56 protein-coding genes and 6 tRNA genes are annotated in these 57,671 nt (G+C 35.0%); 56 read left to right on the top strand and 6 right to left on the bottom strand.

Annotated elements, in window-relative coordinates; genetic code table 11:
• The first annotated feature begins 218 nt into the window (after window positions 1-218).
• From lepA to ACFFIS_RS02905, 8 genes are all read left to right on the top strand, one after another.
• Window positions 219-2,027 (top strand): translation elongation factor 4, encoded by a 1,809-nt coding sequence (lepA, locus tag ACFFIS_RS02940; protein ID WP_390186090.1) that lies wholly within the window; start codon window positions 219-221, stop codon window positions 2,025-2,027.
• 299 nt (window positions 2,028-2,326) lie between these two features.
• Window positions 2,327-3,484, top strand: coding sequence for a radical SAM family heme chaperone HemW (gene hemW, locus ACFFIS_RS02935; RefSeq protein ID WP_320379220.1), 1,158 nt, complete (start codon window positions 2,327-2,329; stop codon window positions 3,482-3,484).
• Between the two features lie 76 nt (window positions 3,485-3,560).
• Window positions 3,561-4,592 (top strand): heat-inducible transcriptional repressor HrcA, encoded by a 1,032-nt coding sequence (hrcA, locus tag ACFFIS_RS02930; RefSeq protein ID WP_390186087.1) that lies wholly within the window; start codon window positions 3,561-3,563, stop codon window positions 4,590-4,592.
• Window positions 4,593-4,667: 75 nt separating this feature from the next.
• Window positions 4,668-5,246, top strand: a complete 579-nt coding sequence (gene grpE, locus ACFFIS_RS02925) for a nucleotide exchange factor GrpE (protein WP_320379219.1) — start codon at window positions 4,668-4,670, stop codon at window positions 5,244-5,246.
• Between the two features lie 33 nt (window positions 5,247-5,279).
• Entirely contained in the window at window positions 5,280-7,112 is a 1,833-nt protein-coding gene (gene dnaK / locus ACFFIS_RS02920) for a molecular chaperone DnaK (protein WP_390186085.1), read from the top strand.
• 162 nt (window positions 7,113-7,274) lie between these two features.
• The gene (gene dnaJ, locus ACFFIS_RS02915; RefSeq protein WP_320379218.1) at window positions 7,275-8,399 is read left to right on the top strand and encodes a molecular chaperone DnaJ; all 1,125 of its coding nucleotides are present in this window, start codon (window positions 7,275-7,277) and stop codon (window positions 8,397-8,399) included.
• A 113-nt stretch (window positions 8,400-8,512) separates the two neighbouring features.
• Window positions 8,513-9,448, top strand: coding sequence for a 50S ribosomal protein L11 methyltransferase (gene prmA / locus ACFFIS_RS02910; protein ID WP_390186181.1), 936 nt, complete (start codon window positions 8,513-8,515; stop codon window positions 9,446-9,448).
• A 16-nt stretch (window positions 9,449-9,464) separates the two neighbouring features.
• Window positions 9,465-10,223, top strand: a complete 759-nt coding sequence (locus tag ACFFIS_RS02905; protein ID WP_390186083.1) for a 16S rRNA (uracil(1498)-N(3))-methyltransferase — start codon at window positions 9,465-9,467, stop codon at window positions 10,221-10,223.
• A 236-nt stretch (window positions 10,224-10,459) separates the two neighbouring features.
• On the opposite strand, the gene ACFFIS_RS02900 is transcribed toward ACFFIS_RS02905, so the two are convergent.
• Entirely contained in the window at window positions 10,460-10,984 is a 525-nt protein-coding gene (locus ACFFIS_RS02900) for an LMxysn_1693 family intestinal colonization protein (protein WP_320379216.1), read from the bottom strand.
• A gap of 107 nt (window positions 10,985-11,091) precedes the next feature.
• Between ACFFIS_RS02900 and ACFFIS_RS02895 the strand changes: the two genes are divergently transcribed.
• From ACFFIS_RS02895 to ACFFIS_RS02755, 29 genes are all read left to right on the top strand, one after another.
• Entirely contained in the window at window positions 11,092-11,718 is a 627-nt protein-coding gene (locus ACFFIS_RS02895; protein WP_390186081.1) for a CPBP family intramembrane glutamic endopeptidase, read from the top strand.
• 394 nt (window positions 11,719-12,112) lie between these two features.
• Window positions 12,113-13,501, top strand: coding sequence for a tRNA (N(6)-L-threonylcarbamoyladenosine(37)-C(2))-methylthiotransferase MtaB (gene mtaB / locus ACFFIS_RS02890; protein WP_320379215.1), 1,389 nt, complete (start codon window positions 12,113-12,115; stop codon window positions 13,499-13,501).
• 135 nt (window positions 13,502-13,636) lie between these two features.
• On the top strand, window positions 13,637-14,305 hold the full coding sequence (deoC, locus tag ACFFIS_RS02885; RefSeq protein ID WP_390186079.1) for a deoxyribose-phosphate aldolase: 669 nt from the start codon (window positions 13,637-13,639) through the stop codon (window positions 14,303-14,305).
• A gap of 192 nt (window positions 14,306-14,497) precedes the next feature.
• A complete protein-coding gene (gene rpsU / locus ACFFIS_RS02880) occupies window positions 14,498-14,671 on the top strand; it encodes a 30S ribosomal protein S21 (RefSeq protein ID WP_320379214.1) in 174 nt (57 codons plus the stop codon).
• A gap of 15 nt (window positions 14,672-14,686) precedes the next feature.
• The gene (locus ACFFIS_RS02875) at window positions 14,687-15,136 is read left to right on the top strand and encodes a GatB/YqeY domain-containing protein (RefSeq protein WP_320379213.1); all 450 of its coding nucleotides are present in this window, start codon (window positions 14,687-14,689) and stop codon (window positions 15,134-15,136) included.
• A gap of 301 nt (window positions 15,137-15,437) precedes the next feature.
• Window positions 15,438-16,718, top strand: coding sequence for an NfeD family protein (locus ACFFIS_RS02870; protein WP_390186180.1), 1,281 nt, complete (start codon window positions 15,438-15,440; stop codon window positions 16,716-16,718).
• Between the two features lie 66 nt (window positions 16,719-16,784).
• Window positions 16,785-17,792, top strand: coding sequence for a flotillin-like protein FloA (gene floA / locus ACFFIS_RS02865; protein WP_390186076.1), 1,008 nt, complete (start codon window positions 16,785-16,787; stop codon window positions 17,790-17,792).
• Window positions 17,793-17,818: 26 nt separating this feature from the next.
• On the top strand, window positions 17,819-18,370 hold the full coding sequence (locus tag ACFFIS_RS02860) for a YqfB family membrane protein (protein WP_390186074.1): 552 nt from the start codon (window positions 17,819-17,821) through the stop codon (window positions 18,368-18,370).
• 172 nt (window positions 18,371-18,542) lie between these two features.
• A complete protein-coding gene (gene yqfC, locus ACFFIS_RS02855) occupies window positions 18,543-18,824 on the top strand; it encodes a sporulation protein YqfC (protein WP_320379211.1) in 282 nt (93 codons plus the stop codon).
• 43 nt (window positions 18,825-18,867) lie between these two features.
• Window positions 18,868-20,085: a sporulation protein YqfD gene (gene yqfD / locus ACFFIS_RS02850; protein WP_390186071.1), complete on the top strand. Its 1,218-nt coding sequence runs from the start codon at window positions 18,868-18,870 to the stop codon at window positions 20,083-20,085.
• 39 nt (window positions 20,086-20,124) lie between these two features.
• The gene (locus ACFFIS_RS02845) at window positions 20,125-21,090 is read left to right on the top strand and encodes a PhoH family protein (protein ID WP_320379210.1); all 966 of its coding nucleotides are present in this window, start codon (window positions 20,125-20,127) and stop codon (window positions 21,088-21,090) included.
• Between the two features lie 52 nt (window positions 21,091-21,142).
• The gene (locus ACFFIS_RS02840) at window positions 21,143-23,278 is read left to right on the top strand and encodes an HD family phosphohydrolase (RefSeq protein WP_390186069.1); all 2,136 of its coding nucleotides are present in this window, start codon (window positions 21,143-21,145) and stop codon (window positions 23,276-23,278) included.
• Window positions 23,278-23,739, top strand: a complete 462-nt coding sequence (ybeY, locus tag ACFFIS_RS02835) for an rRNA maturation RNase YbeY (RefSeq protein WP_320379206.1) — start codon at window positions 23,278-23,280, stop codon at window positions 23,737-23,739. Before ACFFIS_RS02840 ends, ybeY begins: the two co-directional genes overlap by 1 nt.
• Window positions 23,729-24,088: a diacylglycerol kinase family protein gene (locus ACFFIS_RS02830; protein WP_320379205.1), complete on the top strand. Its 360-nt coding sequence runs from the start codon at window positions 23,729-23,731 to the stop codon at window positions 24,086-24,088. The genes ybeY and ACFFIS_RS02830 overlap by 11 nt, the downstream gene beginning before the upstream one ends.
• 229 nt (window positions 24,089-24,317) lie before the next feature.
• Window positions 24,318-25,220 carry a GTPase Era gene (era, locus tag ACFFIS_RS02825; RefSeq protein WP_320379204.1) on the top strand — a complete coding sequence of 301 codons (903 nt, stop codon included), beginning with the start codon at window positions 24,318-24,320 and terminating at the stop codon, window positions 25,218-25,220.
• Between the two features lie 129 nt (window positions 25,221-25,349).
• On the top strand, window positions 25,350-25,487 hold the full coding sequence (locus ACFFIS_RS02820; protein WP_320379203.1) for a YqzL family protein: 138 nt from the start codon (window positions 25,350-25,352) through the stop codon (window positions 25,485-25,487).
• 53 nt (window positions 25,488-25,540) lie between these two features.
• Window positions 25,541-26,287, top strand: a complete 747-nt coding sequence (recO, locus tag ACFFIS_RS02815; protein WP_390186064.1) for a DNA repair protein RecO — start codon at window positions 25,541-25,543, stop codon at window positions 26,285-26,287.
• A gap of 303 nt (window positions 26,288-26,590) precedes the next feature.
• Window positions 26,591-27,469 carry a glycine--tRNA ligase subunit alpha gene (gene glyQ, locus ACFFIS_RS02810; RefSeq protein ID WP_320379200.1) on the top strand — a complete coding sequence of 293 codons (879 nt, stop codon included), beginning with the start codon at window positions 26,591-26,593 and terminating at the stop codon, window positions 27,467-27,469.
• Complete coding sequence (glyS, locus tag ACFFIS_RS02805) at window positions 27,470-29,557, top strand: glycine--tRNA ligase subunit beta (RefSeq protein WP_320379199.1); 2,088 nt, start codon at window positions 27,470-27,472, stop codon at window positions 29,555-29,557.
• Between the two features lie 217 nt (window positions 29,558-29,774).
• Window positions 29,775-30,404 carry a transcriptional regulator CcpN gene (gene ccpN / locus ACFFIS_RS02800; RefSeq protein ID WP_390186063.1) on the top strand — a complete coding sequence of 210 codons (630 nt, stop codon included), beginning with the start codon at window positions 29,775-29,777 and terminating at the stop codon, window positions 30,402-30,404.
• Between the two features lie 17 nt (window positions 30,405-30,421).
• On the top strand, window positions 30,422-31,234 hold the full coding sequence (locus ACFFIS_RS02795) for a pyruvate, water dikinase regulatory protein (protein WP_320379198.1): 813 nt from the start codon (window positions 30,422-30,424) through the stop codon (window positions 31,232-31,234).
• A 428-nt stretch (window positions 31,235-31,662) separates the two neighbouring features.
• Complete coding sequence (dnaG, locus tag ACFFIS_RS02790; RefSeq protein WP_390186061.1) at window positions 31,663-33,468, top strand: DNA primase; 1,806 nt, start codon at window positions 31,663-31,665, stop codon at window positions 33,466-33,468.
• 23 nt (window positions 33,469-33,491) lie between these two features.
• On the top strand, window positions 33,492-34,610 hold the full coding sequence (gene rpoD, locus ACFFIS_RS02785) for an RNA polymerase sigma factor RpoD (RefSeq protein ID WP_390186059.1): 1,119 nt from the start codon (window positions 33,492-33,494) through the stop codon (window positions 34,608-34,610).
• 67 nt (window positions 34,611-34,677) lie between these two features.
• Window positions 34,678-35,238: a hypothetical protein gene (locus tag ACFFIS_RS02780; protein WP_320379194.1), complete on the top strand. Its 561-nt coding sequence runs from the start codon at window positions 34,678-34,680 to the stop codon at window positions 35,236-35,238.
• 79 nt (window positions 35,239-35,317) lie between these two features.
• On the top strand, window positions 35,318-35,680 hold the full coding sequence (gene cccA, locus ACFFIS_RS02775) for a cytochrome c550 (RefSeq protein WP_320379193.1): 363 nt from the start codon (window positions 35,318-35,320) through the stop codon (window positions 35,678-35,680).
• A 79-nt stretch (window positions 35,681-35,759) separates the two neighbouring features.
• Entirely contained in the window at window positions 35,760-36,476 is a 717-nt protein-coding gene (locus ACFFIS_RS02770) for a tRNA (adenine(22)-N(1))-methyltransferase (RefSeq protein ID WP_390186057.1), read from the top strand.
• Window positions 36,451-37,566: a Nif3-like dinuclear metal center hexameric protein gene (locus ACFFIS_RS02765; protein WP_390186056.1), complete on the top strand. Its 1,116-nt coding sequence runs from the start codon at window positions 36,451-36,453 to the stop codon at window positions 37,564-37,566. Before ACFFIS_RS02770 ends, ACFFIS_RS02765 begins: the two co-directional genes overlap by 26 nt.
• A gap of 420 nt (window positions 37,567-37,986) precedes the next feature.
• Entirely contained in the window at window positions 37,987-39,306 is a 1,320-nt protein-coding gene (locus ACFFIS_RS02760; protein ID WP_390186055.1) for a DEAD/DEAH box helicase, read from the top strand.
• Between the two features lie 28 nt (window positions 39,307-39,334).
• A complete protein-coding gene (locus ACFFIS_RS02755; RefSeq protein ID WP_320379190.1) occupies window positions 39,335-40,225 on the top strand; it encodes a deoxyribonuclease IV in 891 nt (296 codons plus the stop codon).
• Between the two features lie 33 nt (window positions 40,226-40,258).
• On the opposite strand, the gene ACFFIS_RS02750 is transcribed toward ACFFIS_RS02755, so the two are convergent.
• Window positions 40,259-40,540 (bottom strand): DUF2624 family protein, encoded by a 282-nt coding sequence (locus tag ACFFIS_RS02750; RefSeq protein WP_320379189.1) that lies wholly within the window; start codon window positions 40,538-40,540, stop codon window positions 40,259-40,261.
• A 154-nt stretch (window positions 40,541-40,694) separates the two neighbouring features.
• Here ACFFIS_RS02750 and ACFFIS_RS02745 point away from each other — a divergent pair, with 154 nt between their 5' ends.
• Window positions 40,695-41,060 (top strand): DUF4190 domain-containing protein, encoded by a 366-nt coding sequence (locus ACFFIS_RS02745; protein ID WP_320379188.1) that lies wholly within the window; start codon window positions 40,695-40,697, stop codon window positions 41,058-41,060.
• 61 nt (window positions 41,061-41,121) lie between these two features.
• Here ACFFIS_RS02745 and yqfZ read toward each other — a convergent pair whose 3' ends face one another.
• Complete coding sequence (gene yqfZ, locus ACFFIS_RS02740; protein WP_320379187.1) at window positions 41,122-41,448, bottom strand: protein YqfZ; 327 nt, start codon at window positions 41,446-41,448, stop codon at window positions 41,122-41,124.
• Window positions 41,449-41,526: 78 nt separating this feature from the next.
• Between yqfZ and ACFFIS_RS02735 the strand changes: the two genes are divergently transcribed.
• The 11 genes from ACFFIS_RS02735 to ACFFIS_RS02685 all read left to right on the top strand — a co-directional run bounded on the left by ACFFIS_RS02735 (window position 41,527) and on the right by ACFFIS_RS02685 (window position 49,479).
• Window positions 41,527-42,165 (top strand): NfeD family protein, encoded by a 639-nt coding sequence (locus ACFFIS_RS02735; RefSeq protein WP_320379186.1) that lies wholly within the window; start codon window positions 41,527-41,529, stop codon window positions 42,163-42,165.
• A gap of 455 nt (window positions 42,166-42,620) precedes the next feature.
• Window positions 42,621-44,246, top strand: coding sequence for a Na/Pi cotransporter family protein (locus ACFFIS_RS02730; protein ID WP_320379185.1), 1,626 nt, complete (start codon window positions 42,621-42,623; stop codon window positions 44,244-44,246).
• A gap of 252 nt (window positions 44,247-44,498) precedes the next feature.
• A tRNA-Asn gene (locus ACFFIS_RS02725) sits at window positions 44,499-44,573 on the top strand.
• A gap of 3 nt (window positions 44,574-44,576) precedes the next feature.
• A tRNA-Met gene (locus ACFFIS_RS02720) sits at window positions 44,577-44,650 on the top strand.
• Between the two features lie 30 nt (window positions 44,651-44,680).
• Window positions 44,681-44,756, top strand: a tRNA-His gene (locus tag ACFFIS_RS02715).
• A 10-nt stretch (window positions 44,757-44,766) separates the two neighbouring features.
• Window positions 44,767-44,843 (top strand) — tRNA-Ile (locus tag ACFFIS_RS02710).
• Window positions 44,844-44,856: 13 nt separating this feature from the next.
• Window positions 44,857-44,949 (top strand) — tRNA-Ser (locus ACFFIS_RS02705).
• Window positions 44,950-44,970: 21 nt separating this feature from the next.
• Window positions 44,971-45,043 (top strand) — tRNA-Phe (locus ACFFIS_RS02700).
• A gap of 156 nt (window positions 45,044-45,199) precedes the next feature.
• Entirely contained in the window at window positions 45,200-45,811 is a 612-nt protein-coding gene (locus ACFFIS_RS02695; protein ID WP_390186052.1) for a superoxide dismutase, read from the top strand.
• 162 nt (window positions 45,812-45,973) lie between these two features.
• Entirely contained in the window at window positions 45,974-47,242 is a 1,269-nt protein-coding gene (locus ACFFIS_RS02690; protein WP_390186051.1) for an MFS transporter, read from the top strand.
• 71 nt (window positions 47,243-47,313) lie between these two features.
• Window positions 47,314-49,479 (top strand): peptidoglycan D,D-transpeptidase FtsI family protein, encoded by a 2,166-nt coding sequence (locus ACFFIS_RS02685; protein WP_390186049.1) that lies wholly within the window; start codon window positions 47,314-47,316, stop codon window positions 49,477-49,479.
• Between the two features lie 42 nt (window positions 49,480-49,521).
• On the opposite strand, the gene ACFFIS_RS02680 is transcribed toward ACFFIS_RS02685, so the two are convergent.
• Both ACFFIS_RS02680 and ACFFIS_RS02675 read right to left on the bottom strand, forming a co-directional pair.
• Complete coding sequence (locus tag ACFFIS_RS02680) at window positions 49,522-50,133, bottom strand: hypothetical protein (protein WP_390186048.1); 612 nt, start codon at window positions 50,131-50,133, stop codon at window positions 49,522-49,524.
• Window positions 50,134-50,175: 42 nt separating this feature from the next.
• Window positions 50,176-50,379, bottom strand: coding sequence for a hypothetical protein (locus ACFFIS_RS02675; RefSeq protein WP_390186046.1), 204 nt, complete (start codon window positions 50,377-50,379; stop codon window positions 50,176-50,178).
• A 163-nt stretch (window positions 50,380-50,542) separates the two neighbouring features.
• Between ACFFIS_RS02675 and rpmG the strand changes: the two genes are divergently transcribed.
• The 4 genes from rpmG (at window position 50,543) to ACFFIS_RS02655 (ending at window position 53,278) form a co-directional block, all read left to right on the top strand.
• Complete coding sequence (gene rpmG, locus ACFFIS_RS02670) at window positions 50,543-50,692, top strand: 50S ribosomal protein L33 (protein WP_320379179.1); 150 nt, start codon at window positions 50,543-50,545, stop codon at window positions 50,690-50,692.
• 135 nt (window positions 50,693-50,827) lie between these two features.
• The gene (locus ACFFIS_RS02665) at window positions 50,828-51,385 is read left to right on the top strand and encodes a 5-formyltetrahydrofolate cyclo-ligase (protein WP_390186045.1); all 558 of its coding nucleotides are present in this window, start codon (window positions 50,828-50,830) and stop codon (window positions 51,383-51,385) included.
• A gap of 68 nt (window positions 51,386-51,453) precedes the next feature.
• Window positions 51,454-51,642 carry a protein YqgO gene (gene yqgO / locus ACFFIS_RS02660; RefSeq protein WP_320379177.1) on the top strand — a complete coding sequence of 63 codons (189 nt, stop codon included), beginning with the start codon at window positions 51,454-51,456 and terminating at the stop codon, window positions 51,640-51,642.
• A gap of 91 nt (window positions 51,643-51,733) precedes the next feature.
• On the top strand, window positions 51,734-53,278 hold the full coding sequence (locus tag ACFFIS_RS02655; protein ID WP_390186043.1) for a rhomboid family intramembrane serine protease: 1,545 nt from the start codon (window positions 51,734-51,736) through the stop codon (window positions 53,276-53,278).
• 18 nt (window positions 53,279-53,296) lie between these two features.
• On the opposite strand, the gene ACFFIS_RS02650 is transcribed toward ACFFIS_RS02655, so the two are convergent.
• Window positions 53,297-54,127, bottom strand: a complete 831-nt coding sequence (locus ACFFIS_RS02650) for a hypothetical protein (protein WP_390186041.1) — start codon at window positions 54,125-54,127, stop codon at window positions 53,297-53,299.
• A gap of 108 nt (window positions 54,128-54,235) precedes the next feature.
• On the opposite strand from ACFFIS_RS02650, the gene ACFFIS_RS02645 reads away from it, so the two are divergent.
• From ACFFIS_RS02645 to ACFFIS_RS02635, 3 genes are all read left to right on the top strand, one after another.
• Complete coding sequence (locus ACFFIS_RS02645) at window positions 54,236-54,451, top strand: YqgQ family protein (protein ID WP_390186040.1); 216 nt, start codon at window positions 54,236-54,238, stop codon at window positions 54,449-54,451.
• Entirely contained in the window at window positions 54,435-55,409 is a 975-nt protein-coding gene (locus ACFFIS_RS02640; protein WP_320379172.1) for an ROK family glucokinase, read from the top strand. The genes ACFFIS_RS02645 and ACFFIS_RS02640 overlap by 17 nt, the downstream gene beginning before the upstream one ends.
• A 169-nt stretch (window positions 55,410-55,578) precedes the next feature.
• Window positions 55,579-57,498 carry an LTA synthase family protein gene (locus tag ACFFIS_RS02635; protein ID WP_390186038.1) on the top strand — a complete coding sequence of 640 codons (1,920 nt, stop codon included), beginning with the start codon at window positions 55,579-55,581 and terminating at the stop codon, window positions 57,496-57,498.
• Window positions 57,499-57,671 lie beyond the last annotated feature (173 nt).

The raw sequence follows: 57,671 nt of genomic DNA, 5'->3' as shown, positions 1-57,671 counted from the left end.
TGTACGGTTTCTATCTACTCAGAACTACTTCAACCGCAACAATCAAGTGCAAACCGCCTTAGTCTCATTATAATGAATATACTTGTATTCTTAATAGCCCCCACTTCATTCTTGAAACGAGTGGGGGCTACTGCTATAATCAATGCTAGCTATTCATGTAAGTGGACACTCCTTTGCTTAGATAAAAAGTAAAGGATATGTAGGAGTGAAGATCATTAATGACAAAAAGACAAGAGAATGTACGTAACTTTTCAATTATTGCACATATTGACCATGGAAAATCAACGCTAGCTGATCGTATATTAGAAAACACAAAAGCTTTAACCCAACGTGAGATGAAGGAACAATTTTTGGATGCAATGGATTTAGAACGTGAACGTGGAATAACAATAAAATTGAATGCAGTACAACTTCATTATACAAGTGAGAATGGTGAAGATTACACATTTCATTTAATCGATACGCCTGGACACGTCGATTTTACATATGAAGTATCGCGCAGTTTAGCTGCTTGTGAGGGAGCTATACTTGTGGTGGATGCGGCCCAGGGAATTGAAGCACAAACATTAGCAAACGTCTATTTAGCTTTAGATAATGACTTGGAGATTATTCCCGTTATTAATAAAATTGATTTACCGAATGCCGATCCAGAACGAGTAAAAAAGGAATTAGAAGAGGTAATTGGCATTCATCCCGATGATGTTATTCTTGCATCTGCTAAGGCAAATATAGGTATTGATGAAATATTAGAACGGGTTGTTGAGGCTGTGCCACCGCCTGAAGGTGATGAGGATAGTCCATTAAAAGCACTCATCTTTGACTCTTTATATGATCCATACCGTGGAGTAGTTGCATACATATGTGTCAAAGAAGGTTCTGTTAAAGTTGGCGATCAAATTCGTATGATGGCTACAGGGAAAGACTTTGAAGTAAATGAAGTAGGTGTATTCAATCCGAAGCCAGAATCAAAAGATGTTTTACATGTTGGAGACGTAGGGTATTTAACAGCATCTATGAAAAATGTGGCAGATACGCATGTCGGAGATACGATTACACTCGCTAACAATCCTGCTATAGAACCATTACCTGGTTATCGAAAACTAAATCCAATGGTTTTCTGTGGGTTATATCCTATTGATCCAAATAAATATAACGATTTACGAGAAGCACTTGAAAGACTGGAATTAAATGATTCTTCGTTACAATATGAAGCGGAAACGTCACAGGCTTTAGGTTTTGGCTTTCGTTGTGGTTTTCTTGGACTATTACATATGGAAATTATTCAAGAAAGAATTGAACGTGAATTTAAAATTGACCTTATTATTACAGCACCAAGTGTTATTTATGAAGTAGAACAAACAAATGGTGAGATGATTCGCGTTGATAATCCATCTAAAATGCCTGACCCACAAGTCATTCAAGATATTATGGAGCCATTTGTAAAAGCAACGATTATGGTACCAAATGATTATGTAGGTGCGGTAATGGAGATAGCCCAGAAGAAACGTGGGCAGTTTATCAATATGGAATACCTGGATGATATCCGAGTGAATGTTATCTATGAAATTCCACTTTCGGAAATTGTTTATGACTTTTTTGATCAATTAAAATCACACTCAAAAGGGTATGCTTCATTTGACTACGAACTTATTGGTTATAAACCATCTAACTTAGTTAAAATGGATATTTTATTAAATGGTGAACAAATTGATGCGCTTTCCTTTATTGTTCATCGTGATTTTGCATATGAACGTGGAAAATTTATCGTAGACAAATTACGTGAGCTTATTCCGAGACAGCAATTTGAAGTACCTATTCAAGCAGCTATCGGAAATAAGATTGTTGCGAGGTCGACAATAAAAGCGATACGTAAAAACGTACTTGCAAAGTGTTACGGTGGAGATATTTCGCGAAAAAGAAAACTACTAGAAAAACAAAAAGAAGGTAAGAAGCGGATGAAAATGGTCGGATCCGTTGAAGTTCCGCAAGAAGCATTTATGTCTGTATTACAAATGGATGATGACTAATCAAGGGAAAAAACTTTTGTGCATCATTGCAGAAAAGTTTTTTCCGTTATTGTTTCTACACAATATACTCAAACTGTGAACTAACTAATTAGGTATTATCGTTCCTTTTCACATAGTTTTAGTGCTATAACACCGCTACGGAAGATTACTTCGCTTTCCGCGGAAAGCAAAGTGTGCCTCCGGAGCGGATATACAATCCCAATCATCAGTAGGATGGGATAAGTTTTCACTAGTTCACAATATACGTTAACTAGGCAACAAAGAATCGTAAAAAGCCTTATCTGAAGGAGAGTTTTGTCATGATCCAATCAGTTTATATCCATATTCCTTTTTGTCACCATATTTGTCACTACTGTGATTTTACAAAAATATTTTATAATGAACAGATGGCGACACAATATATGGATGCATTAGAAAAGGAAATTAATGAAACAGTTGAAGGTACACAAAATAAAGTGAAAACAATTTTTATCGGTGGTGGTACTCCAACAGCCTTAACATTACAACAATTACGTAAATTGATGGAAATTATTCATCATAAGTTTGATGTTCATACATGTAAAGAATTTACAATTGAAGCAAATCCTGGAGATTTTGATGCTGATAAAATAAACCTACTTCAAGCATATGGGGTTAATAGAGTATCCCTAGGAGTTCAAGTATTTGATAATGAAATGTTAAAATCACTTGGCCGTGCGCACCAAGTAGAGGATGTATATCGAACCGTAAACGATCTGAAAAAGTCAGGTTTCTCTAATATTAGTCTTGACCTCATATATTCCTTGCCAAATCAAACTGTGGAACATTTTCAGCGTACGTTAGAAGAGGCTACTTCCTTCCAACTACCGCATTATTCCGCATATTCATTGCAAATTGAACCACAGACAATCTTTTACAATCGATATCAAAAAGGTCAACTTCATCGTCCAGAACAAGAAGAAGAAGTAGAAATGTATAACGTATTGTGTAACATAATGAAACAAAATGAATTGCAACATTATGAAATAAGTAACTTTGCAAAACCAGGATATGAGAGTATGCATAATTTAACCTATTGGAATAATGAATATTATTATGGTTTTGGTGCAGGTGCATCTGGTTATTTACCGGGAAAAAGAACATTAAATATTAAACCTATCCCCGCCTATATCAAACAAGCAATGGCAGATGGTAATCCTGTTTTACGCATTGAGAAAATTGAATTAAAAGAACGTTTGGAGGAAGAACTATTTTTAGGTTTACGGAAATTAACTGGAGTAGGACTACAACAGTTCCACAAGAAATTTGGTTTTTCAATTGATAAATATTATGAACAGCCTATTCAATTATTGATAAAAAAAGGTTGGTTAAAAATAGAAGATGGATTTTTAAAACTTACTGACCAAGGAGTATTGTTTGGTAATGATGTATTTGAACATTTTTTAATAGATGCTCTTGATTTAGAGCGTGTGCATTGACAAAAAAAACGGGATTTGATAATTTATTAATAGTATTAGCACTCACAATAGAAGAGTGCTAACAGGGGTGAAAGACATGCTAACTGAAAGGCAATTAATGATTTTGCGTGTAATAATTGATGATTTTATCAATTCCGCCCATCCTGTTGGTTCACGAGCAATAGCCAAGAAGGACAAAATCACATATAGTGCCGCAACGATACGTAATGAGATGGCTGATTTAGAAGAGTTAGGATTTTTGGAAAAAACGCACACATCTTCTGGGAGAATACCATCTGAAAAAGGCTATCGTTATTATGTGGATCACATTATTGCACCAACAATTCAAAAAAGCAATATGAACATCTTAAAAAATATTATGCAGGATGGTTTTTTTGAATTTGAGCAGATTGTACAAAAAGCGGCAGAAGTACTTTCTGGATTAACAAATTATACATCCATTATACTCGGCCCTGAAATTTTTGAAACAAAGTTAAAACAGTTACAAATAGTACCCCTTACAGAACATACAGCAGTAGCAATTTTAGTGACCGATTCAGGTCATGTAGAACATCGTTCATTCTCTATTCCGGCGGAAATGAATTCGTCAGAACTTGAGAAGATGGTAAATATTTTAAAAGAGCGACTAATTGGTGTGCCGATTATTCGTTTCCAGGAAGTGTTGAATAAGGAAATCGCCTTCTTAATGAAAAGATATATGAACGATTTTGAAAAGGCATTTAAATATTTACAACTTGCTTTTTTCCATGAGCAACCAGTTAAACTATATATTGGTGGAAAGTCCAATATATTATTACAACCTGAGTTTCATGATGTTGAAAAGATACGCGCTTTTTATGCCATGATGGAAAATGAAGAAGAAATTGTAAATATCGTTAAAAGCTCGAAAGAAGGCATCAAAGTTACAATCGGAAATGAAAATAAAGTAGACGCAATTAAAGACTTTAGTTTAATCACAGCTACTTACGATATTGGAGAAGATCAATTAGGCACTATCGCTCTACTTGGCCCTACTCGCATGGAATATCGGAAGGTTATTACTTTATTAAATACATTATCAAGTGAAATGACACAAGCATTACACTTATGGTATAAAAACAAAGAGTAGCCTATATGTAGTGGATTCTCTTTCCCCACTACATCTTTGTTTTGTGTAAATTTATATAATGGTGGAGGTGGCACTGTGGTAGATAAAAATATAGAAGATGTTGAAGAAAAAGTAGAAGAAGTAGAAGAAGTAATGGAAAGCAAACAGGACGATAATGTGAAAGAAGATGAAGTACGACCTGAACAAGCAGCTGATTACGAAAAGCTACAGGGAGAATTAGAAAAAGCAAAAAAGGAAAAGGAAGATTTATACGAGCGACTGTTACGACTTCAAGCAGAGTATGATAATTTTAAAAGAAGAAGTCAAAAAGAAAAACAAGATGCTCGTAAATACCAATCGCAAGATCTTGTGACAGAGTTATTACCAGCATTAGATAACTTTGAAAGAGCACTTCAGGCCGAAACAACGGAGCATACTGCAAGTTTTGTTGAAGGTATGTTGATGATACAGCGTCAACTAATGGATGCATTAACATCACAAGGTGTATCTACAATTGAAACAGTTGGTGAAAAATTTGATCCGAATATTCATCATGCGGTCATGCAAGTTGAGTCAGAAGAATATGAAACGGATACAGTTGTAGAAGAATTACAAAGAGGTTATTTACTTAAGGATAAAGTCATCCGACCAGCGATGGTAAAAGTTAATAAATAAAAAGTCGTATAATTTGCAAGGAGGAAAATTATTATGAGTAAAATAATTGGAATTGATTTAGGAACAACAAATTCATGTGTAGCTGTTATGGAAGGTGGAGAGGCTGTTGTAATCCCAAATCCGGAAGGTAACAGAACAACGCCATCTGTAGTAGCATTTAAAAATGGTGAAAGACAAGTAGGAGAAGTTGCAAAACGTCAAGCAATTACGAACCCAAATACAATTCAATCTATTAAACGTCATATGGGTACAGACTACAAGGAAAATGTAGAAGATAAAGATTATACACCACAAGAAATTTCTGCTATCATTTTGCAACATCTAAAATCTTATGCTGAAGATTACATTGGTGAAAAGGTTGAAAAAGCTGTTATTACTGTACCTGCTTACTTTAACGATGCACAACGCCAAGCTACGAGAGACGCAGGTTTAATTGCTGGACTAGAAGTAGAACGTATTATTAACGAACCTACTGCTGCAGCATTAGCATATGGTATCGATAAAAGTGATCAAGACCATACTATTTTGGTATTTGACCTTGGTGGAGGTACATTTGATGTATCGATTCTTGACATTGGTGATGGTACATTTGAAGTTATCGCAACTGCAGGTGATAATAGTCTAGGTGGAGATGACTTTGACCAAGTTATTATCAATCATATGGTTCAAGAATTTAAAAAAGAAAACGGTATTGATTTAGGACAAGATAAAATGGCTTTACAACGCTTAAAAGATGCAGCTGAAAAAGCAAAGAAAGACCTTTCTGGCGTATCGCAAACACAAATTTCATTACCGTTTATTACAGCTGGAGAAGCAGGACCACTACATTTAGAAATGACATTAACTCGTGCGAAATTTGAAGAGTTATCAGCTGATTTAGTTGAACGTACAATGATACCTACACGAAAAGCACTATCTGATGCTGGTTTGTCTGCAAGTGAAATTGATAAAGTATTACTTGTTGGTGGCTCAACACGTATTCCGGCAGTACAAGAAGCTATTAAGCGTGAAACTGGACAAGAACCATCCAAAGGTGTGAACCCGGATGAAGTAGTAGCATTAGGAGCAGCTATTCAAGGTGGTGTTCTACAGGGAGATGTAAAAGATGTACTTCTACTTGACGTAACACCGCTATCACTTGGTATTGAAACAATGGGTGGCGTGTTTACAAAATTAATCGAAAGAAATACAACAATCCCAACAAGTCAATCTCAAGTATTTTCAACTGCAGCAGATAACCAAAATGCTGTTGATATTCATGTATTGCAAGGAGAACGTGAAATGGCTGCAAGTAATAAAACATTAGGTCGTTTCCAATTATCAGACATCCCACCGGCACCACGTGGTGTGCCACAAATTGAAGTATCATTTGACATTGATGCAAATGGAATTGTAAATGTTCGTGCGAAAGATTTGGGAACAAATAAAGAACAATCTATTACGATTAAATCATCTTCCGGTTTATCAGATGAAGAAGTAGATCGTATGGTAAAAGAGGCAGAAGAAAATGCTGAAGCTGATAAAAAACTTCGTGAAGAAGTAGATTTACGAAATGAAGCTGATCAACTTGTCTTTACGACTGATAAAACGATTAAAGATTTAGGAGATAAAGTTTCAGATAGCGATAAAGCACAAGCAGAATCTGCTAAAGAAGAATTGAAGAAGGCATTAGAAGGAAAAGACTTAGAAGAAATTAAGGCTAAAAAAGAAGCACTTGAACAACATGTTCAACAGTTGTCAGTTAAGCTTTATGAACAAATGGCCCAAGAAAATCAAGCACAACAAGGCGAGGCAACAAATAGTCAAGCAGATGAGGATGTCGTAGACGCTGATTTTAGTGAAGTAGACGATGATGAGAAAAAATAATAAATGAAGTGAAAAAAGTCAAAGTCGGGATATTCTTGACTTTGACTTTTTCATATGGATAACGCAATTATCGCTTAAAACAATATACGATATTTGTTATTACACTATAAATGATGGTAATATATAACCTATGTAATAGTGAATCGGGAGAGTGATTTACAATTGAGTAAACGTGATTATTATGAAGTACTAGGAGTAGAAAAGAGTGCAGGGAAGGATGATATACGACGTGCTTATCGTAAACTTGCTAGAAAGTATCATCCTGATGTAAGTAAAGAAGAAGGCGCTGAGGAAAAGTTTAAAGAAGTAAAAGAAGCATATGAAGTACTAAGTGATGAACAAAAACGAGCACAGTATGATCAATTTGGCCATGCAGGAGCACAAGGACAAGGCTTTGGAGGGTTCGGTGGTAGTCAGGACTTTGGAGGATTTGGTGATATATTTGACATGTTCTTTGGTGGTGGTGGTCGTAGAAACGATCCTAACGCACCGCAACAAGGAGCTGATTTGCAATATACGATTGTACTAGATTTTGAAGAAGCAATATTTGGTAAAGAAACTGAAATAAAAATACCTACTGAAGAAGAATGTAAAACTTGTCATGGCTCGGGTGCTAAGCCTGGGACGCAGCCATCCACATGCTCACACTGTCATGGTACAGGGCAGTTAAATACGGAACAAAATACGCCATTTGGTAGAATTGTTAACCGTCGTGCTTGTCATTATTGTCAAGGTACCGGGAAAATTATTACAGATAAATGTACAACATGTAGTGGGTCAGGTCGCGTGAAAAAACATAAGACAATCAAAATTTCCATTCCAGCAGGTATTGACGAAGGGCAACAAATTCGTGTTTCCGGTAAAGGTGAAGCTGGGGTTAATGGTGGACCTCCGGGTGACTTGTATGTCGTTGTAAACGTTCGAAATCATCCGATTTTTGAACGTGATGGAGACAATATCTATTGTGAATACCCATTAACATTTGCTCAGGCTGCGCTTGGTGATGATGTAGAAATCCCGACTGTACATGGTAGAGTGAAGCTTAAAATACCTGCTGGAACTCAAACGGGTAAAGTATTCAGATTACGTGGTAAGGGTGCACCAAATGTAAGGGGACATGGTCAAGGAGATCAGCATGTGCAAGTGAAAGTGGTCACTCCTGCAAATTTAACAGATAAACAAAAGGAATTGTTAAGAGAATTTAATGAACTAGGTGGGAACGAAGCAGCATCTGAACATGATGATTCCCTATTTAGTCGCTTTAAAAAGGCATTTAAAGGTGATTAACGAATGAGGTTAATCACCCTCTTTTTCAAGTTTAATGTAAAAAACCATTGCGCATTTTTGTTTTGAACATATATGTGTAATGGTACTTTTGCGATAAGGAGTGTGAATATTTGTTGAAATGGACGGAAGTATGCATACATACGACAAATGAGGCGGTAGAAGCTGTTTCCAATATGTTGAATGAGCGTGGCGCTAGTGGCGTTGCGATTGAAGATTCGGTTGATCTACATAAAGAAAGACATTCGGTTTTTGGTGAAATATTTGAACTAAACCCACACGATTTTCCAGAAGCTGGTGTGCGTGTAAAAGCCTATTTTGCAAGTAATTCGGAATTACCGGGAAAGATAGAAGATATCAAGCAAAATATTCTATTATTAAAGGAATATGGCTTAAATCTGGGTGAGGGTCAAATAACATGTCGAGAGATAGACGAAGAGAATTGGGCAACTGCATGGAAAAAATATTATCATACAACTAAGATTACTGACCGCCTAACGATTAATCCTTCATGGATTGATTATGAAAAGGAAAATGAAGAAGAAGTTGTCATTCAATTAGATCCAGGCATGGCATTTGGCACAGGAACACATGCGACAACAACACTATGTTTATCATCAATCGAAAAGTATCTCAAAAAAGATGATACTGTCATAGATGTTGGATGCGGATCAGGTATTTTAAGTATTGCATCGCTTTTGTTGGGGGCGAAACAAGTACATGCATTTGATCTAGATGATGTGGCAGTAAAAAGTACAAAACAAAATGCGCAAATGAACGATATCGGTAATAATCTTTATGTAAGTCAAAATAATCTACTACAGGGTGTACGTCTTGAAGCAGATGTGATTGTCGCAAATATATTAGCAGATATCATTGTAAAACTAATCCCCGATGCATGGGATAACTTAAAACAATCAGGATACTTCATTACTTCCGGCATTATTCAGGAGAAAAAGTCTCTCGTGGAAAAAACATTGCAAGATAATGGATTTTCAATAGTTGAAATAAACGAAGAGGCGGATTGGGTTAGTATAGTAGCTAAAAAGTAAAAAAGTTGGTGGTATTTTGCAAAGGTATTTTATTCCAGCGTCAAGTTGGCAAGGTGATGTGCTAGAAGTGCATGGTGATGATGCTCATCATATGATTAAAGTTTTACGATACCAAATAGGTGACCATGTGATATGTAATCAGTTAACAGGGGAAGCTGCAATTTGTGAAATCACTGAAATTGAGCAACAAACTGTTCGGTTGCAAGTCATTCAATGGTTGAATGAAAATAATGAGCTACCGGTTGAAATAACGATTGCACAAGGTTTACCTAAAGGTGATAAATTAGACCTTGTTTTACAAAAAGGAACAGAGCTGGGTGCAAGTGCATTTATTCCGCTCATGACTGACCGTGCTGTCGTGAAGTGGGATAAACGAAAAGCAGATAAAAAAATACAACGCTTTAAAAAGATTGTGAAGGAGGCAAGTGAGCAAAGCCATCGCAATCGAATACCAGAAATTTTAGATACAATATCTTTAAAAGAACTAATCAAATTAGGGCAATCTTATGATGTGAAATTTTTTCCTTATGAAGAAGAAGCAAAGGTTGAAAAGTTTCAATCGTTTAGTACAATAGTGAAGGAGTTGCGTAGTGGACAACGCGTTCTTACGTGTATCGGTCCAGAAGGTGGTTTTACAACGGATGAAGCAGAACTATTAAAGAAAAATGGTTTTCAGCCTGTTCGACTCGGACCACGAATACTACGAACAGAAACGGCTCCTTTATATGTGTTAGCAAGTATTTCCTATCAATTTGAGGAATTGGGGTGTAGATGATGACTACAGTAGCTTTTCATACATTAGGTTGACCCTTGTAACCTCACTTATGATTGTTGCTGCATATAGAAGGGGTGGGGAAAAGCACTCAAAATAATCTCTTGATGAATTTTTGGCTTAAAATAATACCAAATAGCTACTGAAATACTACGCCATTCAACTACATACTATGGCATCTTAAAACTCCGATTAAATGTATTGTGAAGCCATTTAATCGGAGTTTAATATGTTCAACTCTATATTGGAACTCTTTCAGTAGTAGTAATCTTTCTAGTGACCACTTCATTAGAAATTAATCGCCCCATAGGGTTATAGGTTTTTATCCGAATTTTATAGTTTTTTGTTACCTTGTATTCTTTAAATTTTTTACTGGAGGAGCTAACATTTTTACCTCCAATTGAAAGTTCAAAACCCTTATACTTAAATTTTATTTGTCCAGATATGGTTGTGCTTCTTGAAATTGTGACTGTGCCTATATATTTTCTTGAAATCAATGTTTGAGAAACTATGCTGCTCTTATATTGATAACATGTAGCACAGGCTAAACTAGGACCTTCATTACTTTCATTTTGTTGGTCGCTTTCATCAATCGCCTCAATTTCATATGTATTTTGATTGCTTTCTTCAGCGGAAACATTTGTTGAAAAGCTAAATAATAAAATAATTGAAAGTAATAATATCGGAAGATTAAGTGCTTTAATTTTTTTATACAGTGTAATCACCTCCTTTTTTTGAAAATACTTATAATAAAATGCTACCATATTTGATTCTTTTTATCTATATAAAATTATATATTTATGTGTAATATGAAATGGAGTTTAGTAAGCTTTGTGTTTTCTAAAATATATTGAAGGGAATTAAGTTGCCTATGGAGAAGAAACAGCAGTGGAGTCTTATTTTTTGTACTTTGCTATTAACTATCATCATTTTCCTGTTTATTACTTTTAGAACTTTCTTTGATTTTGTTATCCTGGATTATATCGGTGATTCGGTCGTAACCGGCCTTTTCTTTATAATCATATTTTTTTCAACTAAAGAAAATCGCGCTTTCTTTTTTGAAAAACTAACATTTGGATTTTTTCGAAGTATTAAGAATTACATTTATGTCTTCGTGGGTTATCTACTCGTGATTATTTCGTCGGGGCTAGTTACATATCTTTCTGTCAGCAACAAGGATATTGAAATGGAAATTATACAGATAACTTCTATACCGATTATCATGTTGTTTGTAATAGCAACTTGTATATTTGTTCCGGTTTGGGAAGAGTTATTAATGAAAAGAGTGATATTGGATTGTTCACGCATATACCTTCCGTTTTGGCTGGGCATGATGATTACGTCATTAATTTTCGCTTTAATGCATAATGTACCTCTGCAGCAGAGACTTTTTATATTTATGCTCAGCATTATCACATGTTTCGTTTATAAGAAAACAAACTCGTTATACGGTCCAATTATAATTCATATCTTATGGAATTTCACAAGTTTGTTTTAAAGGAAACATGGAATTTCAATATAAAGAATAAGATGAATCCTAATAACAGGACATCGATATGTTTATGTGAAAAATTAAAAAGGCTATCTTTTAAAAGTAAATGATTTAATTTGGTGTGAGCAGAATCTCTTAGTTTTAGCAATGGTACCCTTGATTAGTGGATGTTTTCTCATTTGGTTTGAGTGATGGTGAGTATAGAGTATAAAAGGATGGGGAGAGTGAATTACAAAAAGTTGAAAATGAGTTAATTATGGACGATGATTAAGTTAAAAAAAGAATCTTTCGCTTAATTTATGGAGATAGAAAGGTTTTTTGTGCTCTATTTTTATTTTTTTGTGTTATGATAAAATACGATTAAACTAAAATAAAAAGTTAATGAAAGGATGCTATATAAATGCCAGAAAAGCTGTCCAAAACCGTCAGTTTTCATACATTAGGTTGTAAAGTGAACCATTACGAAACTGAAGGAATATGGCGTTTGTTTATGGAAGAAGGCTATGAACGTGTGGATTTTGATAGTACGGCTGATGTATATGTGATTAATACATGTACCGTGACAAATACAGGGGACCGTAAAAGTCGCCAAGTGATACGTCGTGCTGTGCGTAAAAATCCGGATGCGGTAGTTTGTGTAACAGGGTGTTATGCGCAAACGTCACCTGGTGAAATTTTAGAAATACCTGGAGTGGACGTTGTTGTTGGAACACAAAATCGCAAAAAAATGATTGATTATATCGAAGAACATAAAAAGACTCGATTACCAATTAATGGTGTCGCGAATATTATGAAAAACCGTGTGTTTGAAGAAATGGATGTTCCAGAATTTACAGATAGAACGAGAGCTTCATTAAAAATTCAAGAAGGTTGTAATAACTTTTGTACATTTTGTATTATTCCGTGGTCACGTGGTTTACTTCGTTCACGCGATCCTGAAAGCGTCATAAACCAGGCGCAAAAATTAGTAGATGCAGGCTATAAGGAAATTGTATTAACGGGTATACATACGGCGGGCTATGGTGAAGATTTACCGGATTATAACTTTGCTATGCTATTGCGGGACTTAGAAACAAAAGTAGATGGATTAAAGCGGATAAGGATTTCCTCAATTGAAGCAAGTCAAATTACAGACGAAGTAATTGAGGTGTTGGATCAATCAGAGAAGATTGTACGACATCTACATATACCGGTACAATCAGGTTCAGATTCTGTCCTTGCAAGAATGAGAAGAAAATATTCTTCGGAATTTTACTACAGTAAAGTTGAAAAAATCAGAAAAGCATTACCTGATTTAGCTATTACATCGGATGTTATCGTTGGATTTCCTGGAGAAACGGAAGAAGAGTTTTTGGAAACATATAACTTTATTAAAAAAGTTGGATATTCCGAACTGCATGTTTTTCCATACTCAAGGAGAACAGGTACACCGGCAGCAAGAATGAAAGATCAAGTTGATGATGAAGTTAAAGAACGACGTGTTCATGATTTAATTACGTTATCAGATCAACTTGCAAAGGAATATGCATCCAAATATGAGGATGAAGTGTTAGAGGTCATTCCCGAAGAACGTGTTGTTGATGAAAAACAACCAGATATGCTGATTGGTTATACAGATAACTATATGAAAGTACAATTTAAAGGGAGCCCAGATTTAATTGGCAAAATTGTAAGAGTAAAAATCACAAAATCTGGTTATCCAATTAATGAAGGTGTTTTTGTTAGAGTTATGGAAGAGGCAACACATTCACAAATTAAACAGAAAGTAAATGAACTGGAAGGTGCTTAATATAAAAGCACCTTTTTCTTGTTAGGAATACTTTGCAGATCAGTTTATAATTATATTAGCTTATCCAACTAATATCTGCTATGATTTGATTAGAGGTTCGTACAACTTATACTTTGAACAGAGAGGAAGTATCATATGAACAATCTAGCACAATATATTGACCATACATTATTAAAGCCTGAGGCTACGAAGGACCAAATTGAAACGCTCTTAGCTGAGGCGAAAGAATATCAATTTGCTTCAGTGTGTGTGAACCCATATTGGGTTAAGTATTGCTATGAATTCTTAAAAGATACAGATGTAAAAGTATGTACTGTCATTGGATTTCCCCTTGGAGCAACAACAACGGAAACGAAAGTATTCGAAACTACACAAGCCATTGAAAATGGCGCAACAGAAGTAGATATGGTAATAAATATCGGTGAATTAAAAGCGAAACATGATGAAGTTGTGAAGCAGGATATTGCGGCTGTTGTGCAAACAGCAAAAGGAAAAGCACTTACAAAAGTGATCATTGAAACATCATTGTTGACAGAGGAAGAAAAAATACGTGCTTGTACTTTAGCGAAAGAAGCCGGAACAGATTTTGTAAAAACGTCGACAGGTTTCTCAGGCGGCGGTGCAACAGTAGAAGATATTACATTGATGAGAAAAACAGTAGGTCCTGAATTAGGAGTTAAGGCATCTGGCGGTGTCCGTGACCGTCAGACAGTTGAAGCGATGATTCAAGCTGGAGCAACACGAATTGGTGCGAGTTCTGGTGTAGCTATTGTGAAGGATCAACCGGGTACATCTGATTATTAATCAAGTGTTGTATATAAAGTACAATGGTAAATAATAACTTTTTTTCTGAAATAGTAACATAAAAAGATTAAAAATAGAAATTAGGCAGTTGACCTTCACCTAGTGATATATTATAATTACAAAAGGCATATGTTTACTAATAAATACATATGCTGTAATCCTGTTTTATGCTTCGGAGGGAGGGAAATTAGCATGTCAAACTTAACACGTGTTCGTAAAAATGAATCTCTTGAAGATGCTCTTCGTCGCTTTAAACGCAGTGTTTCAAAAAGCGGTACACTATCTGAATATCGTAAGCGCGAGTATTATGAAAAACCGAGTGTTCGTCGTAAAAAGAAATCTGAAGCTGCTAGAAAACGCAAATAAGAGAAGGTGCACGTCATGTCATTACTTGCAAATCTCAATCAAGATATGAAGCAGGCAATGAAAAATAAAGATAAACAAAGACTCGATGTCATACGTATGGTTAAGGCTTCCTTACAAAATGAATCTATTAAACATGGTAAACATGATTTATCTGAGGATGAAGAATTAATCATATTATCAAGAGAGATGAAACAAAGGAAAGATTCCCTCCAAGAGTTTAAGGCAGCGGGTCGTGATGATCTTGTTGCAAAGACAAACATCGAAATTAATATTTTAAAAGAATATATGCCTAAACAGCTTTCAAACGATGAATTGGCTACGATTGTTCAAGAAACAATTGATGAAGTTCAAGCATCGTCTAAAAAAGATATGGGTAAAGTAATGAGTGCCATTATGCCGAAAGTAAAAGGCAAAGCTGATGGTTCGTTGGTAAATAAACTTGTGCTAAAATATTTAAATAACTAAATATTAAAAGCTTAGTTTGTTGCCAAGTCAAAGAAAGATTCCTTGGAGTGATTTCAAGGAATCTTTCTTTACATATAAGTGGAAATTGCAAAGCTCCATCCTTTTAAATGAGACAAGATAAGAAGGCAATTCATCTATCCCGCATTTTGTCTATCTTTCTTCCCTACAATCGTGTTACTATTTAATTATAAATATGAAACCAAATATAAGCGTATGACGTATATATAATGAATGGTAGGGAGGTGACATATTGCCGAGGAAAAGGATACATATTTATATCTTCATTATTAGTTTGCTATGTTTGGCTTTTATTAGCTTAGATACACAACAGATTAAAGCAAATGAAAATAGTGAAGGAAAACTTGTATATGTGATACCAGTAAAAAAAGAAGTTGAAAGAGGATTGGAAGCCTTTTTGAAACGAACAACGAAGGAAGCGACTGAAGAAGGGGCGAATCATATCATTTTTGAAATTGATACTCCGGGAGGCCGTGTGGATGCGGCAGAAGACATTGCAAATATCTTACAAAGCTTAGATATTCCGTCTACTTCTTTCATCATTAATCGCGCGCTTTCGGCTGGTTCATATATTGCATTGTTTACTGATAATATTTATATGAAACCACAAGCGAAAATGGGAGCTAGTGGGGTAATTAATTCAGATGGTACTGCAGCTGAAAAGAAGGCGCAATCTGCTTGGATAGCAGCGATGAAAAGTGCTGCTGAGTATAAAGGGAGAGATCCGCTTTATGCGATGGCGATGGCAGATGAATCTATTGAAGTTCCAGAGCTAGGTGTTAAAAAAGGAGAATATCTAACGCTAGCCCCACAAGATGCTGTGAATGTTGGGTATGCGGAAGGTGTCGTAAACAATCGAGTGGAATTATTACATGAAATAGGATTAGATAATGCAACGATTGTAGAAACCGAACCAACACTAGCAGAAGAAGCTGCCCGCTTTTTAACTAATCCAATCGTTATTCCAATCTTATTATCCATAGCAAGTCTAGGATTAATAGTTGAACTATACTCGCCTGGTTTTGGCGTACCCGGCTCGATGGGAATCATTGCTTTAATTTTATTCTTTTATGGCCATATTGTTGCAGGTCTTGCAGGAATGGAAGCTATACTCTTACTCGTAATCGGGATTGCTTTAATTATTGCTGAATTATTTGTATCTGGTGGAATCCTTGGATTAATAGGACTTGGAGCGGTTATCGCATCTCTATTTTTAACAGGGGCAAGTGTAACGCATATGGCAATGAGTATACTTATTGCACTAATCGTTGCAATTGCTGCTGCTGTCATATTGTTTAAATCAATTGGGATGGAACGTGGAATATTTCGGCGAATTATTTTGACAGATCGGACAACAACAGAGCTCGGTTATGTATCAGCTGAAAATCGGCTTGATTTAATCGGACTAACAGGGAAAACGTTAACACCATTAAGACCATCTGGTTCCGCAGAAATTAATGGTGAAAGGGTAGATGTTGTATCAGTAGGTACTTTTATTAAACGTAATAAGGATATTAAAGTAATAAAAGTCGAAGGAGTACGCGTTGTTGTTAAAGAACTGTAATAATGGAATCCTTTAAACAATGATGGATTTCTTATTTATAAAATTAGTTATTAGGAGGATGAAAATATGGAATTAGGAATTCAAGAGTTGGCACCTATTATTTTAATTGCGGTTATTTTAATTGCAGTAGCCATATTATTTACATTTATACCAGTGATGCTTTGGATAAGTGCACTTGCAGCTGGTGTGCGAGTAGGTATTTTTACACTTGTTGGAATGAGATTACGTCGTGTTGTACCAAGTAGAGTCATTAATCCATTAATTAAAGCGCATAAAGCTGGACTTAATGTATCTACAAACCAACTAGAGAGTCATTATTTAGCAGGTGGTAATGTGGATAGGGTAGTGAACGCGCTTATTGCAGCACATCGTGCAAATATTGAACTTTCTTTTGAAAGAGCAGCTGCAATTGATCTAGCTGGTCGTGATGTATTAGAAGCGGTACAAATGAGTGTTAACCCGAAAGTAATTGAAACACCATTTATTGCGGGTATTGCGATGGATGGTATTGAAGTTAAAGCATTGGCACGGATTACAGTACGTGCAAATATTGACCGACTTGTCGGTGGTGCTGGTGAAGAAACGGTTATTGCCCGTGTTGGGGAAGGTGTCGTTAGTACAATTGGTAGTTCTAAAACACATAAACAAGTATTGGAAAATCCAGACTCTATTTCCCATACTGTATTAGCAAAAGGACTAGATGCTGGAACGGCGTTTGAAATCTTGTCCATCGATATTGCTGATGTTGATATCGGCAAAAACATTGGAGCGATTTTACAAACTGACCAAGCTGAAGCAGATAAAAATATCGCACAAGCTAAAGCAGAGGAACGCCGTGCAATGGCTGTTGCTCAAGAACAAGAAATGCTCGCTCGTGTACAGGAAATGCGTGCGTATGTTGTGGAAGCAGAAGCAGAAGTACCAAAAGCACTTGCTGAAGCATTACGTTCTGGTAAAATGGGTGTGATGGACTATTTAAACTATCAAAACATTAACGCGGATACAGACATGCGTGATTCAATAGGTAGACTATCGAAAGATAAAGATGATCATGAAGAAAATGGAAAAAAATAATGTAGTTCTGAATGAGGAGGGGCATGATGGCGGATTTATTTGAATTCATTGCACAAAATTTCGTCCTCATTATCATTATTGTAGGTGGCATTCTGAAGGTCTTAAAAGAAAGCTCCTCATCTAAACAGAAGGAGGAGACAACAGGTAGGCAACAGCGTCCTGCTAACCCTTCAAGACCTAGACCAGTTTCACCGGTACCTACACAAGCACAGCGTGTACCAACTAAACCGGTAAAACAAGAACAAAAACAGACTGTTCAAACGGTTTCAATCGAGGAACAGCAACAACAACAGTTGGAGCGTCTAGCTGGCAGTATGCGAACTACAGTAGATTTACCGATGAGTGAGATTGGTGATATACAAGATAATAGTTTGGAAAGTGGAATTGAACACTCGGCTATATTACTTGAAAGAAAGCATAACCAAGCAAATGACTATCATCATGAAAAATTCAAATCTCAAATGAAAAACCAATTAAATCGTAATGGATTAATTGAAGGGATTATTATGGCGGAAATATTGGGACCACCACGCGCCCAAAAGCCGTATCGACCTGTTACAGAAGAAAGAAAGAGATAAAGTTAATTATTTACTTCCCATGAAGCATAAGGTAAAAGTACCTTATCGTTTCATGGGATTTTTTTTATAATGAACACCCCATATCTGTTAATATAACTGTCTTTTTAACAATTTTATTGTTCTTATTAATGACCTTATCTCATAAATATGAAATGTGAGAGGGGGCCGCATATTGAAGAAATTCCAACAACGTTTACGTCCTTTATTTGTTAAATACTTTGCACTTCCTTCAGATGCAATTTTAGAACTTCCAAGGATCACCGCAATTGGCCAAATTCATGTCTATATTGAAAACCACAAAGGGCTTATAACATTTACAGATACAGAGTTAAGATTAAAGTCAACAAAGGGATATATTCAAATTAAGGGCAAAGGTTTTGTATTAAAAATGATGCTTCCTGAAGAGATTTTGCTAGAAGGTACGGTTTCAGAAATTAAATTTATTCCAGAATAATAGATAATGAAAAACATGGAGAAGAGAAGTTTAGGAGGAAGAAATGAAACAAACACAAGGTTCATTTTTTGTCGGTTATGTAACCATTAAGGTAAAGGGTAATATGCCAGAATTGTTTTTTCAAGATTGTATTCATGTTGGTGTTCCGGTATGGAATGTAAAAAGAACAGGAAAAAATACATGTATTGGGAATGTAAATCGAAGTGACATACCTTTAATAAGAAAGATTAGGAAAAGAAAGGACTATAAAATTTCATTTGTTCATAAAAAGGGAATACCGTTTATTTTAGAGCGGTTTATGAAAAAAAAGCACTTCTTGATTGCTAGTATCTTAAGTTTATTCTTTATTGTCTTTTTATCTAATATTATATGGAAAGTGGAAGTTACCGGTGTTCCCACGGATTTAGAAAAGAAAATTACAAATCAGTTAACAAGTTATGGAATCCATCCAGGTACATGGACATTTACACTTGATTCGCCTGTAGCTATACAACAAAAACTATTACATGATATACCGGAATTATTATGGATTGGTGTGGAAAAAAAGGGGACAACCTTCCAACTTGAAGGGGTAGAAAAATTAATAGTTACAAAAGAAAAAGTACATGGTCCTCGTCATTTAGTAGCTGCCAAAAAAGGCGTTATAAAAAAGATGTATGTCTCAAAAGGGCTTCCACAGGTATATTTAAATGACTATGTAGAGCCGGGAGAAATAATCGTATCAGGTGATTTAACATCAGATGAAGAACCAGGGGATGAAAAAGAGAATGAAGATGAAGAGGATACACGTGTCCTTGTTTCAGCTGAAGGAGAAATTATTGCGAGAACTTGGTACGAAGTTTCAGTTACAATCCCACTTGAAGCAAATTATGAATTGTATACAGGAGAGCAAGAAAATAAATATTTTCTTCGGATATTTTCTTGGCAAGTACCAATTTGGAACTTTAAATCACCAAAGTATGAGGCAACCTATGTTGAAACAATTGAAAACCCTATTCATTTCTTTAAATGGCAATTACCTATAACCGTTGTTGAAGCGATTCATAGTGAAAAATCAAGTTATCATGTTGAGCGAACAAAAAAAGAAGCTATCAAAATTGGTATGGAACAAGCTAGAAAAGAATTAAATTTAGAATTAGGCCCAGAAGCAACGATTATCTCCGAAAAAGTTTTGCATGAACGTACAGAGAATGGTAAAGTTAAATTAAACTTATATATTACAGTTGAAGAAGACATTGCAGAGCCAAAACCAATTAGATAACAGAAGCAATTTTTAAGACAATAACCAAGGAGATTGATTATGTCAGAAAACGTCAATGAAAATTTACAATTAGCTGATGCAAAGGAAGCATTAGAACTATTTGGAAATAATGATCGTTATTTAAAGCATATAGAAGACAAGTTACATGTTTCAATCGTAACGAGAGGCGAACAAGTACTTGTCAAAGGTGAAGAAAAAGCTAAGCAGATGACTGAAAAGGTATTATATGCACTATTAACGGTGATTAGAAAAGGAATTACGATTACAGAAAGAGATATTGTTTATGCAGTAGATTTAGTTGTCCAAAATAAATTAAACCAATTTGAAACCTTATTTGAAGATGAAATAACGAAAAATGCAAAAGGAAAATCGATTCGAATCAAGACATTAGGACAAAAAAAGTATATTTCAGCTATAAAAGAGAATGATTTAGTATTTGGCATTGGACCAGCCGGTACAGGAAAAACGTATTTAGCTGTTGTAATGGCAGTTTGGGCTTTGAAAAGTGGGATGGTGAAACGAATTATTTTAACAAGACCTGCAGTAGAGGCAGGTGAAAGTTTAGGTTTTTTACCAGGAGATTTAAAAGAAAAAGTTGATCCTTATTTACGGCCGCTTTATGATGCTTTACATGATGTGCTAGGTGTTGAACATACGATGAGACTAATAGAGAGAGAAACGATTGAAATTGCTCCGCTTGCCTATATGCGTGGTAGAACATTAGATGATGCATTTGTTATTTTAGATGAGGCGCAAAATACCACTCCTGAACAGATGAAAATGTTCCTTACACGTTTAGGTTTTGGTTCTAAAATGGTTATCACAGGTGATGTCACCCAAATTGATTTACCAAAAGGAGTAACATCTGGACTACAAATTGTTCAACGTATTCTAAAAGGTGTAAATGGTATATCCTTTATTACGTTAACGCAAACTGATGTAGTACGACATCCTTTAGTACAGCGTATTATTGAAGCATATGATGATAAACAAATAGAAAAATAAAGGCTCAAGGTTGGTGGGCCTTTTTCTTATATTTATATTGGGGGTGGAGAATATGAGGAGGCTTACATTTCTTTACAAAAAGAACTTTCGATTACAGTCGAAATGGTTTACGATTTTTATACCGGTCTGCATATTAGGTATATTCATCTTTTTTGTGACATTAAATAATGTTTATACAAAAACATACGATATTGAACGATTTAGCAATGCTAGGGAGACAATCCGTTCACCAATTACTATAGAAAATGAACAAGAAACGGAAAAAAATATTAGGGAAGCAGTTCAGTCTGTACCAGATCGATATACGATATCGGATGAAGTGACAGATAAGCGGATTCATTATGTAGAAGAAATTTTTGATGCGGTAAAGGAAATAGAAGCAGGAAAAATTGATACAAATATGATAAAAGACGAAGATAGTCCTCCGCTTAGTAATTTGGAAAAAGTACAACAGCTAAAACAAGTATTATCTTTAGATATCACTGAAAAAATTGGCGATAGCGTTTTTGCTACTTTAGTTGAAATACCTGAAACGGAACGTAAAGAGGGAAGAAAACTATTACTTTCTTCTATGAAAGATGTATTTGCAAGAGGCGTAAGAACCGAAAACCTTGCAAGCGCGAAATCGGATGTAAAAACAGCTATTAAATATACAAAGCTTTCTCCAGAATTGAAAAGTGTTTTAAATAATATTGCAGACTTTGCTGTTGCAGAGAACTCCTTTTTTGATGTAGAAAAGACGATGGACGCGCAAAAGGTTGCAGCAAGTAATGTTGATCCCGTATTAATACGAGCTGGTGAGATCATTGTTCGGGAAGGACAAACGATAACCAATGAAATGTATGAAAAGATTAAATTAGTCGGGCTCCTTAATAAAGAGCGAAATATTTATCCTTTAATTGGTTTAGCGATTTTAATCGTTATGTTGCTAGGTATTATTAGTTATGAAATGGTGCAACTTGAAAAACAAAAAAGAACGGATAAGGGAACTGTTTTGTCCATACTATTAATAAGCTTTATGGTTGTTTCCCTAATGAAAATTGTGAGTCTATATACAACATCCTCCAACCAATTTTTTTATGTTGTTCCAATTGCCACAGGTGTCCTGCTGGTGAAGCTATTAATTAATGAAAGATTTGCGATTGTTGTTACTGGAATATATGCTATCTTAGGGAGTATTATTTTTAATGGTGAAATTCCAGGCTCACTAAATATCGAGGCAGGGATATATTTTTATATTTCTCAACTAGGTGCAATTATTCTTTTGAGTAATGTGAAAGATAGAATGACGATTGCAAAAACCGGGCTCAGCTTGTCCATTATTAATATTTTAACTGCATTATTATTTATATTTATCTCGTTCGAGAAATATTCATTAAAGGATATGTTTTTACAATCAAGTTATGGTGTTGCATCTGCGTTATTATCAGCAGTATTAACAATTGGATTGTTGCCATTTTTCGAAGCAGGACTTGGTATATTATCGGATATCAAACTTTTGCAATTATCGAGTCCAAATCATCCGCTCTTAAAGAAAATTTTAACCGAAGCACCGGGAACTTATCATCATTCTGTTATGGTAGCCAACTTAAGTGAAACTGCATGTGATGCGATAGGTGCGAATGGTTTACTCGCTCGTGTTGGGGCTTATTATCATGATATCGGCAAAACAGTTCGTCCACACTATTTTATTGAGAACCAGCTAGCAATAAAAAACCCACATGACGTTATTTTGCCAATACAGAGTGCAGAAATTATAATGGCACATCCATATGATGGAGCTGATATGTTAAAGAAGCATAAGATGCCAAAAGAAATCATTGCTATAGCAAAAGAGCATCATGGAACAACTCTACTTAAATATTTTTACTATAAAGAGAAAGAGACGAACAAACAGGTGAAGGAATCGGACTTTCGCTATCCAGGACCGAAGCCACAATCAAAAGAGTCTGCAATTATTTGTATATGCGACTCTGTTGAAGCAGCTGTACGTTCCTTGAAGGAGCCGACGGAAGAAAAAATTGAAGAAATTGTATCTTCAATCGTAACGGATCGTTTACAAGATGGTCAGTTTGATGAATGCCCCTTAACAATTAAGGAACTAAAAATAATCCATCAAACGATTTGCAGTACATTAAAAGGGATTTTTCATTCAAGAATTCAATATCCGGAAAAGGAGGCAAATTAATGCCGATTTACTATGAAGATCAAACGGAAACATTGTTAGATGACCATATTACATTAGTTAAGAAAGTTATACAATTTGCGTTAGAAAAAGAAAATTACCCTGACGCAGAAGTATCGATTACTTTTGTTAATAACGATGACATTCAGGAGATTAATCGTGATTATCGGGGTCAAGATAGACCGACTGATGTCATAAGCTTTGCCCTTGAGGAAATATCAGAAGACGAAGTAGTTCTTCAAGGTAAGGATATTCCAGTGGTTTTGGGAGATATTATTATTTCTGTACAGAGGACGGAAGAGCAAGCAAAAGAATACAATCATTCTTTTGAAAGAGAGTTAGCTTTTCTAGCAGTGCACGGTTTACTACACTTATTAGGTTATGATCATCAAACAAAAGAAGAAGAGAAGCAAATGTTTTCTAAGCAAGAAGATATACTAGGTGAGTTTCATCTTGAAAGATAAAAAAAGGTCAATTGGATTTTCTTATGCGTGGAATGGTATTGTACAAGCCTTCAGACGGGAACGAAACTTTAGAATTCATACAATTGTGGCAGGGCTTGTCATATTAAGTGGTTTTTTCTTTTCGTTAACTAAAATGGAGTGGGTCAGTATTTTATTTGCAACCGGCTTTGTAATGACGATGGAAATATTAAATAGTGCCATAGAGACAATCATAGATTATATGAGACCCGAAATTCACCCACAAGCAAAAGTTATTAAAGATTTAGCTGCTGGTGCAGTTCTTGTCGCTGCATTCGTAGCAGCTTTGATAGGTAGTCTCATTTTTATACCAAAACTGTTTCATTTATAACGAAACCGAAACAGCCTCTTTTAGAGTGAATCTGCTCTAATGAGGCTGTTTTATCTTAAATGATCCGGTTGAGCATGCTGTATCATGTTCTTATTTGCGGTGGGTGGAACATTATGTCTAATATGATAATGTTTTTACTTACTTTGTCGAATCGATGAAATGTCAAACGATTTATAGTATGATAATAAATAACAAACAACAGTAGAAAGAGCTTCATGGAGGAAAAGATATGGATAATACATTTAAATCAGGATTTATATCAATTATCGGAAGACCAAATGTGGGAAAGTCAACATTTTTAAATCATGTTATCGGACAAAAAATTGCAATTATGAGTGATAAACCACAAACAACCCGAAATAAAATTCAAGGGGTATACACGACAAACGAAGCACAATTTGTTTTCATTGATACACCTGGCATTCATAAGCCAAAGCATCGGCTAGGTGACTTTATGGTAAAAATAGCAGAGAATACCTTGAATGAAGTGGATGCAATCTTATTTATGATTAATGCGCAAGAAGGTTATGGTCGGGGTGATCAATTTATTATGGATTTACTGCAAACAGTTAAAAAGCCTGTTTTGTTAATTATTAATAAAATTGATTCTGTCCATCCTGATGATTTATTACCTTTAATCGATCAGTATAAGGATAAATATCCTTTTGCTGAGATTGTCCCAATTTCGGCGTTGCAAGGTAACAATGTAACGCATCTACTAGAAGTAATAAAAAATTATTTACCAACAGGTCCACAGTATTATCCGAAAGACCAAGTAACTGATCATCCAGAACGATTTATCATTACAGAACTTATTCGTGAAAAAGTACTTGAATTAACGCATGAAGAAATACCGCATTCGATTGCTGTTGTTCTTGATGAAATGAAACAAAGGGATGACGATAAGATTTATATTCAAGCTTCTATTATAGCGGAGCGAAAATCACAAAAGGGAATTCTAATAGGTAAACAAGGTAGTATGCTAAAGAAAATTGGTACGAGTGCACGGAAAGATATTGAAGCATTATTAGGTACCAAGATATACTTGGATTTATGGGTGAAAATACAAAAAGACTGGCGAAATAAACAAAAACAACTAGATGAATTCGGTTTTCGGCTAGATGAATATTAAACATGGTAAATTTTAAAACTCATGGATATGATGCAATTGGTGAACCTATAAATGTATCGCGAAACAGGATTCAAAATTAGATTAGCCTAAAAATATACGTTTCAAGTATAAGAAAGGTGGTTTTTCTTTATGATTGAATTAACTTGGAAAGTGTTCAGTAAAACAGGATGTATTGAAACATATCTATTATTAAAAGAATTAGAAGAGGAACCATTCATGTATGAACTTGAAAAATCGGATGGTAGCGAATCGTCTACTGTAGAATGATACGTTAGCATACATTTATCGTTCTATTTTGAAGCGAGAAAAGGTGAAGATGTGTGCTTGAAAAAGTAAAAGGATTTATAATAAAAACGCAGGACTATGGGGAAACACATAAAATCGTTACGCTGTTTGGCCAACATACTGGAAAAATTACTGCTATTGCAAGAGGGGCAAAAAAACCAAAAAGTAGAATGGCTGCTGTAACGCAGCCATTTATATATGGAGAATTTTTAGTTTATGTTACATCTAATTTAGGAACGATGCAACAGGGAGATATAGTAGAATCTTTCCGGAATATTAGAGAAGACCTAGTAAAAACAGCGTATACTGCATATGTTATGGAATTAACAGATAAGTTGCTTGACCAAAAAGTACCTTACGATTATCTGTTAATGGAGCTTTATGAAACATGTTGCTGGATAGCAGAAAATAAAGATGCGTCTATACCAATTATGATGTATGAATTAAAGTTATACTTAGCCGGGGGATTTGCACCGGTAGTTGATAGATGTGTACATTGTGCTAGTAAAGATTCACCTTTTGCATTTTCAATTCAAGAAGGTGGATTGTTATGTAAAAACTGCCTTTTTACAGATGACCAAGCTATCCCATTAACAAATACAATTGTTAAACTTTTATATACCTTTTTGAATGTAAGTCTGAAACAGGTAAGAAATGTAACAGTCAAGCAGGAGAACATTCAATTATTAAGAAAAATATTGGATGCATACTACGAACAATATGGTGGCTACTTTTTAAAGTCAAAACGATTTTTAAAACAAATGGATCAATTATTAGATTAAATTTGCAAATGTAACATTTGACAAATCACAGGGAAATGATTATCATTCTACATATCATTATTGTTCATATTTGCTATGAGGGAAAGAGTACGGAACTAAAAACTACTATGTAGCGAGTCCGGGTTGGTGTGAGCCGGATAGTAGTTAGGGAAGGAAAGGCATTCCTGAGCGAACATAAGATAAAGTGGCTCTAATAGAGAATATTGGAGCAAATAGGGTGGAACCGCGGAATTAAACCGTCCCTATGTCGTGAGGACATAGAGGCGGTTTTTTTATTTTTTATTTTAGATGGAGGGAAGTCAATTGAATATACAAAATATGATTTTAACCTTACAAAATTATTGGTCAAAGCAAAACTGTCTATTAATGCAAGCTTACGATGTTGAAAAAGGTGCAGGTACAATGTCGCCAATGACTTTATTACGTAGTTTAGGACCTGAGCCTTGGAAAGTAGCATATGTGGAACCATCTAGAAGACCTGCAGATGGTAGATATGGTGAAAATCCCAATCGTTTATATCAACATCATCAATTTCAAGTTATTATGAAGCCGTCACCAAGTAATATTCAAGAACTGTATTTAAATTCTTTAGTTGCTTTGGGAATTAATCCTCGTGAACATGATATACGATTTGTGGAGGATAATTGGGAGAATCCAACATTGGGTGCAGCTGGACTTGGTTGGGAAGTGTGGCTTGATGGTATGGAAATTACACAATTTACGTATTTTCAACAAATTGGTGGACTTGAGGCAAATCCCGTTACAGTTGAACTCACGTATGGAATTGAGCGTTTAGCATCGTATATTCAAGATAAAGAAAATGTGTTTGATTTGGAATGGAATAACGGTGTAACAGTACGCGACATTTTTCTTCAACCGGAATACGAACATTCTAAATATACATTTGAAAAATCTGATACCGATTTATTGTTTAACCTATTTTTGAAATATGAAAAGGAAGCTAAACGTACGATGGAAAATGGATTAGTATTTCCGGCATATGATTATGTATTGAAATGCTCCCATACATTTAATTTATTAGATGCTAGAGGAGTTATTTCAGTAACGGAACGTACTGGCTATATTTCACGAATTCGGAATTTGGCGAGAGAGATTGCGAAGTTGTATGTAGCGGAAAGAGAAAGACTAGGATTTCCATTGCTGCAAAAGGAGGAAAACTAAATGTCTAAAAATGTCTTATTTGAAATTGGTTTAGAAGAGTTGCCAGCCCGGTTTATTGATGATGCGGAAAAGCAGCTATTTAATAAAACAAAGGATTGGCTAACAGAGCTTCGTATTGATTTTAAAAATTTGAGAACGTATAGTACACCAAGACGTTTAGCTGTTTATATTGAAGGTGTTGCTGAGGAACAAACCACATTGCAAGAAGAGGTAAGAGGTCCTTCACTTAAAATAGCAAAAGATCAAGATGGTAATTGGACGAAAGCGGCGATTGGATTTACAAAAGGACAAGGTAAAACAACTGAAGATATAGAAATAAAAGAAGTGCAAGGTACCGAATATATTTTTGTAAATAAGGTAATTGAAGGAAAAAGAAGTGAAACGTTGTTAAAATCTTTCTCTGATGTCATCTTATCCATTCATTTTGGGAAAAATATGCGTTGGGGAAATGAATCGATTAAATATGTTCGCCCGATTCGCTGGCTTGTCGCATTATACGATAAACATGTCATTCCTTTTGAAATTTCTCATGTTAAAACAAGCAACATCACATATGGTCATCGGTTTTTAGGAGAAACAATTACATTACAACATCCCGATGATTATGAAGCAGAGTTAGAAAAAAATTACGTTATTGTTGATCGAATGAAACGAGAACAACTTATATTGTCAGGTATCAAAGAAGTGGAAAAAATACAACACGTACATGTTCGTGTTGAAAAAGATCTATTAGATGAAGTTTGTAATTTAGTCGAATTTCCGACTGCATTTTTAGGTGACTTTGATCAAGAATATTTAAAATTACCATCTGAAGTACTAATCACTTCCATGAAAGAGCACCAACGCTATTTTCCTGTGTATGATCAGGATGAAAAACTGCTACCTCACTTTGTTGGTGTTAGAAATGGTGATAGCCATTGTATTGATAAAGTAGTAAAAGGAAATGAAAAAGTATTACGTGCAAGATTAGCGGATGCACAGTTCTTCTTTGAGGAAGACAAAAAGAATAATTTAGAATACTTCCAAGAGAAGCTAACAAAAGTAGTATTCCAAGAGAAATTAGGAACAATATCTGATAAAGTAGCACGGATAAAAGTAATCGTGCAACAATTAAGTGACTTATTACAAGTAACAGAAGAAGAAAAACAACACGCAATCCGTGCGGCAGAAATTTGTAAATTCGATCTCATGACAAATATGGTGAATGAATTTACGGAACTACAAGGTGTGATGGGTGAAAAATATGCACGATTTTTTAAAGAGGATGCTGCTGTTGCGCAAGCGATTAGCGAACAATATATGCCATCCCATGCAAAAGGAAAATTACCCGAATCTGTTACAGGTACGTTACTAAGCGTTGCTGATAAGCTCGATACAATCATCGGTTGTATTTATGTCGGTTTACGACCATCAGGTTCACAAGATCCATATGGATTACGACGTCAAGCGATTGGTGTTTTTAAAATGGTGGAGAAGAATGATTGGGATATTAGCTTAAAACAACTACTTTCTATACCAATTCATATTTTCTTACAGGATCAACATATACAAGGTATTTCAAAAGAAGAATTGATCAATCAAGTAACTGAATTTATGAAGCAACGTGCTGTTTTCATATTAAATGAATATGGTATTGAAGCGGATGTCATTCAAGCCGTACTTGCAGGTGACCTAGATAATTTCTCTTATATGATTAAAAAAGCAAATTTATTGTCAGAAAAGCGACACGAGGAATCATTTAAAACAGTCCACGAAGCACTTGAACGGGTGTTGAATTTAGCTGCCAAAAGTGAAAATGGCCAAGTAGATAAACAGTACTTTGAAACGGATTCCGAAAGAGCGTTATATGATACGTGGAAAGAAAGTATGGAAAGTTTTCAGCGAGCAAATGATGAAAAAAATGCACAAGTTGCGTTAGGAGCATTGGATAAACTTGCGAACCCAATTCATGCATTTTTTGATAATAATATGGTAATGGCTGAAGATCAACATATACGCGCTAACCGTTTGGCATTACTCCACAATATTGCCCAATTAGTTTATCAATATGCCGATTTTACAAAAGTAGAATGGAAACAACACTTCTAATTCATGAAAAGACTTGTTCATTCAGGTCTTTTCATAGATGTTTAAAAACCTGTACAATAAACTAAATTTGCATCATGTCGCTGATTAATTGACAGGTTGTGTAGATGTGTAATTGTATTCTATATTGCAAATGATATGACATATATATCTTTTTATCACCGTGTGGTATATAATAACAAAAGAATCAGTATGGCATATTAGTGTGGGTGGTGTAGTAATGGAACTATCAGATAGACAAGAAGAAATAATAGAAATCGTGAAGGAAAATGGCCCAATCACGGGGGAAAATATTGCTGAACGTCTGCATTTAACTCGCGCAACATTGCGACCAGATTTAGCGATTTTAACGATGGCAGGTTTTTTAGAAGCCCGTCCCCGAGTTGGTTATTTTTATACTGGAAAAACAGGCTCCGAATTATTAACGGAGAAGATAAAAAAATTTAAAGTACACGAATACCAATCTATTCCTATTGTTATAAAAGAAAGTGTATCAGTTTATGATGCTATTTCTACGATGTTTTTAGAAGATGTCGGTACATTATTTGTTGTAGATGAATCGTCAAATCTTATTGGCGTTGTATCTCGTAAAGACTTGTTGAGAGCAAGTATTGGTCAAAAGGATTTAAATCTAATCCCGATTCATATTATTATGACACGCATGCCGAATATTACAGTTTGTCGCAAAGACGATTTACTTATTGATGTTGCAAAAACTTTAATCGATAAACAAATAGATGGGTTACCGGTTGTAAAAGATACTGATATTGGGTTAGAAGTCATTGGGAGAATAACGAAGACGACGATTACAAAAGCTTTTGTGGAATTAGTTTTAGATAAACACCTTTAAGAGAAAGGGGTAGAATGATGGGTGTACAACCGATTGCTTATGTGCTATCAGATTCTGTTGGGGAAACAGCAGAACTCGTGATTAAAGCAGGTTTAAGTCAGTTCAATAATGGAGAGTATAAGATTCAAAGAATTCCATATGTGGAAGACAAAGAAACTATAGATGATGCACTTCAATTGGCAAAGGAAAAAGATGCAATAATTGGATTTACAATTGTAGATCCCTTCTTAAGAAATTATGCAAAAGAACAAGCAAATCAACTAAATATTGAAGCAATTGATATAATGGGACCAATGTTACATGCTATGGAACGTGCTTTTAATAAAAAACCACGTTTTGAACCTGGGCTCGTACATAAATTAGATGAAGACTATTTCAAAAAAGTGGAAGCGATAGAGTTTGCTGTTAAGTATGACGACGGCCGAGATCCAAGAGGTATTGCTCGTGCAGATATTATCTTAATTGGTGTCTCACGGACATCCAAAACGCCACTTTCTCAGTACTTAGCGTTGAAACGAATGAAGGTAGCGAATATCCCAATTGTTCCTGAAGTAGATCCTCCAGAGGAGCTGTTCGAGGTTGATCCCAAAAAATGTATTGGTCTAAGTATTCGTCCTGATAAGTTAAATGATATCCGAAAAGAAAGACTAAAAGCATTAGGACTTGGTGACCAAGCTACTTACGCAAATATGAAAAGAATTCATCAGGAGTTAGAATTCTTTAATAAAGTGGTGAATAAAATAGGTTGTCAGGTAGTGGATGTGTCTAATAAAGCAGTGGAAGAAACAGCTAATATTATTATGCACATCATTCAACAAAATCGATTGTAATCGATGAAGCGAAGTAAGGGGAGCATTCAAATGGATGATCTCCTTCTTTTATATTTTAAGCTATTTTAATAGAATCTTTTTCTTTTATGTATTATAATATTAAATTGTGTAAAAAGTAGTATTATACATATTGCGGGTGATAAAAGAACTTAAACAATTTCTGAAAAGTTAAACATTCATTTTAAAGAAGGATTTTCAAAAACTTTGTAGAATAATATCTATTAAAGAGTCTAAACTTTATAGGACGAAACTCTTACATCTTACTTCAATATGCGTGTAGCAAGTAACAATTGATTTATTTCCTCCTTCTATGAGAATCATCCAAAAATTAGAAGGAATTTTTTTCGACACAGCTAAAAAAAATGTCGAATCATGCAGGAGTTTTAATTGAGAATGGCGAATAATATATAAAGCATGGTGTTTATACGATGAATTCTATACCAAAAGAAGATGTAGATGTTGTTATTAAGGCAAATGATATTGTTGAAGTAGTTAGTGAATATGTCCAACTCAAAAAAAGCGGAAGAAACTATTTTGGCTTATGCCCATTCCATAATGAGAATACCCCGTCATTTTCTGTTGCTGAAGACAAACAAATTTTTTATTGTTTTGGCTGTCAGAAAGGCGGAGACGTTGTTACTTATATAATGGAGATGGAAGGATATTCATTTATCGACGCGGTAAAATATTTAGCTGATCGCGGAGGAGTACAACTTTCGCTAGTTGATAGTGAAAAAGAAGGGCCACGTATTTCCGATGAAAGCCAGAATGTAATCTCAGCTTATGGATGGTTAACTAAACTTTATCATCATTTACTAAGATTTGCAAAAGATGGAAAGGATGGTTATCAATACTTTAAAAACCGTGGAATCTCTGATGAAACAATCGATACATTTAAATTAGGATTTGCTCCTAACAAAAGCGAATTCACTGCCTCGTTTTTGGAAAAGAAGGGGTTTCATCTTCAACCGCTAATAAAAGCAGGAGTTTTATTAGATAGAGAGAACGAACAGCCAATTGATCGTTTTAGAGGAAGAATTATCTTTCCGATACGTAATCATTTGGGTATTACTGTTGGTTTTGGAGCCAGAACACTATTGAAGGATGATACTCCCAAGTATCTTAATAGTGCTGAAAGTGAATTATTCAAAAAGAATACGTTACTATTTAATTTTGATTTAGCCAAGAAACATATCCGTAAATTAAACGAAGTAATTTTATTTGAAGGTTATATGGATGTTATATCGTCCTATCAAGCTGGATTTAAAAATTGCGTTGCTACAATGGGTACTTCTTTAACGGAGTATCAAGCAAAGTTACTTAAACGGTATGTAGACACTATTATTATTTGTTATGATTCTGATCGTGCTGGACAAGAAGGTGCATATCGAGCAGCGAAAATACTCCAAGGAGTAGGTTGTTCTGTAAAAGTGGGGCTGTTGCAAGATGGAATGGATCCAGACAGTTTTATACAGGAATATGGTGCAAAACAATTTGAAAATCAAGTGATTAAAGGTAGCGATACATTTATAACATTTTATATGCGTTACTTGCGGGATAAATACGCTTTAAATCAAGAGGACGATCGAATTAGATATATCCAAGCAGTTTTAAAAGAAATTGCAAAAATAAAGAGTGTTATTGAGCGCGAGCATTATTTAAAAATTATTCAAGATGAATTTAAAATATCATTGGATGCCCTACAGCAAGAACTTAGCCGTTATGTAACCGTAGAAAAAAGGGAACAAAAAAAGCACCAAACTAAAAAAACAGATGTACATTTTAAAGAAGATATAAAATTGCGTCCTGCTTATCATAATGCAGAAAGGCAATTACTTGCATATATGATGCAAGATAAGACTATAACTAGTAAGGTGCAGGATGATATTGGTGCGAGGTTTAATATTGATGCGCATAAAATAATTGCAACACATCTATATGCTTTTTATGAAGATTGCGATACGCCAGATGTCAGTACATTTTTAAATAAGTTAGAAGATGAACAAGTTAAACAAACCGCTATAGAAATTGCCATGATTGGTATAAACGAAGATATTAGCGAAAAAGTGATTGATGACTATATATGGCTCATCAGGGTACAGTCAGAAAGAACTTTTATTGACGACTTAAAAGAACAACAAAAGTTAGCTGAAAGGCAACATGATTTTGAAACAGCTGCTAAACTTGCAATAAAAATTTTGGAACTTGAAAAGAAATTAAAATTAACTAATTAGAAGGAATAGAAGGAGGGGGACTCATGGCCGATAATCGTACAACGCATCATGAACATGATGCTGAATTAACATTAGAGCAATCAAAAGAGCAATTAATGGAGCAGGGCAAGAAGTCTGGTGCATTGGCATATGAGGAAATTGCTGATCGCTTATCCCATTACGAATTAGAGTCAGACCAAATCGATGAATTTTATGATCAGTTACAAGAACAAGGTATTGATATCATTGGTGATGAAGAAGATGATTCAAAAGATGGAGAAGATAAAGAAAAGGTTGCACAAGCTGCTGCTGATTTAAGTGTGCCACTGGGAATTAAAATTAATGATCCTGTGCGTATGTATCTGAAAGAAATTGGACGTGTAGACCTATTATCTGCCGAAGAAGAGGTAGCGTTAGCCACAAGAATTGAAGATGGTGATGAGGAAGCCAAACGTCGATTGGCTGAAGCTAACCTTCGTTTAGTTGTAAGTATAGCTAAACGTTATGTTGGTAGAGGTATGTTGTTCCTAGATTTAATTCAAGAAGGAAATATGGGATTAATAAAAGCTGTTGAAAAATTTGATTATCGTAAAGGGTTTAAATTTAGTACGTATGCAACATGGTGGATACGTCAAGCGATTACACGCGCAATTGCTGACCAAGCACGAACAATTCGTATTCCAGTTCATATGGTAGAGACAATCAATAAACTTATTCGTGTACAAAGACAATTACTACAAGATTTAGGACGAGAACCAACGCCAGAAGAAATCGGTGACGAAATGGAATTATCCCCAGATCGGGTAAGGGATATATTAAAAATTGCCCAAGAACCAGTTTCATTGGAGACACCAATAGGTGAAGAAGACGATTCACATCTAGGTGATTTTATTGAAGACCAGGAAGCGGTATCCCCATCTGATCATGCTGCTTATGAATTATTAAAAGAGCAGTTAGAAGATGTTTTAGATACTTTAACAGATCGTGAAGAAAACGTATTACGTTTACGTTTTGGGTTAGATGACGGGCGTACGCGCACTTTAGAAGAGGTTGGAAAGGTATTTGGTGTAACACGTGAAAGAATTCGTCAGATTGAAGCAAAAGCTTTACGCAAATTAAGACACCCTAGCCGCAGTAAACGCCTAAAAGACTTTTTGGACTAAAATTTGATGGAAAGAGTAGCCTTAAAATATAATCTAAGCAGACTTTTGGTGAAGAGGCTGAGGTGGAATGATGCATAATCAGCGCAATGCGATCATCATAAAAGAAATCCTTTTTTGGAGAGAGCATAACATGCTACCAGAAGTATATTGTAATTATCTCTTAGCGTTATATTCTAAAGGAGAGAGTTTACCGGAAGGACTACCTGAAAAAAGAGGAGAAGCAAGACGTACCTATTATATTCAGGTAATTCTTCTTATGCTTTTGGTACCGTTTTCAATTCTTGTTATATATTTTACTCAATTTCCTTATCTTTTGCAACTGGGTATGCTATTTGTCTTTTTAAGCTATAGCATTTGGCTTTATCGTAACTTTAAAAAACACGCACAACAATGGCTTTGTTTACCGCGTATTGTTGTGATGTTTCTCATCTTCTTTTACACTATTTTTATTGGTCAGCATACTTTTTCCAACGAATGGTTTATCCTTTGTATTGTCGTGATGAACTTATTGGGTTGGTTTGTAATAGGTATGAAATTTAAATTAAAACAGCTAATATACTGTTCGTTTATTGGTGGAATCATTACACTTTTGTTGTTGTTTATCAATCATACATACAATCTACTTTAAACTAATGTCATTATCGGGTAAAATAGAAGATAGCTTTATGCTACATAATGATAACCGGGATACATAAGGAGGAAAAACAATGAAAAGAAACCCCGTCATCCCTTATGCGATTATTGCTGTAGTAGGGATTCTTGCAATTATTATCATTTCAAGTATGGGAATTGGTCATCGTGATGCTATTCAAGGAAAAGACGACGATGAAGCTGGACAAACTGAAACTACGTTAGATGATCCAGAAGAAATTTATCAAAACAACTGTGCTGCTTGTCACGGTGCTGATTTAAGCGGTGGTATGGGACCGGGATTGGACAAAGTTGGGTCAAAACATGACGCAGACGAAATAGTCGAGATCATCCATAATGGTCTTGGAAATATGCCGCCACAAAATGTAGCGGATGAAGAAGCAAAAATTCTTGCTGAGTGGTTAAGTGAGAAAAAATGACGAAATAGTATACATAAGAAAAGCTTTCTGCATAAACAGAAAGCTTTTCTTCGTATCAATATAAATATGAGGTAATAATATGAACATACAACTATCGGAACGTTTAAAAACAGTAGCTTCGTTTCTCCCGAAAGGAGCATATTTTGCAGATATTGGATCAGATCATGCTTATTTACCTTGCTATGTTTGCTCTCATGATCAAACAGCAAGGGCAATTGCAGGTGAGGTAAATCAGGGTCCATACGAGAGTGCAAAAGAATCAATTAAGCGGTTTGGTTTAGAAGAATCGGTTTCAGTACGTTTAGGAGATGGATTAGCTATTTTAGAAGGCGAACATGATGTGAAACAAACTGTTATTGCCGGAATGGGTGGATCGTTAATTAAACAAATCTTAATAGAGGGGCAATCCAATTTAAAGTCAATCGAAAGAATTATAGCACAACCAAATATCGACGAACGAGATGTAAGACGAGCATTTTTACAGTTAGGATTTCAAATAACTTCAGAATTGATTATGGAAGAAAATGGTCATATTTATGAAGTAATTGTTGGAGATAAAGTGAAAAACACACGAACACTTTCGGATGAAGAACTATTATTTGGCCCGATTCAACTTTTAAATAAAAATACCCTTTTTATGAAAAAATGGAAATCAGAATTACAAAAACGATTAAGAATTATAGAAAGTATGAAAAAAGCGAAAATTCCTGCTGTGGAAAAAATTGCTGTCATGCAGCGTGAAATAAATTGGATAAAGGAGGTTTTGCACGATGAAAAAGGCGTTAAAGAATGGTAAGGTATTTCAAATTATGGAAGATTGGGCGCCGAAACATTTTGCTTATGATTGGGATTCGGTCGGATTACAAGTCGGATCATTTCAAAATAAAGCTCGTAAAATAATGGTGACGCTGGATGTACTAGAAAATGTTGTCGATGAAGCGATTGAGGAGGATGTAGATTTAATTATTGCCCACCACCCATTACTATTTAAACCAATTAAACAAATAAATTTCGATCAAGCAAAGGGACGTGTCTTGAAAAAGTTATTAGCGCATGACATCACGGTCTATGCCGCTCATACAAATTTAGATATCACAAATGGTGGGGTTAATGATATGCTTTGCGAGGCTTTGGATATTCAGTCCATCGAAGTTTTAAAAACGATAGATACTGAAAAGCTATTTAAGCTTGCTGTTTTTGTTCCAGAAGAAGCTGTTACAACTGTGATGCAAGCATTACACAATAGTGGAGCAGGTCATATTGGTGAATATAGTCATTGTACATTTCGAACTAAAGGTACAGGAACATTTAAACCATTAGACGGGACGACTCCTTATATCGGAAAGCAAAACGAATTAACAAGCGTTTCAGAATTAAAGATAGAAACAATCGTTCCTCTTTCAAAACTACAAGTATGTATTGAAGCGATGAAACTGGCCCATCCATATGAAGAGGTGGCTTATGACGTTTATCCACTACAATTAGCAGGAGAGCCTTATGGGCTAGGTAGAATTGGTAAATTACAGGAGAAAATAACTCTTTCGAATCTATGTGAAAAAGTTAAGGAATATTTCCATTTGGATGCTGTGCGTGTTATTGGAGATGTAGAGCAAGAGGTTCAAAAGGTTGCGATTCTTGGTGGTAGTGGTGAAAATTATATCCAAACGGCTAAACAAAGGGGAGCTGATGTATATATTACAGGCGACTTGACGTTTCATACTGCTCAAGATGCTCTCGATTTAGGCTTATCCGTAATTGATGCCGGGCACTATATTGAAAAGGTGATGAAAGATGGCGTGAAGCATTATTTAACGCAAAAGCTAAAAGAATATGACGTAGAAATTGTCACTTCTTCATCCGTTACGGATCCTTTTCAGTTTATATAAATGAACACATAGAAATGATTATTGGGTCTGCAGTAATACTTTGTTTCGTGTTGATTTATATAGCAGGACGGATAATATAGCAATACGTAGCTGAATGTTTGTTCTGTTTTATGTTATGATAAGAGAAGTGAATTTTAGGATAGAAAAAACACGGTATCCTTATGTAAGTATAGTGTGTGACCGTACAACAAAACATTTCAATTCGCTAAACTCTCCAAAAATGGCAGTAAAGTTATTGTTTATCATAAGTAACTGGCTGTAAGAACTCACGCAGGATTCAAGATTATTTATGAATAAGAGGTAGGGATCAACAGCCGGTAAAAGTTGATTTATTCAACCGACTATTAGTAAGGGAAGTGAGAAAATCCTACTAATTGAAGTTGGAAAGTCATCTGATATTGAAGAAGGAGTTTAAACAGTATGCAATCAAACAATTTCACATCATTTTCTTTTCGACAAGAGCTTCACACCGTATTGGAAAAATTACACTTTCATCAACCTACTGGAATTCAAGAAAAAATTATCCCGGCAATTTTGAGTGGAGAAAGTGTAATTGGTCAATCACAAACAGGATCTGGGAAGACGCATGCTTTTTTACTTCCCATTTTTAATTTATTAGATGAATCAAAGCAGGGTGTTCAATTTGTAATTACTTCCCCGACTAGAGAATTAGCGACACAAATTTATAATGAAGTAAAAAAAATGATTCAATATGCGAATAAAGAGGGCAAGTGGACTACACGACTTCTTGTTGGTGGAACAGATAAACAGCGAATGATTGACAAGTTAACAGATCCACCTCATATTATCGTAGGTACACCTGGTAGGATACTTGATTTAGTTCAAGAAGGAGTTATTTCCATATTCTCTGCACGTTCATTCGTTATAGATGAAGCGGATTTAATGCTTGACCTCGGGTTAATAAAAGAAATTGATCAACTATTAGTACGTTGCAATCAAGCAATACAAGTGTTGGTTTTTTCGGCAACAATACCACAAAAAATGCAACCATTTTTGAAAAAGTATTTGTCTGGTCCGATACATGTTAAAATGGATCAAGTCTTATCACCCGAAACAATGGAACATCGCCTAATCCATAGAAAACATCGGGAAGAGGCAGATGTAATCATGGAAATTAGTCAAGCAATAAATCCATATATTGCAATTATCTTTACAAATGGTCGAGAACAAGCAGACAAATTGTCAAATGCCTTACTTCAAAGAGGTTTGGAAGTAGGAATATTACATGGTGGACTACCAGCTCGTGAAAGAAAGCGGGCTCTCAAAGAAATTCAAAACCTCCGTTACCAATATATAGTAGCGACAGATTTGGCAGCTCGGGGCATTCACATTGAAGGGGTAAGTCATGTTATAAATGCGCAACTTCCAAAACAAGTGGAATTTTATATTCATCGTGTAGGACGAACGGCGAGAGCTGGCATGGAAGGTACTGCGATTAGTTTATATACTGAGGAAGATTTAGTATTAATAGAAAAATTAGAGGAACAAGGGCTGAAATTTACCTTTTCAAATATAAAAAATGGAAGCTGGGTTGAAGATAAACATTGGAATCGTAGAAATATACGTAAAAAGACAGATAAAAGCCTTGAAGAAGAGGCGTGGAGAAGAGTTCCGAAGGCTAAAAAGGTTAAACCTGGTTACCGTAAAAAAATGAAGCAACAGCAGCAACAAATTAAACGTCAATTAAGTAACCAGACGAAACGAAATTATAAAAAATAAAATAAAGAGATAGAGTGGAGAGGATTTCATGCTTAAAATTGGTTCACATGTTTCTATGAGTGGGAAGAAAATGTTATTAGGATCTAGTGAAGAGGCTGCATCGTATGGCTCCAACACATTTATGATTTATACAGGTGCTCCTCAAAATACACGAAGAAAACCTATAGAGGAATTGAACATAGAAGCGGGCCGAAAGCATATGGCAGAACATCAAATGGCAGATATTGTGGTGCATGCTCCGTATATTATTAATATTGGAAATACAACCAAACCTGAAACATTTGAGCTCGGTGTAAATTTCTTGCGAAGTGAAATTGACAGAACTGCAGCTATCGGTGCAAAACAAATTGTTTTACACCCTGGTGCTCATGTTGGTGCCGGTGCCGACAACGGAATAAAGCGTATTATTGAAGGATTAAATGAAGTACTTACAAAAGATGATGACGTACAAATTGCATTAGAAACAATGGCTGGTAAAGGTACTGAAATAGGTAGATCCTTTACTGAACTTGCAAAGATTATTGACGGTGTGACGCATAATGAAAAGTTATCGATTTGTCTCGATACATGTCATATTCATGATGCGGGATATGACGTGGTGCATGACTTTGATGGTGTTTTAAATGAATTTGACAAAACAATTGGTGCAGATCGGATTAAAGTTGTTCATGTAAATGATAGTAAAAATGAACGTGGGGCACAAAAGGACCGTCATGAGAATATCGGATTTGGACATATTGGTTTTGAACCTTTACATTATGTTATTTATCATCCGCAATTTACTAATATTCCAAAAATATTAGAAACACCATATGTAGGTGAGACGAAAACGACGAAGCGTCCACCTTATCAATTTGAAATTGAAATGATTAAAAAAGGTACATTTGATCCGGAGTTAAAAAATAAAATTATGGGATAGGCTAAAAAAGGGGAACGAAAAATCGTTCCCCTTTTAATCTTCTAACAAATGATCTAATCCATAAGATTGTATCAGTTCCATAAACAGGACATTTGCTTTTTTTGCAGTACTAATGGATGTTATTTGCGCTAATTCTCTTAACATGATTTCGCGTTTTTTTGCCACAAATGGATTGATATCATGTTGTTGAATATACATCAAAATATCACTTGCCTCCTGTTGTGTGATGTTAAACCCGTATTGTTTACTGTAGTATAATAAATCCTCCTCTGTTAGCTGCTTTAATCTTTTATTAATTATCTGTTTGATAAACATAAAAAAACTCCTTTGCTCAAACAAAATGTCTTTGTTTTTACTATATGCAATGTATGCATAAAAAGACTACAACATTTGCCAGTTTAAACATCGTATATTGGTTAGAAACTTCCACACACTATAAGTGCACCTCAAGAAAAAGGGAGGTCTTATCGTGAACCATAATACGCAAGATAATGAAAATAAGCCCGTAAATAATTCAGATTTGGATTCACCAAGGGATATCGCATCTTATAGTGACCGCGATGAAGAAACAGCAGCTGAGTTAAGTGCAGTTGATTTACATGACCATCGTGAATCACGTGTAGATGATGGAACAAATGTAAATCAATCTGTTGGATGGGTTGCCTTAGCGTTATCGATAATTTCATTCTTCTGGCTTCCAGTAATTATGGGTGCTGCTGGAATTATTGTCGGAATCGTTGCAAGAAACCGTCATGCGGAAACGTTAGGAAATATCGCAATAGGTGCTGGTATTGTCTCCATTGTATTGTCGTTATTTATACGGCCATTTGTTTAGAAATGATAAAGCTGTTCACTGGTAAAGTTTCTTTACCTTGTGAACGGCTTTTTACGTATATCTAGTCCTCATAAATAGGAAAATAATAATATTTACCTACCTCTAACTTATATGGATCTATATTCGGATTTGAGGTTTTAAAATCCATGATGATTTCCTCCATATTTAAATGTCCTGAAATACCTTGATTAATTTGTTCTACAACAGATAATAGTGTATCTCCGCGTGAAACTTTCACTTTTTTGACATGGAAGGATTCCACATTATTATTGGGGATTGTGCTATTATCAATAGTAGGCACCTTATTAGTAACAGTTAAATCGTAATATATACTGATGACAAATAAAATAATAAGGGCATATGTACATAACCTTTTTAGAAAATCCATGGCAATATATACTCCTTTTTGAAACATTATGGATTCCTATTACGTACGAAATAGTGACAGAGATATGGGGGGATGAAAATGGAAATTTTTTCGTATGATTGGATTGGTTTAGTAATTACTGGATTAGCCTCCTTATTTTTAATTGGAGAAATCTTAGTAAATATGCGTGGTTTTTTTGCAATTTTAGGAATCGGTTTTATTACAGTTTATTTTTCAGTGTATGTTCAAACAGACTTACTTATGTTGATGATGTTCATCTATTTTATAGGGTTAGTTCTCATTATTTTGGATGGGAAGTTATTGAATGATGGTACATTAGCAACAATTGGTCTTTTTTCAATGCTACTTGCGGTTGCCTTGCCAGCTCCAAATATTTTTGCAGGCATATATGCAGTGATAGGTGTGATGGCAGGTTTAGGTGGCTCATTCTTATTTTTAAAGGTCTTTCCAAGACGTGAAATGTGGACAAAAATGACTTTAAAAGATCAGTTAACTGATGAGGCGGGTTACAGCTCTATTAATACTTCTTATCGAGAGTTAGTTGGTAAACAGGGCATCACAGTTACAAATATGCGCCCAGTCGGAACCATTCGAATTGACGGGAAAGATTACAGTGCCATTTCAAATGGTCAGTGGTTAATGAAGGATATGAAAGTAACCGTTATTCAAGTGGATGGCACAAGAATACTTGTAGAAGAAGTACAATCACGAGGCTAGGACAAAATAAGATAAGCCCCCTTAGTTGTTGCTACATGATTAGTTTTCGCTAAATATGTAGTGGAACGTGGGGGGATTACCTTATTTCCTAGCCTCTTTTTGAATGTCATAAAAACAAAAACAATATGTAAATTTGCATACTATAGCCATGCTATCACATCATTGAATGCAAGGCTGATTTAGGAGGTATTAAAGTTAATGTGTGAAACATTACGCCTACACAAGTCAAATGTGTTCTAAGTGCGCTAAAAAGAGTCCCACTCGATTAAATCATAGAGCTTAGAGCTTGCGTATTTAGTTGGAAGTCTACATAAATAGAGCTTATGTTTTATACTTTGTAAATTTAGTGTAAACAAAGTGTAAATTATCTTTTCGATTACATTAATATTTGTAATAATTGTATAAGCAGCGACAACAAAATAATTGATACATAATCGTGAAGGGATGGAGCTCGATTGGAATTAGATATCCAAACCATTTTATTTGAATTTTTGGGAGGTCTAGGTATCTTCCTTCTAGGTATTAAATTCATGGGGGAAGGATTACAAAAAACGGCAGGCGATCGTTTACGTGACGTACTAGACAAGTTTACAAGCAATCCTTTTTTAGGCGTGCTAGCGGGTGCAATAGTAACGATGCTGATTCAAAGTAGCTCTGGTACAACAGTATTAACCGTTGGCCTAGTAAATGCTGGATTTATGACATTGAGACAAGCTATCGGTGTTATTATGGGAGCAAATATCGGAACTACGACAACAGCCTTTATCATTGGATTGGACATTGGAGAGTATGCATTACCGATTATTGCTGTCGGTTGTTTTATGTTATTCTTTTTTAGTAATAAAAAAGTAAATGCTATTGGACAAGCCGTTTTTGGATTTGGGGCTTTATTTTTTGGCTTGGGACTCATGAGTAGTGGAATGGCACCACTAAGACATTTAGAAACTTTTCATCAATTAACAGTTGATATGAGTAATAGTCCTGTATTAGGGGTAGTAATTGGAACTATTTTCACATTAATTGTTCAAAGTTCAAGTGCGACAATTGGAATTCTTCAAGGCTTATTTGCAGAAGGAAGTATCCAGTTACAAGCTGCGATTCCAGTTTTATTTGGGGATAATATTGGTACAACAATAACAGCTATTTTAGCTTCTTTGGGTGCATCTGTTGCAGCAAAACGTGCGGCATTGACACACGTAATATTTAATGTGATTGGTGCTACTTTATTCTTAATTTTACTTACGCCGTTTACGACCATTGTGATATTCCTACAACAGCAATTACAATTAAATCCAGAAATGACGATTGCTTTTGCACACGGAACATTTAATATATCAAATACGATTGTACAATTTCCATTTATAGCTGGACTAGCTTGGTTAGTTACAAAAATGGTACCTGGTGAAGATGTTACAATTGAATATAGACCACAGCATTTAGATCCTATTTTTATTGAACAGTCATCCGCAGTTGCGCTTGATCAAGCAAAGGCTGAAATAGTACGAATGGGTGAATATGCTTATCAAGGACTAGAAGAAACGAACTTATATTTAACTACTCAGCAACAAAAGCATTCTGAAATGGCAATGCAAATTGAAGGTGCGTTAAACAGTCTTGATAGAAGTATTACTCATTATTTAGTTGAACTGGCGAGTAAATCAATGTCAGAAATTCAGAGTGAAAACCACACCATATTAATGGATACTGTCCGTGATATTGAACGTGTAGGGGATCATTTTGAAAATATAATCGAACTCATTGATTATAAAATTTCAAACAAAGTAGTAATGACAGAGCATGCGAAAGAAGATTTAAATAATATGTTTGATTTAACCATATCAACAGTAAAACAAGCAGTGTTAGCTTTAAGCAATAATAATAGAACAGAAGCTTTAGCGGTTGTACAAAAAGAACAAGAAATTGATAAAATGGAACGTGTATTTCGAAAAAAACATATTATTCGCATGAATGAAGGAATATGTAATGCTTCCGCAGGTATCGTGTTTGTAGATATCATTAGTAATTTAGAACGTATTGGAGATCATGCAGTAAATATAGCAGAGCATGTTTTGAATCGGTAAAAGGAGAGGGAATCCCTCTCTTTTTACTATATAAAATGAAAAAAATCCATTTTTGTCTTGATATAAAATGGAAAAGGTGATATATTTAATTGTGTTGTTTCGACTGCGTGATTTGTCGTATGTACATAAGAAATGTAACTTTATAAAAATAAATGTTGACAAAGATATTTAAACATGGTAAATTATATTTCGTTGCCACTAAAGATGTATATCAAAATACGTAACTTAGTGATAAGAGTTAATTAAAAATATTCCACAGTAGCTCAGTGGTAGAGCAATCGGCTGTTAACCGATCGGTCGTAGGTTCGAATCCTACCTGTGGAGCCATATGGCGGCGTAGCTCAGCTGGCGAGAGCGTACGGTTCATACCCGTAAGGTCGTGGGTTCGATCCCCTCCGCCGCTATAGAATTTCTATTAACATTTTAAAACAATGGCGGTCGTGGCGAAGTGGTTAACGCACCGGATTGTGGCTCCGGCACGCGTGGGTTCAAATCCCACCGGTCGCCCCATTTATAAACTGGACCCTTAGCTCAGTTGGTTAGAGCTATCGGCTCATAACCGATCGGTCGCAGGTTCGAGTCCTGCAGGGTCCACCAGTTAATAAAATATGGAGGTATACCCAAGTCCGGCTGAAGGGATCGGTCTTGAAAACCGACAGGGGTGTAATAGCCCGCGGGGGTTCGAATCCCTCTACCTCCTCCATCTTATAAAAATATACATAATGGCTCGGTAGCTCAGTCGGTAGAGCAAAGGACTGAAAATCCTTGTGTCGGCGGTTCGATTCCGTCCCGAGCCACTTCGTAATAAGCCTATCGACGGCTTTTTTTATTTTCCCAAAGTAACATATGTACAGTGCAAATGGTTTGCAAGTTCAGGTTAGCTTTGATAATCTTAAAGAAGAAAGGGTTGAATATTCAATTCTTTTTATTAAATTTTAGGGAGGACTTATACGATGGCGAAATTTGAATTACCTGAATTACCTTATGCATATGATGCATTAGAACCTACTATTGATAAAGAAACGATGAACATTCATCATACAAAGCACCACAATACTTATGTGACAAATTTAAATGCTGCATTAGAAGGACATGCAGATTTACAAAACAAATCATTAGAAGAACTAATTAGTGATTTAAATGCACTTCCTGAAGATATCCGTACAGCAGTACGTAATAATGGCGGCGGGCATGCGAATCACAGCTTATTCTGGAAAACTCTTGCACCTAATGCTGGTGGAGAGCCAACTGGCGAATTAGCTGATAAGATTAAAGAAGTATTTGGTAGCTTTGATCAGTTTAAAGAAACATTTGAAAAAGCTGCTGCAACTCGCTTTGGTTCTGGATGGGCGTGGTTAGTATTGAACAATGGTAAACTTGAAGTAATCAGTACTGCTAATCAGGACAATCCACTTATGGAAGGAAAAACTCCTCTACTTGGTTTAGATGTATGGGAGCATGCATATTACTTAAAATATCAAAATAGACGTCCAGAATATGCGTCTGCTTTTTGGAATGTTGTAAACTGGGACGAAGTATCCAAAAATTACAACGAAGCAAAATAATATATAGCTGGCTTAAATAAAAGGGTCTGACCCCTCAACTACTATATTCTGTAGTTAGACGAGGGAGTTAGGCCCTTTTTCTCTGCCCTTTTATCTTTACATACTGCATATCTCATTATGAATTGCTCACACTATGTCATAAGGACAAAGGAGTTTATTCAAATGCAAAAAAGTAAACGTGCAGTATTGGGCAATATAGAAATTAATCGTGATCTAATTTTATTGTTACTCATAGGTGGTTTGTATTCTCTAGGTATTTTTTTATCTAATACATTCGTAAATGTCTATTTATGGAAGCAAGCTGGAGACTATATAACGATTGCTGTTTATAATCTCGCTATATTTATATTTCAGCCGTTAACATTTTTAATTGCTGGAAGAGTTGCAAAGAAAATAGACCGTGTTATTGTCCTCCGATTAGGAGTTATTTTTCTTTCTATATTTTTTCTTAGTGTACTACTTATTGGTGAAAATGCATCGACATATAACTTTATGTTAGGTAGTGTTTTAGGTATAGGTTATGGTTTTTATTGGCTTGCCTATAATGTGCTTACGTTTGAAATTACGGAGCCTGAAACACGTGACTTCTTTAATGGATTTCTTGGGCTATTGCAATCATTAGCAGGTATGATAGGTCCATTAGCCGCAGGATTTATTATTGCAAAAATGACGGACAATATCGGGTATTCGACTATTTTTACTGTTTCCTTTATTCTTTTTGTTGGAGCAGTTATATGTAGCTTTTTTATTCATCGTAGAAAAGCGGAAGGTTTATTTTATTTGAAGGAAGTAATGAGACAAAAAAGGCAAAGTAAAAACTGGGCTGCTATTCTACATGCACATATTTTTCAAGGATTACGTGAAGGGATTTTTACTTTCGTTATTACCATTTGGGTTTATATTACGACAAAAAGTGAATTATCTTTAGGGATGTTCAATTTATTTTTATCTGGATTTTCATTTATATTTTATTTCTTGGCAACTCGCCTTATTAAAGAGCGCCATCGTAAACTAGCTATATTATTTGGGAGTATATTACTTTACTTTCCACTTTATCTTATCTTAATAAAAACAACCTATATGACCTTAATCATATACGCCATTATAATTGGCATTGCTTATCCAATCGTTAATGTTCCCTATATATCCATGACCTATGATGTAATAGGACAAGCGTGGAAGGCTAAGGAACTAAGAGTGGAATATATTGTGGTTAGAGAGTTATACGTGAACATCGGTCGAGTACTATCAATTATCGTATTTTTAATTGGCGTGAATTTGTTCGCTATTGAAAAAATAATCCCGATATTATTAATTGTATTTGGTACCTTACACCTTATGATTTATTTATTCATTCGTAGTGTTCATCTATCAGGTCCTCCAAAAGATGCACCGGTAAAAGAACAATTGACAGATGAAAAGACAAGATAGTGGTTCAATACCAGACAAAAGATGTTATAATATAGGTTATATTCACGTTTAATGATAAGTGGGGGAGAACGATGGTAGATAATAAAGATAAAAAGAAAAAGAAATCACAACTTCCTTTTCGTTTAAATATATTGTTTTTTGTTGTGTTTTTAATGTTTTCTGTTTTAATTATTCAACTAGGTGTTGTACAAATTTTAAATGGAGAAGAATTTCAAAAAGAAATTGATCGGACTGTACTAGATACGACGTCCATTCCGGTACCCCGAGGTAAAATGTATGACCGATACGGCAATTTAATTGTCGACAATAAACCGATATATTCGATAACTTATACACCACCAAAACGAGTACAAGCGAGAGATCGTTTAAAAGTTGCGGAGAAGTTATCTAAGTTTATTACGCTATATGATAAAAACGATCCGAAGGACAAACAGAAAAGGTTTAAAACAATTACGGAACGTGATAAAAAAGAATATTGGTATGTGAAGAGTGAAAAGAATGAGGAGAAAGCTTTAAAAAGATTAACAAAGGAAGAAAAGGAAAAATTAAGTAATGCTGATCAATATAAAACTGTTTTAGAACGAATTACAGAAGAAGAAATCAGTGGATTTACAGAAAAGGATATGGAAATTATTCTCATTAAAAAGGAATTAGATAAAGCATATTCTTTAACACCGCAAGTTATAAAAAACGAAAATATTACACCGGAAGAGTACGCACAAGTTGCGGAACACTTAGATGAATTACCTGGTGTTAATGCAACAACAGATTGGAATAGGGAATATCCATATGGCGATGTATTCAAAAGTCTGCTAGGTAATATTACAACCGAGAAAAGGGGAATCCCCGCTGAAAAATTACAGTACTTTTTGTCTAAAGGTTATAGCAGAAATGACCGTGTAGGAATTAGTGGATTAGAGGAACAGTACGAAGATCTTTTGCGTGGTAGGAAGGAAAAGATTCAGTATACGACGACTAAAAGTGGTAAGGTAGTGGATGCGAAAACAGTTGTTTCTGGTGAACGCGGCAAGGATTTAGTATTAACTATTGACATGAAGTTCCAAAAAGAATTGGATAAAATAGTAAAAAACGAGTTGAAAGCAGCAATTAATCAGTCACCTTATGAAAACCGCTATTTAAATGATGCGATGGTGGTCGTTATGGATCCAAAGACTGGGGAACTTTTAGCAGTATCTGGACAACATTACGATCGTGATAAAAAGAAATTTGAGAATGCGTCATATAAGGCTTTGTATGATGCACATCGACCTGGTTCATCGATAAAAGGCGCTACTGTACTAGCAGGTTTTCAATCTGGTGTCATGTCTCCTGGGGAATATATATATGACACACCAATCCGTATTAAAGGCACGCCGCCTAAAGGGTCATATAGCCAGTTGGGATCTGTAAATGATTTGGATGCATTAAGATTATCGTCTAACGTATATATGTTCTATATAGGATTACGTATGGGGGGAGAATTTAATTATTACCCAGGTAAGGGAATTACCTTTAATAGAGACTCTGTCCAAACGATTCGTAATTATTTTAATCAATTTGGATTAGGGGTTAAAACAGGAGTTGATTTTCCTTTTGAGTCAACTGGCTATAAAGGAGAAGGTGCAAAAAACCTAATGGACTTTACCATTGGACAATATGACACATATACAACATTACAATTGGCACAATATGTTTCTACAATTGCTAATGGTGGATATCGCGTTCGTCCTCACTTCCTAAAACAGGCACGTGAACCAATAGCTTCAGAGGATGAATTAGGACCAGTTTATAAGACGACTCACACTGATATACTAAACAAAATTGATATGAACGATAGCTATATAAAGAGGGTACAAGAAGGTTTCCGACAAGTATATCAAACACCTAGAGGTACTGCTTACAGCTATTTCGGAAATAAACCTTACAAAGCAGCGGGTAAAACGGGGACTGCACAAACTGAAATATACGGCAAAGATGCTAATGGGAAAGCCATAATCGAAGCGAAGACAAATAATCATGTGTTAGTTGGCTATGCACCATATGATGATCCAGAAGTTGCGTTTGCAGTTATCGTTCCATATATGGGAAGAACATCTAATTATCCGCTAAACCATACTATTGGCCAAGGAGTATTGGATACGTACTTTAAATTGAAAAAGGAACGAGAACAGGGTGAAGATAGTAAAGCCGATAAGAAAGACGCGGACGAACAAGATAAAATAGAAGATGAAGCATAATAAAAAATAACCCAGTCTCCTAGAGAGGCTGGGTTATTTGTCTTACCTGTTTTTCGTTATAATTTTTGCGATTTGCGTATGATCCATATCACTGGAAACTTTAAATTCACCAAGTTGTACTTTTTGTGCATAGCCTTTATCTTCCAAGAATTTGTTGAACTTATGCTTGTCTTTAATTATTTTATTTTTTTCTAGCAAATCAGCGACTTCTGAAGGAAACATACCAGATTTAATCTTTAGCGTATATGATTTTTTCTTTTTCTTTTCTTTCTCAGCTTTTTTATCCTTTTCAGCTTTTTCTTTGTCAGTATTCTCTACCTTTTTGTCAGAAGCTTTTTCGTCTTTTTTAGATTCTTTCTCTGTTTTTTCTGCTTCGCCTTTGTCATTTGTTGCTGCTTCATTTTTAGTAGAATTTGCTGCTACGTTTTCTTGTTTTTTCTCAGCTGTTTGTTCATTCCCCGCATTTACTGATAAGGAGATATAATCTGCTTCGGAAATGACTCGGTACCCCTTATCTTTCATGATGTCAATCATTTCGTTATCAGACATTTTAGTTGTATCATGACTTTTGTCTTCTGAGAAATAAAAAACAGATACAAGAATGATGCCAGCAGTAAATAATCCTACCGCGAAAGATCTTATAACTTGTTTCATTCCATTCACAATCCTTTTTTTATTTTAACCCTAACTTAACTGTTATTTTTTTGCTGAAAGATTATCAGAAAGAAGTTCTTCTTCTAAGATTTTGATTTTCTTCTTCATCTGATATGTATCTTGCATAGTCGAAATTGATAATTGCTCAACCTGACTTTCAATATCTTCAATTTTATCTTGCATGAAGAAAGATACAATAAATAAAGCGATGGCTACTACTATAATTGTTACTCCTGCGTATATCATTCTTTCAACCTCCATTTCTCCTAATTATAGTTATATCATACATAGCCAAAAGATAAAACAATAATTTTTTACCATATCATCTTGATTGATGGAGAATCTTTTGCTATTATAATATAGGTTATAGTAATTTATTTGTGAGAGAATGAAGTTTGGAGGGATAGTCATGCGTGTAAATATTACGTTAGCTTGCACGGAAACGGGAGACCGTAACTATATTACAACAAAAAATAAACGTACAAATCCTGAACGTTTAGAACTTAAGAAATATTGCCCACGTTTAAAAAAGCATACTTTACATCGTGAAACAAAATAATTTATTTATTTTAAACTCCTTATCAGATATCTTTTGATTATGATGGGAGTTTTTTCATACTATGATACAATTGGAATTAGTAAGGGTGTATGATTCGTTAATTCGAGTGGGAATTTTTACGATTGGGGTGATGAAGTGGACAAGCCCACAATTAGAAAAACTATTTTACATGCGTTGGAAAACATTGAATCAGCTGAAAAGGCCCAGATTGAAGCGCAATTACATAGGTATTTATTTCAGTCTCCTATGTGGGAACAGGCAAAAACAGTTGGTATCACATTAGCACAAGGGTTAGAATGGAATACAAAGCCAATTATAGAAAAAGGTTGGTCAGAAGAAAAGACGATTTGTTTACCGCGTTGTCTACCTAAATCAAAAGCATTAAACTTTTATCGATTGGATCATTATGATGAACTCGAGTTGTCTTATTTTAACCTTTTAGAGCCAATACCACAGGAATCGCATCTCATGTGTAAAATGAATATTGATTTGTTAATTGTTCCTGGCGTCGTTTTTAATAAACATGGTTATCGAATTGGCTTCGGTGGAGGATACTATGATCGATTTTTAACCAATTTTCCAAATCAGACGGTATCTTTAGTTCATTCTATGCAGCTATTAGAGCGTATTCCGGTTGAATATCATGATATACCTGTCCAACACTTAATTACAGAAAAGGGTTTAATTAAGTAAATATAACATGCATATATAGTCTGGTTTTGAAAATAACTAAGAACATCAGTATGTAGGAGGATGTTCTTATGAAGAAAGTAACCTTTTTTACCGCGTTGCTTACGATATTTACTTTTTTATTTAAATGGAGGTATCGTATTATAAATATGTTGTTGGCTATTCGTTTTTTAAGGAAGTTTACTGTGCGCATGTCCTTAAACCTTCCAATTTTAAAGAAAAAAGTATTGCCTAGTTTACTTAAACCAATGACAAAATAAACAACAATTTAGAGAAGTTGTCTTTACAACTTCTTTTATTTTTTATCCGGTTCCTCTTTTGGTATGATAAAAGGAGCAGGGAGGAAAATGAATGAATGTAAAAGAGCGATATACGCTATACACAATCGCAAATCACCTTGTATCAAAGGAAGGTTATGAATTACTACATTTAAACGAAAACACGGGTGAATTGTGGCTTGAAAAGTATACAAAGCAAGTTACCAATATTATTCGTCTTACTACAAGAGGATTTGATTGGAAAAATCATTTGAAACAAGATATTGCCCAAGTTTTTCAAAGGGTTCTGCAGATGAAGGGTTTCCTCCGGGGTAAAAACTTTGATGTTTCTAATGTTTATATTACGTCATATAGTCCAGTGGATCATTGGGAAGAATTAAAAAAACCAATGAAACTTAAAGATAAAACATCTATCATGATGCATGTTTATTATGTTGATCTGGTGCATGAAAATGAAGAATTGACACGTTTACAAGAGGATCTTAACTTAGAACCATTACACATGAAAACATCGATGCCAGAGGAAGAAATAGTGATACAAACGAATAATATTCAACATCGTTTGCAATCGCAATTTCAAAAACATAAAAGTGAACAAGAAAATATCATGGCACATGGAAAACCGATTTTAACTTATTTGATTCTTGCTATCAATATTATTATTTATTTTTTAGTTGAATTAAATGGTGGAAGCCAATCAGTTCCCAATCTAATCCGTTTTGGGGCAAAGTATAATCCTGCAATTGTTGATGGCGAATGGTGGCGCATTGTAAGTTCGATGTTTATTCATATCGGTTTTATTCATTTATTTATGAATATGCTAGCCATTTACTATTTAGGTACACTTGTCGAACGAATTTATGGCTCATTTCGTTATTTCGCAATTTACTTTTTAGCTGGTATAGGTGGTGGAATAGCAAGTTTCGCATTTACAAATAATGTATCAGCAGGAGCATCTGGAGCTTTATTTGGATTGTTTGGTGCACTATTATTTTTTGGACTGCATTACCGCCAACTATTTTTTAAGACAATGGGTCAAAACGTGATTATGTTAATCATAATTAATATTGTATTTGGATTTCTTGTGCCGCAAATTGATAATAGTGCACATGTAGGTGGACTACTTACAGGATTTGTCGCAGCAGGCATTGTGCATTTGCCTAGAAAGAATCGAAATTGGCAGACTCAGATGCTTGCTATTGTCGTTTATGCTTTCATAATCTCCGGTTTAGGCTATTATGGAATAGATAAAACACTTCAATCTGCCCCTTATCAATGGGAAAAAGTTACTACTTTGATACAAAGTGAACAGTATGATGAAGTCATTAGGGTAACAACAGAAGCATTAAATCATGATCCTGGAGATTTAAAAGCACCATTATTATTTCAGCGTTCGTATGCATATATAAAATTACAAAAAGAGACGCAAGCAATTGAAGACTTAGAATATACGGTTAAAGTCGATCCAAGCATGCCTGAAGCATATTATAATTTAGCTTTATTATATTATGACCAAGGCCATATAGAACAAGCAAAAGACGCAATTAAAACAGCTCATGAATTAGATCCAATAGAGGATCAGTACCAAGATTTTTATAATAAATTATGGAATAAGTAATAGGGGTGAGTAGGAAGCTTATGGAAACCTTTGTATAAGCTTCATTGGCTCACCGTTTATTTCGAATAGGACAATTAAATGTGTTTCCTGTTTATCTATTAAAATTAATGGGATGTATGTATCGAAATCTCCACTTTTTGAATCAAATGCAGGGATTAAGTAGTTTTTATATAACCCCTCCCACAATTGACCAATAATTTGCTCTACCTGTTCTGCTGAGTGATTTAAGAAATGGAGTGGTTTGTCTAGTGTAATATCCGTAAGTGCAATTTCATTGTAGTTGGCTTGATTAATATTAAAATAGGAGATAAGCTTATTCCACTTTACCTTTAAGTCATGATTTGTGTGTTGTTTTAATAACTTTTCTGTTTCTCTTTCTTTTTTATTTGTTGCTTTTTTAAAATGAAAGTTGTCTCCGATAAATAGTTCGTCAGTTGATATTTGTTGTACACTTCTAATTTCCTCATTTGCATAATGACTTTCACCATAATGAAAAGTAATACCGTTCCAATACGAATGTGATTCATATGGAATCTTCTCTTCAATTTTGATACTATCCGTATTTTGTTGCCATTTCGTTCGAGCCCCTACGAGTTTTCCGTTTGCAAATAATAGGGCGACGTCTTGTCTTAAATAGATAATTTCGTCTGTTAAAGAAAAGGTTGTCCATGCTATTTGTTTGTTGTTTTCATCTTCAACCTGAATATGCGTGTAATATTTTTTGAATGTAATGGCATGATCCAAAGGGAAATATGTGATTGTTTGTTCTGCTCCAGGTTTAAGGGAAAAGATAATGATTGTTGATAATATGACTGTGTTCATCGTTAATATAAATATAAGTTTTCGCATCTCATTCAGTCCTCTTAATGGTATACGACATTATATGTGGAAGTGTGTAGATTATGAAAACAATCGCTATTTATACTTAAGTTTGGTATAATTTTGATGGTGAAAAATATGAAAACGGTATATGATGTCCAACAATTATTGAAACGATTTGGTATTTTTGTCTATGTTGGTAATAGACTTGCAGATTTAGAGTTAATGGAATTAGAACTTCGAGAAATTTTCCGTTTACAAATGATTTCTAATCAACAATTTCAACAAGCATCTCTTATTTTAAGAAGTGAAATTAACAAATTAAAGGAGTTGGCCAATGATGGAAAAATATAATCTTGGTATTGATATTGGCGGAACGGCAGTCAAAATTGGAATCGTAACAATTGACGGTAAGATTGTACATAAATGGGAAATTCCGACGAATAAAACAGAGCAAGGTAAGCATATTGTGAAAGAGGTTTGGGAATCAATTTCAACATTCATGCATAACAATAGTATTCCGCTGAATACAATACAAGGTATGGGAATTGGCGCACCAGGGTTTGTGAACAGGGAAGCTGGTATTATTTATGAGGCTGTAAATATTGGTTGGAAAAACTTTGACCTTGCAGCACAATTTAAAACAATTTCGAACTTACCTGTATTTGTTGAAAATGATGCAAATATGGCTGCGCTGGGAGAATTCTGGAGAGGTGCGGGAGATTTAGCTCCTAACATGATTGCCATTACACTAGGTACAGGAGTAGGAGGCGGCGTGATTGCCAACGGTACTTTATTGGATGGTGTAAACGGTACAGCGGGAGAAATTGGCCATTTAACGGTTGATCCTAATGGTTATTTGTGTAATTGTGGTCGTCATGGTTGTTTAGAAACGGTTGCTTCTGCTACGGGAATCGTGCGACAAGCATATGAAACTGCAAAAAAACATCCTAGTGGTCAAATAAATCAATTCATACAGGAAAACAAAACAATTACAACGAAGGATATTTTTCACCTCGCATCCTTAGGTGATGAAGATGCCAATGAAATCATCATGTACACAGCGGATGTCTTAGGGCTGGCAATTGCAAATATTGCAACTGTTATAAACCCTGAAAAGGTACTCCTTGGAGGCGGCGTGTCAAAAGCGGGTAATCAATTTATTGAACCTTTGAAAAAGGCATTTAAAAAATATGCTTTATCACGTATTAGTGCTGCATGTGAATTTTCGATTGCTAAATTAGGCAATGATGCTGGAATCATTGGTGCCTCATATTTAGTAAATGAAAAATGCAATGCAAATAGAAAATAGAATATTTGCCTTTTTCTTTATAAAACTGTAATATAAATGAAACCTTTTCTATGAAAGCTACGTCATATATATATAATCGGGGTTTTTATCTTTCAAAATGCCGTAACGAGTGAGAGATAAAAACATATAGAAATAGTATATGTTTTTTATTAGCACTGGGGAGGATATGATGATGAATAAGCAATATAGGTGGGGAACAATACCACTATACTTTATCGCTACTATATTATTTGGTACGAAAACATATATCGTGTATCGTTTCTTATTTAATATTGACTTAGAGAATAAGATGCAAGAGTTTATTTTGTTTATTAATCCTTTTATTTCTGCATTTCTAATTTTTGCATTAAGTATATGGATTAAAAAACAATCGAGGCAAATGAAGTTTATCAGATATACTGCTTTAATAGGTAGCTTAGTATTATTTGCAAACCTTGTTTTTTATCGAAGCTTTACAGACTTTATTACGATTCCACAATTATTCCAAGCGAGCAATGCAGCGGACTTGGGTTCAAGTATCGTTACTTTAATCAAGTTTTATGACATCTTATTATTTATGGATGTTGTGTTCATTTGGTACTTGAGTAAGAAAAAACAAGACTATGTTGCAGTACGATATCCAAGAAGTGGGAAAGTGTTTGTAACAGCAATTTCGTTAGTGTTGTTATCCGCAAACTTTTTCCTCGCAGAAATGGAGCGTCCACAGCTGTTTACACGTGCTTTTGACCGAGAATATCTTGTTAAAAATATTGGGTTGTACAACTATCATATTTACGATATTGTGTTGCACTCTAAAGTTAAAACACAACGTGTGTTTGCTGACGGTAATGAAATACCTGAAATTAAAGCATATATAACAGATAATGTTCGTAGCGATGAAGTTTCTGACATGTTCGGTGTTGCAGAAGGAAAGAATGTTATTTTTATATGGGCTGAGTCACTTCAAAGCTTTGTCATTAATAATGATGTGAATGGACAAGAAATCACACCATTTTTAAATCAATTAACGAAGGATAAGGACACGTACTACTTTGAAAACTTCTATCATCAAACGGAACAAGGAAAAACATCTGACTCAGAATTTATTGTAGCGAATTCTTTATACCCACTTTCTAGGGGTGCAGTGTTTTTTACTCACGGCCAAAACACTTACCATGCCGGTCCAGAGATAATGAAAGAAAATGGATATTATACTGCCACGTTTCACGCTAACAATAGAAGTTTCTGGAATAGAGATCAAATGTATGAAAGCTTAAAATATGATCAATTTTTTGACAAAGATGCTTACGAAGTAACGAAAGAAAATTCAATTGGGTGGGGTTTGAAAGACAAGGAGTTTTTTGAACAATCTATTAAATATTTGCAAACATTGAAAGAACCATATTATACAAAATTTATAACGTTGACAAACCATTTCCCATTTGAATTGGATGAAGAAGATCGATCTATTGAGCCATATGATTCAAATTCTAATACACTAAATCGCTTTTTCCCAACTGTGCGTTATATGGATGAAGCAATTGAATTGTTTTTTGAAGAACTGAAAGCAGCGGGATTATATGAAGACTCTATTATTTTAATCATGGGCGATCATTATGGAATTAGTGCGAACCATAATAAGGCAATGAGTATGTATTTAGATAAAGAAGAAATCACACCATATGATCATGTACAATTACAACGCGTCCCGTTCTTTATTCATATTCCAGGTCATGGAGAAGGGGAAGTACGATCTGAAGTATCTGGTCAAATCGATGTTAAACCAACATTATTACACTTACTAGGTATCGATACAAAGCAAGATTTATACTTTGGTAATGATTTATTCGTTGATAATCGAAAAGGGTACATCGCGCTTAGAAATGGTGACTTTATCAGTGATGATTATATTTATACAGCTGGAGTTTGCTATGACCGTCACAATGGAGAATTGTTGGATAGAGAGAATGCTGGGTTGAATATACAACAGTCTGATTCGCCTTGTAGTGAAATTAAAGAAAAGGTGGATATGGAACTAGAGTATTCAGATGCGATTATATATGGTGATTTATTCCGTTTTATTGATTTCGACGAAACGAAACTGGAATAAAGAAGTAAAGTGGAGTTATCTTCACTTTGCTTCTTTTTAAATATTAAAAAGAGGATGCATTTGCATCCTCTTTTATTGGTTGTGCGCCCGGCATGGGTGTAATCTCTAGGGTGAAAGTCCCGAGCCGTGAAGACAGAAGTAGCGGTTAGCTCAACGCAAGGGTGTCCGTGGTG

It is taken from the genome of Paracerasibacillus soli (assembly GCF_042432965.1).
GTDB lineage: Bacteria > Bacillota > Bacilli > Bacillales > Amphibacillaceae > Paracerasibacillus > Paracerasibacillus soli.
The sequence above is the reverse complement of the archived record's forward strand: the minus strand, read 5'-3'. Positions and strand labels throughout refer to the sequence as shown.

Excerpts from the sequence above, each read along its gene's own strand:
- lepA (WP_390186090.1), top strand. The coding sequence starts at position 219 with ATGACAAAAAGACAAGAGAATGTACGTAACTTTTCAATTATTGCACAT.
- hemW (WP_320379220.1), top strand. The coding sequence starts at position 2,327 with ATGATCCAATCAGTTTATATCCATATTCCTTTTTGTCACCATATTTGT.
- hrcA (WP_390186087.1), top strand. The coding sequence starts at position 3,561 with ATGCTAACTGAAAGGCAATTAATGATTTTGCGTGTAATAATTGATGAT.
- dnaK (WP_390186085.1), top strand. The coding sequence starts at position 5,280 with ATGAGTAAAATAATTGGAATTGATTTAGGAACAACAAATTCATGTGTA.
- ACFFIS_RS02900 (WP_320379216.1), bottom strand. The coding sequence starts at position 10,984 with ATGGTAGCATTTTATTATAAGTATTTTCAAAAAAAGGAGGTGATTACA.
- ACFFIS_RS02895 (WP_390186081.1), top strand. The coding sequence starts at position 11,092 with ATGGAGAAGAAACAGCAGTGGAGTCTTATTTTTTGTACTTTGCTATTA.
- mtaB (WP_320379215.1), top strand. The coding sequence starts at position 12,113 with ATGCCAGAAAAGCTGTCCAAAACCGTCAGTTTTCATACATTAGGTTGT.
- deoC (WP_390186079.1), top strand. The coding sequence starts at position 13,637 with ATGAACAATCTAGCACAATATATTGACCATACATTATTAAAGCCTGAG.
- rpsU (WP_320379214.1), top strand. The coding sequence starts at position 14,498 with ATGTCAAACTTAACACGTGTTCGTAAAAATGAATCTCTTGAAGATGCT.
- ACFFIS_RS02875 (WP_320379213.1), top strand. The coding sequence starts at position 14,687 with ATGTCATTACTTGCAAATCTCAATCAAGATATGAAGCAGGCAATGAAA.
- floA (WP_390186076.1), top strand. The coding sequence starts at position 16,785 with ATGGAATTAGGAATTCAAGAGTTGGCACCTATTATTTTAATTGCGGTT.
- ACFFIS_RS02860 (WP_390186074.1), top strand. The coding sequence starts at position 17,819 with ATGGCGGATTTATTTGAATTCATTGCACAAAATTTCGTCCTCATTATC.
- yqfD (WP_390186071.1), top strand. The coding sequence starts at position 18,868 with ATGAAACAAACACAAGGTTCATTTTTTGTCGGTTATGTAACCATTAAG.
- ACFFIS_RS02845 (WP_320379210.1), top strand. The coding sequence starts at position 20,125 with ATGTCAGAAAACGTCAATGAAAATTTACAATTAGCTGATGCAAAGGAA.
- ACFFIS_RS02840 (WP_390186069.1), top strand. The coding sequence starts at position 21,143 with ATGAGGAGGCTTACATTTCTTTACAAAAAGAACTTTCGATTACAGTCG.
- ybeY (WP_320379206.1), top strand. The coding sequence starts at position 23,278 with ATGCCGATTTACTATGAAGATCAAACGGAAACATTGTTAGATGACCAT.
- era (WP_320379204.1), top strand. The coding sequence starts at position 24,318 with ATGGATAATACATTTAAATCAGGATTTATATCAATTATCGGAAGACCA.
- ACFFIS_RS02820 (WP_320379203.1), top strand. The coding sequence starts at position 25,350 with ATGATTGAATTAACTTGGAAAGTGTTCAGTAAAACAGGATGTATTGAA.
- glyS (WP_320379199.1), top strand. The coding sequence starts at position 27,470 with ATGTCTAAAAATGTCTTATTTGAAATTGGTTTAGAAGAGTTGCCAGCC.
- ccpN (WP_390186063.1), top strand. The coding sequence starts at position 29,775 with ATGGAACTATCAGATAGACAAGAAGAAATAATAGAAATCGTGAAGGAA.
- ACFFIS_RS02795 (WP_320379198.1), top strand. The coding sequence starts at position 30,422 with ATGGGTGTACAACCGATTGCTTATGTGCTATCAGATTCTGTTGGGGAA.
- dnaG (WP_390186061.1), top strand. The coding sequence starts at position 31,663 with ATGAATTCTATACCAAAAGAAGATGTAGATGTTGTTATTAAGGCAAAT.
- rpoD (WP_390186059.1), top strand. The coding sequence starts at position 33,492 with ATGGCCGATAATCGTACAACGCATCATGAACATGATGCTGAATTAACA.
- ACFFIS_RS02780 (WP_320379194.1), top strand. The coding sequence starts at position 34,678 with ATGATGCATAATCAGCGCAATGCGATCATCATAAAAGAAATCCTTTTT.
- cccA (WP_320379193.1), top strand. The coding sequence starts at position 35,318 with ATGAAAAGAAACCCCGTCATCCCTTATGCGATTATTGCTGTAGTAGGG.
- ACFFIS_RS02770 (WP_390186057.1), top strand. The coding sequence starts at position 35,760 with ATGAACATACAACTATCGGAACGTTTAAAAACAGTAGCTTCGTTTCTC.
- ACFFIS_RS02765 (WP_390186056.1), top strand. The coding sequence starts at position 36,451 with ATGAAAAAGGCGTTAAAGAATGGTAAGGTATTTCAAATTATGGAAGAT.
- ACFFIS_RS02760 (WP_390186055.1), top strand. The coding sequence starts at position 37,987 with ATGCAATCAAACAATTTCACATCATTTTCTTTTCGACAAGAGCTTCAC.
- ACFFIS_RS02755 (WP_320379190.1), top strand. The coding sequence starts at position 39,335 with ATGCTTAAAATTGGTTCACATGTTTCTATGAGTGGGAAGAAAATGTTA.
- ACFFIS_RS02750 (WP_320379189.1), bottom strand. The coding sequence starts at position 40,540 with ATGTTTATCAAACAGATAATTAATAAAAGATTAAAGCAGCTAACAGAG.
- yqfZ (WP_320379187.1), bottom strand. The coding sequence starts at position 41,448 with ATGGATTTTCTAAAAAGGTTATGTACATATGCCCTTATTATTTTATTT.
- ACFFIS_RS02735 (WP_320379186.1), top strand. The coding sequence starts at position 41,527 with ATGGAAATTTTTTCGTATGATTGGATTGGTTTAGTAATTACTGGATTA.
- ACFFIS_RS02695 (WP_390186052.1), top strand. The coding sequence starts at position 45,200 with ATGGCGAAATTTGAATTACCTGAATTACCTTATGCATATGATGCATTA.
- ACFFIS_RS02690 (WP_390186051.1), top strand. The coding sequence starts at position 45,974 with ATGCAAAAAAGTAAACGTGCAGTATTGGGCAATATAGAAATTAATCGT.
- ACFFIS_RS02685 (WP_390186049.1), top strand. The coding sequence starts at position 47,314 with ATGGTAGATAATAAAGATAAAAAGAAAAAGAAATCACAACTTCCTTTT.
- ACFFIS_RS02680 (WP_390186048.1), bottom strand. The coding sequence starts at position 50,133 with ATGAAACAAGTTATAAGATCTTTCGCGGTAGGATTATTTACTGCTGGC.
- ACFFIS_RS02675 (WP_390186046.1), bottom strand. The coding sequence starts at position 50,379 with ATGATATACGCAGGAGTAACAATTATAGTAGTAGCCATCGCTTTATTT.
- rpmG (WP_320379179.1), top strand. The coding sequence starts at position 50,543 with ATGCGTGTAAATATTACGTTAGCTTGCACGGAAACGGGAGACCGTAAC.
- yqgO (WP_320379177.1), top strand. The coding sequence starts at position 51,454 with ATGAAGAAAGTAACCTTTTTTACCGCGTTGCTTACGATATTTACTTTT.
- ACFFIS_RS02655 (WP_390186043.1), top strand. The coding sequence starts at position 51,734 with ATGAATGTAAAAGAGCGATATACGCTATACACAATCGCAAATCACCTT.
- ACFFIS_RS02650 (WP_390186041.1), bottom strand. The coding sequence starts at position 54,127 with ATGCGAAAACTTATATTTATATTAACGATGAACACAGTCATATTATCA.
- ACFFIS_RS02645 (WP_390186040.1), top strand. The coding sequence starts at position 54,236 with ATGAAAACGGTATATGATGTCCAACAATTATTGAAACGATTTGGTATT.
- ACFFIS_RS02640 (WP_320379172.1), top strand. The coding sequence starts at position 54,435 with ATGATGGAAAAATATAATCTTGGTATTGATATTGGCGGAACGGCAGTC.
- ACFFIS_RS02635 (WP_390186038.1), top strand. The coding sequence starts at position 55,579 with ATGATGAATAAGCAATATAGGTGGGGAACAATACCACTATACTTTATC.